At 35.9% G+C, this 57,671-nt stretch carries 43 protein-coding genes, 5 tRNA genes, 2 pseudogenes and 1 riboswitch (2 of these 51 running past the window's edge); of the genes and pseudogenes, 28 read left to right on the forward strand and 22 right to left on the reverse strand.

Going from position 1 to position 57,671, the window contains the following annotated elements; genetic code table 11:
- Positions 1 to 177 carry the beginning of a hypothetical protein gene (locus IPJ80_11860; GenBank protein ID MBK7914181.1) on the reverse strand. It extends 1,968 nt beyond the left edge of the window, so the window shows 177 of its 2,145 coding nt (coding positions 1-177); its start codon is at positions 175 to 177; its stop codon lies off the left edge, out of view.
- Between the two features lie 117 nt (positions 178 to 294).
- On the opposite strand from IPJ80_11860, the pseudogene IPJ80_11865 reads away from it, so the two are divergent.
- Positions 295 to 664: pseudogene (locus tag IPJ80_11865) on the forward strand (DMT family protein).
- 6 nt (positions 665 to 670) lie between these two features.
- On the forward strand, positions 671 to 3,127 hold the full coding sequence (gene priA / locus IPJ80_11870; GenBank protein MBK7914182.1) for a primosomal protein N': 2,457 nt from the start codon (positions 671 to 673) through the stop codon (positions 3,125 to 3,127).
- 19 nt (positions 3,128 to 3,146) lie between these two features.
- On the opposite strand, the pseudogene trxA reads toward priA, so the two are convergent.
- The 13 genes and pseudogenes from trxA to IPJ80_11935 form a co-directional block, all read right to left on the reverse strand.
- Positions 3,147 to 3,442 (reverse strand): annotated as a pseudogene (gene trxA / locus IPJ80_11875) (thioredoxin).
- 160 nt (positions 3,443 to 3,602) lie between these two features.
- The gene (locus tag IPJ80_11880; GenBank protein MBK7914183.1) at positions 3,603 to 3,968 is read right to left on the reverse strand and encodes a DUF559 domain-containing protein; all 366 of its coding nucleotides are present in this window, start codon (positions 3,966 to 3,968) and stop codon (positions 3,603 to 3,605) included.
- 805 nt (positions 3,969 to 4,773) lie between these two features.
- On the reverse strand, positions 4,774 to 5,001 hold the full coding sequence (locus tag IPJ80_11885) for a hypothetical protein (GenBank protein MBK7914184.1): 228 nt from the start codon (positions 4,999 to 5,001) through the stop codon (positions 4,774 to 4,776).
- 61 nt (positions 5,002 to 5,062) lie between these two features.
- Entirely contained in the window at positions 5,063 to 5,512 is a 450-nt protein-coding gene (locus IPJ80_11890) for an OsmC family protein (GenBank protein MBK7914185.1), read from the reverse strand.
- Between the two features lies 1 nt (position 5,513).
- Complete coding sequence (locus IPJ80_11895; protein ID MBK7914186.1) at positions 5,514 to 5,828, reverse strand: rhodanese-like domain-containing protein; 315 nt, start codon at positions 5,826 to 5,828, stop codon at positions 5,514 to 5,516.
- 222 nt (positions 5,829 to 6,050) lie between these two features.
- Complete coding sequence (locus IPJ80_11900; protein MBK7914187.1) at positions 6,051 to 7,406, reverse strand: MBL fold metallo-hydrolase; 1,356 nt, start codon at positions 7,404 to 7,406, stop codon at positions 6,051 to 6,053.
- Between the two features lie 141 nt (positions 7,407 to 7,547).
- On the reverse strand, positions 7,548 to 7,760 hold the full coding sequence (locus tag IPJ80_11905; GenBank protein MBK7914188.1) for a DUF2892 domain-containing protein: 213 nt from the start codon (positions 7,758 to 7,760) through the stop codon (positions 7,548 to 7,550).
- A gap of 574 nt (positions 7,761 to 8,334) precedes the next feature.
- On the reverse strand, positions 8,335 to 10,638 hold the full coding sequence (locus IPJ80_11910; protein MBK7914189.1) for a PKD domain-containing protein: 2,304 nt from the start codon (positions 10,636 to 10,638) through the stop codon (positions 8,335 to 8,337).
- Between the two features lie 173 nt (positions 10,639 to 10,811).
- Positions 10,812 to 11,453 carry a Crp/Fnr family transcriptional regulator gene (locus IPJ80_11915; GenBank protein ID MBK7914190.1) on the reverse strand — a complete coding sequence of 214 codons (642 nt, stop codon included), beginning with the start codon at positions 11,451 to 11,453 and terminating at the stop codon, positions 10,812 to 10,814.
- Between the two features lie 75 nt (positions 11,454 to 11,528).
- Positions 11,529 to 12,182 carry a phosphatidylserine decarboxylase family protein gene (locus IPJ80_11920; GenBank protein ID MBK7914191.1) on the reverse strand — a complete coding sequence of 218 codons (654 nt, stop codon included), beginning with the start codon at positions 12,180 to 12,182 and terminating at the stop codon, positions 11,529 to 11,531.
- Positions 12,183 to 12,193: 11 nt separating this feature from the next.
- Positions 12,194 to 12,472, reverse strand: a complete 279-nt coding sequence (locus IPJ80_11925; protein ID MBK7914192.1) for a phosphatidate cytidylyltransferase — start codon at positions 12,470 to 12,472, stop codon at positions 12,194 to 12,196.
- The gene (locus IPJ80_11930) at positions 12,469 to 13,005 is read right to left on the reverse strand and encodes a phosphatidate cytidylyltransferase (protein ID MBK7914193.1); all 537 of its coding nucleotides are present in this window, start codon (positions 13,003 to 13,005) and stop codon (positions 12,469 to 12,471) included. The genes IPJ80_11925 and IPJ80_11930 overlap by 4 nt, the downstream gene beginning before the upstream one ends.
- Positions 13,002 to 13,868, reverse strand: a complete 867-nt coding sequence (locus IPJ80_11935) for a CPBP family intramembrane metalloprotease (protein ID MBK7914194.1) — start codon at positions 13,866 to 13,868, stop codon at positions 13,002 to 13,004. Before IPJ80_11935 ends, IPJ80_11930 begins: the two co-directional genes overlap by 4 nt.
- A 14-nt stretch (positions 13,869 to 13,882) precedes the next feature.
- On the opposite strand from IPJ80_11935, the gene IPJ80_11940 reads away from it, so the two are divergent.
- The 21 genes from IPJ80_11940 to rpoC all read left to right on the forward strand — a co-directional run bounded on the left by IPJ80_11940 (position 13,883) and on the right by rpoC (position 35,600).
- A complete protein-coding gene (locus IPJ80_11940; GenBank protein ID MBK7914195.1) occupies positions 13,883 to 14,596 on the forward strand; it encodes a pyridoxine 5'-phosphate synthase in 714 nt (237 codons plus the stop codon).
- 153 nt (positions 14,597 to 14,749) lie between these two features.
- Positions 14,750 to 18,025: a SusC/RagA family TonB-linked outer membrane protein gene (locus IPJ80_11945; protein ID MBK7914196.1), complete on the forward strand. Its 3,276-nt coding sequence runs from the start codon at positions 14,750 to 14,752 to the stop codon at positions 18,023 to 18,025.
- Between the two features lie 170 nt (positions 18,026 to 18,195).
- Positions 18,196 to 19,515, forward strand: a complete 1,320-nt coding sequence (locus tag IPJ80_11950; GenBank protein ID MBK7914197.1) for a SusD/RagB family nutrient-binding outer membrane lipoprotein — start codon at positions 18,196 to 18,198, stop codon at positions 19,513 to 19,515.
- A gap of 19 nt (positions 19,516 to 19,534) precedes the next feature.
- The gene (locus IPJ80_11955; GenBank protein ID MBK7914198.1) at positions 19,535 to 20,353 is read left to right on the forward strand and encodes a hypothetical protein; all 819 of its coding nucleotides are present in this window, start codon (positions 19,535 to 19,537) and stop codon (positions 20,351 to 20,353) included.
- 116 nt (positions 20,354 to 20,469) lie between these two features.
- Complete coding sequence (locus tag IPJ80_11960) at positions 20,470 to 20,661, forward strand: 30S ribosomal protein S21 (GenBank protein ID MBK7914199.1); 192 nt, start codon at positions 20,470 to 20,472, stop codon at positions 20,659 to 20,661.
- A gap of 56 nt (positions 20,662 to 20,717) precedes the next feature.
- Positions 20,718 to 21,608, forward strand: coding sequence for a tyrosine-type recombinase/integrase (locus tag IPJ80_11965; GenBank protein MBK7914200.1), 891 nt, complete (start codon positions 20,718 to 20,720; stop codon positions 21,606 to 21,608).
- 35 nt (positions 21,609 to 21,643) lie between these two features.
- Entirely contained in the window at positions 21,644 to 21,952 is a 309-nt protein-coding gene (gene raiA, locus IPJ80_11970; GenBank protein ID MBK7914201.1) for a ribosome-associated translation inhibitor RaiA, read from the forward strand.
- Positions 21,953 to 22,127: 175 nt separating this feature from the next.
- Positions 22,128 to 22,200: transfer RNA gene (locus IPJ80_11975), tRNA-Thr, on the forward strand.
- A 14-nt stretch (positions 22,201 to 22,214) separates the two neighbouring features.
- Positions 22,215 to 22,297: transfer RNA gene (locus IPJ80_11980), tRNA-Tyr, on the forward strand.
- A 172-nt stretch (positions 22,298 to 22,469) separates the two neighbouring features.
- Positions 22,470 to 22,542: transfer RNA gene (locus tag IPJ80_11985), tRNA-Gly, on the forward strand.
- Positions 22,543 to 22,883: 341 nt separating this feature from the next.
- Positions 22,884 to 22,955 (forward strand) — tRNA-Thr (locus IPJ80_11990).
- A gap of 50 nt (positions 22,956 to 23,005) precedes the next feature.
- Entirely contained in the window at positions 23,006 to 24,199 is a 1,194-nt protein-coding gene (gene tuf, locus IPJ80_11995; protein ID MBK7914202.1) for an elongation factor Tu, read from the forward strand.
- 55 nt (positions 24,200 to 24,254) lie between these two features.
- Positions 24,255 to 24,327 (forward strand) — tRNA-Trp (locus tag IPJ80_12000).
- Positions 24,328 to 24,340: 13 nt separating this feature from the next.
- Positions 24,341 to 24,529 carry a preprotein translocase subunit SecE gene (gene secE / locus IPJ80_12005; protein ID MBK7914203.1) on the forward strand — a complete coding sequence of 63 codons (189 nt, stop codon included), beginning with the start codon at positions 24,341 to 24,343 and terminating at the stop codon, positions 24,527 to 24,529.
- A gap of 10 nt (positions 24,530 to 24,539) precedes the next feature.
- Positions 24,540 to 25,088 (forward strand): transcription termination/antitermination factor NusG, encoded by a 549-nt coding sequence (gene nusG, locus IPJ80_12010; protein ID MBK7914204.1) that lies wholly within the window; start codon positions 24,540 to 24,542, stop codon positions 25,086 to 25,088.
- A 2-nt stretch (positions 25,089 to 25,090) separates the two neighbouring features.
- Positions 25,091 to 25,534: a 50S ribosomal protein L11 gene (rplK, locus tag IPJ80_12015; protein MBK7914205.1), complete on the forward strand. Its 444-nt coding sequence runs from the start codon at positions 25,091 to 25,093 to the stop codon at positions 25,532 to 25,534.
- Positions 25,535 to 25,590: 56 nt separating this feature from the next.
- A complete protein-coding gene (locus IPJ80_12020) occupies positions 25,591 to 26,283 on the forward strand; it encodes a 50S ribosomal protein L1 (protein MBK7914206.1) in 693 nt (230 codons plus the stop codon).
- 24 nt (positions 26,284 to 26,307) lie between these two features.
- Positions 26,308 to 26,838: a 50S ribosomal protein L10 gene (locus IPJ80_12025; protein MBK7914207.1), complete on the forward strand. Its 531-nt coding sequence runs from the start codon at positions 26,308 to 26,310 to the stop codon at positions 26,836 to 26,838.
- Between the two features lie 66 nt (positions 26,839 to 26,904).
- Complete coding sequence (gene rplL, locus IPJ80_12030; protein ID MBK7914208.1) at positions 26,905 to 27,282, forward strand: 50S ribosomal protein L7/L12; 378 nt, start codon at positions 26,905 to 26,907, stop codon at positions 27,280 to 27,282.
- Positions 27,283 to 27,491: 209 nt separating this feature from the next.
- The gene (gene rpoB, locus IPJ80_12035) at positions 27,492 to 31,310 is read left to right on the forward strand and encodes a DNA-directed RNA polymerase subunit beta (GenBank protein ID MBK7914209.1); all 3,819 of its coding nucleotides are present in this window, start codon (positions 27,492 to 27,494) and stop codon (positions 31,308 to 31,310) included.
- 21 nt (positions 31,311 to 31,331) lie between these two features.
- Positions 31,332 to 35,600 carry a DNA-directed RNA polymerase subunit beta' gene (rpoC, locus tag IPJ80_12040; GenBank protein ID MBK7914210.1) on the forward strand — a complete coding sequence of 1,423 codons (4,269 nt, stop codon included), beginning with the start codon at positions 31,332 to 31,334 and terminating at the stop codon, positions 35,598 to 35,600.
- A 120-nt stretch (positions 35,601 to 35,720) separates the two neighbouring features.
- Here the strand turns inward: rpoC and IPJ80_12045 are convergent, their stop codons facing one another.
- From IPJ80_12045 to IPJ80_12075, 7 genes are read right to left on the reverse strand one after another with little or no spacing between them, the layout of a single operon-like run.
- Positions 35,721 to 36,305 carry a riboflavin synthase gene (locus IPJ80_12045; GenBank protein MBK7914211.1) on the reverse strand — a complete coding sequence of 195 codons (585 nt, stop codon included), beginning with the start codon at positions 36,303 to 36,305 and terminating at the stop codon, positions 35,721 to 35,723.
- Entirely contained in the window at positions 36,305 to 39,031 is a 2,727-nt protein-coding gene (locus IPJ80_12050) for a gliding motility-associated C-terminal domain-containing protein (protein MBK7914212.1), read from the reverse strand. Before IPJ80_12050 ends, IPJ80_12045 begins: the two co-directional genes overlap by 1 nt.
- Positions 39,028 to 39,891, reverse strand: coding sequence for a dTDP-4-dehydrorhamnose reductase (gene rfbD, locus IPJ80_12055; protein ID MBK7914213.1), 864 nt, complete (start codon positions 39,889 to 39,891; stop codon positions 39,028 to 39,030). Before rfbD ends, IPJ80_12050 begins: the two co-directional genes overlap by 4 nt.
- Positions 39,888 to 40,439, reverse strand: coding sequence for a dTDP-4-dehydrorhamnose 3,5-epimerase (gene rfbC / locus IPJ80_12060; protein MBK7914214.1), 552 nt, complete (start codon positions 40,437 to 40,439; stop codon positions 39,888 to 39,890). Before rfbC ends, rfbD begins: the two co-directional genes overlap by 4 nt.
- Position 40,440: 1 nt before the next feature.
- Positions 40,441 to 41,742: a ribosome biogenesis GTPase Der gene (gene der, locus IPJ80_12065; GenBank protein MBK7914215.1), complete on the reverse strand. Its 1,302-nt coding sequence runs from the start codon at positions 41,740 to 41,742 to the stop codon at positions 40,441 to 40,443.
- A complete protein-coding gene (gene era / locus IPJ80_12070) occupies positions 41,739 to 42,641 on the reverse strand; it encodes a GTPase Era (GenBank protein MBK7914216.1) in 903 nt (300 codons plus the stop codon). Before era ends, der begins: the two co-directional genes overlap by 4 nt.
- Before the next feature lies 1 nt (position 42,642).
- Positions 42,643 to 43,200, reverse strand: coding sequence for a hypothetical protein (locus tag IPJ80_12075; GenBank protein ID MBK7914217.1), 558 nt, complete (start codon positions 43,198 to 43,200; stop codon positions 42,643 to 42,645).
- A gap of 31 nt (positions 43,201 to 43,231) precedes the next feature.
- On the opposite strand from IPJ80_12075, the gene IPJ80_12080 reads away from it, so the two are divergent.
- Positions 43,232 to 43,765 (forward strand): ATP-binding protein, encoded by a 534-nt coding sequence (locus tag IPJ80_12080; GenBank protein ID MBK7914218.1) that lies wholly within the window; start codon positions 43,232 to 43,234, stop codon positions 43,763 to 43,765.
- Positions 43,758 to 43,859, forward strand: a riboswitch (TPP riboswitch). Its footprint overlaps the gene before it by 8 nt.
- Positions 43,860 to 43,952: 93 nt before the next feature.
- Entirely contained in the window at positions 43,953 to 46,316 is a 2,364-nt protein-coding gene (locus tag IPJ80_12085; protein MBK7914219.1) for a TonB-dependent receptor, read from the forward strand.
- Positions 46,317 to 46,325: 9 nt separating this feature from the next.
- Here the strand turns inward: IPJ80_12085 and IPJ80_12090 are convergent, their stop codons facing one another.
- On the reverse strand, positions 46,326 to 46,910 hold the full coding sequence (locus tag IPJ80_12090) for a hypothetical protein (protein ID MBK7914220.1): 585 nt from the start codon (positions 46,908 to 46,910) through the stop codon (positions 46,326 to 46,328).
- Positions 46,911 to 47,028: 118 nt separating this feature from the next.
- Between IPJ80_12090 and IPJ80_12095 the strand changes: the two genes are divergently transcribed.
- From IPJ80_12095 to IPJ80_12105, 3 genes are all read left to right on the forward strand, one after another.
- Positions 47,029 to 50,223, forward strand: coding sequence for a PKD domain-containing protein (locus tag IPJ80_12095; GenBank protein MBK7914221.1), 3,195 nt, complete (start codon positions 47,029 to 47,031; stop codon positions 50,221 to 50,223).
- Positions 50,224 to 50,415: 192 nt separating this feature from the next.
- A complete protein-coding gene (locus tag IPJ80_12100) occupies positions 50,416 to 55,794 on the forward strand; it encodes a gliding motility-associated C-terminal domain-containing protein (GenBank protein ID MBK7914222.1) in 5,379 nt (1,792 codons plus the stop codon).
- Positions 55,795 to 56,189: 395 nt separating this feature from the next.
- A protein-coding gene (locus IPJ80_12105; GenBank protein MBK7914223.1) for a gliding motility-associated C-terminal domain-containing protein crosses the window boundary here: on the forward strand, positions 56,190 to 57,671 show its start. 4,161 nt of this gene lie beyond the right edge of the window; the window shows 1,482 of its 5,643 coding nt (coding positions 1-1,482); its start codon is at positions 56,190 to 56,192; its stop codon lies beyond the right edge, outside the window.

Consider the following 57,671-nt stretch of genomic DNA (forward strand, 5'->3'; position numbering starts at 1 on the left):
TGAAGGCACAAATAGTGTGTCTTTAATCCCTTTGCATTTGCAATCTGGATCATTGAGATCAATAAATCCATCTAAATCATCATCCCGACCATTTGCGCAATCTTCAGGTGCAAATTGAGAAAAGCCGGACATGGCAATTACCAGAAAGGAACTAATTAAAAGAATACTTTTAATCATTTGTGACGGATTCTTACAAATTTAAGAATATTATTGAGCTGGATACGATATTCTTAATTTGGCCTTAGCTAAACAGATTAATTGTAGGCAGTTTGATATATTTGCAAAAACCCTAATTTGAAAGCTTTTTCCACCATCTTTCTGTTAATAGTGGCAAATGTATTTATGACCATTGCCTGGTATGGGCATTTGAAAATAAAAAGAATTTTCCTGGGCGCAATCTTTTGGTTTGATTCAGATCATTTTGTTGAGTTGGGGAATCGCATTCTTTGAATATTGCATCCAGGTTCCTGCAAATCGATACGGGTATACCGGAAATCAAGGACCTTTCAGTTTGGTCCAGCTCAAAGTACTTCAGGAGGCAATTACCTTGGTTGTCTTTTTTGTGTTTGCATTTATCTTTTTCAAACAAGAACGTTTTCAATGGAATCATCTGATCAGCGCTTGTTTTTTAGTGGGCGCCGTCTATTTCGCGTTTAAGAAGTAAGAATTAATGTTCAACCAATCACCCGTTAAAAAATACGCCGAACTCATTTTTCCGCTTTCTGTAGCAGGTACATTTACCTATGCCATTCCAGACGAGTTGGTACCTGAGTTAAAAGTCGGCTGTCGGGTAGAAGTTGAATTTGGCAAGAAGAAACACTACGCAGCATTAGTAAAAGCAATTCACGATACACCAGCTTGGACTAAAACAAAATCAATCATAGCAATTATAGATCAGGAGCCTATCGTAAGCTTAAAACAATTGGAATTCTGGGAATGGTTAAGTACATATTATGTGTGCAGTTTGGGAGAATTGATGACAGCTGCTCTGCCTTCCTTATTTAAATTAGCTTCTGAAACCCGGATTTATAAATTAATAGAGGAATCAGACTATCCAGACTTGCTGGAAGATGATGAATACCTGATCCTTGAAGCACTGGATGTGCGAAATGAGTTGAGTATTTCAGAAGTTCAGCAAATTATTCAGAAGCAATCCATTTTAAAATTGATCAACAGCATGGTGGATCGAAGATGGATTGCTGCGCGTGAAAAATTGGAAGACAAATCAGAGATCCCAACCATATCATGGATTCGCATTCCGAATCAATTAAAGGAAGATCAGAATTTATTAAATGAACTGCTAAATCAAATTCAGAAATCGGAACGGCAATCCCGTTCGATTTTGAATTATTTGCAAATTAAAAGGAATTACGATTGGATTAAGCGAGTGGAATTGCAACGAATCAGTGTAACAGATAAAAGCGTTACAGACGCTTTGATCAAAAAGGGTTTATACGAAGAATGTGTTTTAGAAAAATATGTGTATCCAAACCAGGAACAAGCATTTGTACCACTGGAATTGAGTGAAAATCAAATCAATTGTCAATTAGAAATTAAAGCACATTGGATCAAGCATCAAACCAGCTTATTGCATGGAGTAACCGGAAGCGGAAAAACCATGATCTATATAAAGTTAATTCAGGAATATCTCGAAAAAGGATTACAAGTTTTGTATCTCGTCCCAGAAATTGCTTTGACTACCCAATTGGTGAGTCGACTAAAGTATTATTTTGGAGAACAACTGTTGGAATATCATTCTGATTTAGGTTTAAAAACGAAATCTGCAGTTTGGAAGGCAGCTATGAAACATACACAAGTTTTTATTGGTGCCAGATCTTCCATTTTTTTACCGTTTGATCGATTGGGATTGATCATAGTCGATGAAGAACACGATGCTTCCTACAAGCAAAACGATCCGGCGCCAAGATATCAAGCACGGGATGCTGCAATAATTCTCGCAAAATTATTTAATGCTAAAGTGCTTTTGGGATCAGCAACCCCTTCCATTGAGTCTTATTACAATGCAAAACAGCATAAATATGGCTATACTTTTTTAGATCAACGCTTTGGTGAAAGTGAATTGCCTGAAGTGACCACCATTTCATTGAAGGAAGCCCAACAGTTTGGCAAAATGAAAGGATTATTTTCTGAACAATTGTTAAAAGAAATAAAACTCAATTTAGATCAGAAAAAACAAGTCATTTTATTTAGAAATCGAAGAGGGTATAGTCCTTTGTTGCAGTGTGGAAATTGCAATTGGGAAGCAAGTTGCGAACGGTGTGATGTGCGAATGACTTTACATAAACAGCAAGAGAAATTAAAATGTCATATTTGTGGAAATTTTAAACCCATTCCGTTACGTTGCCCGGATTGTGGACAAGCAACTTTAAAAATACTTGGCTTTGGAACAGAAAAAATAGAGGAGGAATTGCAAGCAAATTTTCCGGAACATACCATTAAACGATTGGACCTCGATATTGCGCGTACCCGTAAAATGCAACAAAAGATTATTGAAGAATTTCAAGATCGTGAAGTAGATATTCTTGTAGGAACTCAAATGGTAACCAAGGGTCTTGATTTTGATGGGGTGAATTTAGTTGCAGTCGTACAGGTAGATCAAATGTTGTTTTATCCGGATTTTAGAGCACAAGAACGGGCGTTTCAATTACTTACACAAGTGGGAGGTAGGGCAGGACGAAGGAAGGAGAAAGGCCAGGTATTAATACAAGGATTTCAGATTTTTCATCCCGTCATTCATTTTGTGGTGAATCATGATTTGCAAAGTTTTTATACGCAGGAATTATTTGAACGGAAAAAGTTTCATTATCCACCCTATGTGCGTTTGATTAAAATACAATTTTTACATACCCGATTGCCCGTGTTGGAAGATGCAATTGATATTTTTTGCAAGCAACTAAAAGTGCTTTATGGTAAGCGGATTTTGGGTCCGGCCGAACCCAATCTGTCTAAAATAAAAGGTTACTTCGTGCGTGAGTTATTAATTAAAATCGAAAAGGAGTCTAAACAAATCACAACAATCAAAAAGGAAATCCTTTTGAAAATTCAGGAACTTAAATCAAAAGCAGGCATGTCAAGCCTGCGAATTCAGATAGATGTGGATCCATAAAGCAACAAGTGCTGTTAACTTAATTAGACTGAATGACCTTTGCCAATTCATTGGCAGAAAGCACACCTGATTGCCGCCATTTAATCTGTCCATTTTTAAAAAGAATTAAAGTAGGGACCCCTTGAATTTTGTATGCAGAAGCTGCTTGAGGATTTTTATCTACATCTATTTTAAGTATTCTGACCTGATCGCCTAATTTAGATTTTAGATCATCCAATATAGGTTTCATCATTTTACAGGGCCGCACCATTCTGCAGAAAAGTCAATCAATACAGGCGTTTCGCCATTTATTAATTCTGAAAATGTTTGTTTCATTTTTTAATTTTATTATTAAAGTATCTTATCAGATTAAAATTTAATTCAATAGTTTAACAAAAAGATACTTAGAATAGTTTCTTGATTTTATTCAAATATTTATCTCGTACTCTTTGTATTAACAGTTTGCTGTAAGGCAAAAGTTTTATCCGAATTGTAATTAACTAATTTCTTTAAGTAAAATCTCGGAGATCTCTTGCCAATTGTTTAGTACCTCTTCGTTTTTAAATCTTATAATTTTAAATCCCATTTCAATTAAATCTTTTTCTCTTAGTTTGTCATACTCCAATTGTGTAAGATGAATTTTGCCATCTAATTCAATAATTACTTTTCTATTATGGCAATAAAAATCACCAATAAAAAAACTCTTATCTCCATTGATGTTCGCACTTTCCACAATATATTGTCTATAAAATTTAAAACCATGAAAAGACCTATTTCGAACTTTATTCCAAAAAAATAATTCAGATGTGGTTGGATTTGTTCGCATATACCTTGCTAATTCGAGAATAGACTTGTATCTCATGGATGGAATAAGGATGTCTATAATATTTAAATAATAAACTACTTGAAATTTTGTTTATATTTAATTAAAAAATCAATTTAACTGTACTCTGAACCCCAAACCCCTTGAAAGGGGCTTTGCTATTTGCTTCATTGGGTGATTCATTCTCAAATCGTAATGTATAATTGAAATAATATTTTTCTCCATGCGATAATCTAAAGCCCCTTTCAAGGGGTTTGGGGTTCGAACAAACATGAAATGGATGAACAAGATTTAATATATTAATTATTAAATGATTCTTATACCAAATATATTTTATTGGAAACAATTTAACTTAATTCTGAACCCCAAACCCCTTGAAAGGGGCTTTGCTATTTGCTTCATTGGGTGATTCATTTTCAAATCGTAATGTATAATTGAAATAATATTTTTCTCCATACGATAATCTAAAGCCCCTTTCAAGGGGTTTGGGGTTCGAACAAACATGAAATGGATGAACAAGATTTAATATATTAATTATTAAATGATTCTTATACCAAATATATTTTATTGGAAACAATTTAACTTAATTCTGAACCCCCAACCCCTTGAAAGAAGCTTTGCTATTTGCTTCATTGGGTGAAGCATTCTCAAATCGTAATATATAATTGAAAAAATATTTTTCTCCATACGATAATTTAAAGCCCCTTTCAAGGCGTTTGGGGTTCAGATAGTTGTTAATAAGAATCCTGCATCACCTTCGTTTTTTATAAATCTATTTTCAAATGAAGATCATTTTTCACAAAGTCAAATGAAACGAATTCTGACTAAATTCTTAATTGAAGATTTATTGCCGATTTTGTTTTCCTTCTACCTCTTCATACTGAATATCCTTAATCAAATTATTTTTGTCCTCTGAATTTGCTGAATTAGCTATTGAACTAAAGCAATTGCCGGATGCACATCCAAGGCCAAATAATCCCATCGCTCCGAAATAAGTTCCAATAAACATGCCCAGCCATTGCTGATCCATGATGGATTGAACTACAATAAAACTTCCAATTATTAGATACATGAATCTGATAAATGTCCACCCAGTAATCATTCGTTTTAACATATTGGTTTTAGGTTTAGAATCAGGATACGACTTCAATGGTCGGATTCATGATAATTTTTGATTTAATGGAGTTGGATATTAAGCAAGCAGCTTCTGATTTTAATAGAATTCGTTCTGCCTTGGAGCGATCCTGTTCATTTTGAATAGTCACTTTGGGTTCAAGTGTGATTTCACTCATCAAATACTTCCCATCAACTTGTTCCAGTTTGCCTTTTGAATTGCAGCTAAAGCTTTTAAAATCAAGTTTCGAATTGTCAGCAATTGCAAGGAAGGTAGTCATCAGGCAACTGCTTACAGCGGCAGTAAATAAATGTTCTGGTGACCAAATTCCAGGGATTCCTTTTGGAAATTCTGGTGGGGTAGCCACTTCAATGCAACTGTTGGCCTCCTTGTTTAATTCAGGTGAACACATCACTCCTTTTCGATCTGAACTCCAGTTGATATCTACATTATAAATATGTGCTTCCATTTTAGTTGATTTTATTTTGCAAACTGGTCCATCCACCTCCATCATACACCTGACTAAATCCTTTCGTTAATAGAATTTCTTTTGCAGATGCACTGCGCATACCCGATGCACAACACAAAATAATGGCTTTGTCTTTTTTAATTTTTGTTGTTTGATTTGACAAAACTTGCAATGGAATGTTTACTGAACCTTTAATGTGTCCTTGTTGAAATTCACCGGGTGTACGAACATCTATAATTTGAGCGCCTTCTTTTACCAATTGGTCAAAGGATACCGGTGGTGTACTACTGAATAATTTTTTTATTGAATTTATCATATTTAATATTTATTTAAAATTTAATAAGTTTTTAAGTCCGTTTAGATTGAAACATGCTAGATAACAACCAGCCTACTACCGCTCCATAAAGTGAGCTGTTTAAGGGCCGCGACGTAATGATGCAGCTTCCGCTGGCGCACCCGATAAAATGATAATAAAGATATCCTGCCAAAGAACCGAGTGCTATGCCAAGAATTGACAGTTTATACTTTTGAATAAAATTCATGATTGAAATTTTTTGACGGCTGTACTTAAATCATATACTTCAGCCTGTTCATTGATTAAAGATTTAATGATGCTGCTTCCTGCTGCACTTCTGAAACCACCGGCACAATGCACTAGAATGGGTTTGCTTAGTGGAATTTCATTAGTACGTTCCCGCAATTCATATAAAGGAATGTGAATGGCATGTTCAAAAATTGTATTTGCTTTCACTTCATTCGGATTGCGTATGTCAATGATGGTATACGCGTCTTCATATTTACGCAAGGTACTGCTGTCAAAAAAATCAAATTGAGTATTTCCGGATTCCAGTGTAAACGCTAAAGCGATTTGATTTTCATAACCAATTTTAGCAATCCGTGATATCAATGTATTTAGTTCAACTTCATTTTTTGCTATCAGATAAAACAGTTCGCCAGGGTGGACGATACTGCCTAACCAGGTTTCAAATTTGGTATCGTTCATCAAGTTGTATGAATTTTTTAAATGCGCGGTTTTAAACTGATCTTGTGGACGACTGTCGATTATTAGGATGTTTGGGTCGAAGGATTTCGTAAATTCGTCAGCTGTAATTTGCAGTTTGATTTTGATTTTGGAAATGGATTCAGAAAATGGACTGGCGCCTTTTTTATTTAAAGAAACATCGTACGTAAAATATTTAGGTATAAAGGGTTGGTCTGATAGCAATTCCTTTACAAAATCGGATTCACTTTGTTCTTGTAAACTCCAGTTAGTTAGCTTTTCATGCCCCAAGGTGCTTACACCCAATTTGCTCAACTCTTTTCCACATAAACTTCCTGCGCCGTGAGCCGGATAGATGGCAATTGAATCTGGCAGATTTATTAATTTGTCTCTAAGTGAATGATACATTTGTTTAGCAAGCGTTTCTCTAGCCGCAGTGATTGCGCCTGCTTGTTCTCTTAAATCCGGTCTTCCACAATCGCCTATAAATAAGGTGTCTCCGGTAAAGATCGCTTGCTCGATGCCATGTTCATCATAAGCTACGATGCTGATACTGTCCGGGGAATGTCCGGGTGTATTGAGCGCTTTGAGTGTGATTTTTCCCAATACGATGGCATCACCCTCATCAAAGCCTTCATGTTCATATTCAGCTCCCAGTAGTTTGCTTACATAAATAGGAGCACCAGTATGTTGATGAATTTCCAAATGACTACTTACAAAATCAGCATGCGGATGCGTTTCAATGACAGCGGTAATTTTTGCTTGATGTTGCGCAGCAAAATCGTAATAATCCTGTGGATCTCTGGATGGATCGATCAGAGCAAGATCATGTCCACTTAAGATAGCATAGGAATAATGTGCTAAATTCTTGTCTTCAAATTGTTTAATAATCATAGTCTTAAATTCTATTGCAAAAATGCTACGAAACTCGCGTCAAAACGGTAACATTTGTTACACCCTGTATTTATTTTACTTAAATTATTGTTAATCGTCTGAATTCCATTCAATCTGAAGGTTTGGGATGGCCAGATTGTATTATGGTTTATCATTAGACTTTCTGGTTGAAAAACCGAAAGGCAGATACAAGGGACAAAAACTGATGGTGCTGGTTATCAAAAATACAGCTCCGAGGAGCAATAAGATTGTTGCCAGAAGCCCGGAAACAATATTGCCCATATATAGGCCAACAATCAGCACAGCGATTACAATCCGTATCGTACGGTCAATAAAACCCATATTCTTTTTCATCTTTACTATTTTGATTTAATTAATTACCATACAAAGTTCCGACGCTAAGAAGAAGTAATCTGTTACCAATGTTACACAAGGCAGGAAAAATTTTTCAATTCTGCGATGCTACAATGCTAAAATGCTGCAATCTTGAAAAGCGGATGTTTCAATCCTGCTATCCTCAGGTACGGGACAGTTTTTTCCTTACCACGCGATTATTTTTTTTAGAGCCGGTATAGTGTTTCAAAAGTTTGCTAAAAGCCGATCAATGCTACTTTAGTTAAATCCTGTAGGCACTGGGTTAATCCTAAAATAAAATGAGTTCAGAATCTTGTATATCTTTTTAATTGCAGTAAATGAACAGATGCAAGGTTGTTTCTGAAATTATAAATGCAAAAATTGTTATTTTGTATTTCTATGTTAAGCAAAATGCAACTTGGAAACATCATCAATTGATATAAAAATTAAGCAAGTTATTGTAGTATAGGGTTTTAAATTAAAAAATAACATAATAGTTCATTATTTTTAAAAGATAATTTACAAATTCAATTGAAAATATTGCAACATGTGTCAACTTTCCTGCGAAAATATCCTATTTGTCATAGAAAAATACACTCAGTTCAGTTTGATTGCTATTCCAATCAATGGATTTCAAAGTTTGTTCTTTGGGATTACCTTGGTTGTCCATCGTGGTTACTTTCCATGATATTTGGCTTACTTTCGATTGTGCTTCTGTGCCGGTAAGAATTTTACCAATTATTTGTTTAGGAAGGTAAACTTCTAATGGAAAATTTTGCATCACAATTGCAGCTTGGTAATTCCAATCTCCTCCACCCGCAATTCCAGTGTAAATTGCATTTAGATAAGTTATTTTCTTGAAATCTGCAGAAACACTGCCCTGTATACGGCAAGTATAAACAGCAGGATCCAAATTGAATTGAAAATCGACTACAAAATCATTTTTATTCCAACTTAAATTAGGTGCTGTGATAATGTTTTTATTAGCCCAGGAAATTGATGGAATATCGGCCCCATCAGATGCTTTAATTGTGCTAGGTGGGTTGGTATCCATTCCTTTAAGTGTAATGGCAATTCTAGGCCATATGGTCACATTTACGGTGGTTTTTGCTTTAGCAACTTCTTTTTGACTTTCTAGGTCTGTAATAATTAATTCGATATCATAATCACCAGGCTGATCGTATTTATGAATAATGGTACTATCAGTACTGGTATCTGAATTGGAGTCCCCAAAATTCCAGCTGAAGCGGGCTCGTTTTGGTGCAGTGCCGTTGTGTCTTGCAATCAGTTTTAAATCGGTATTAATTGCAATGCTGGTGTCTGCGGGTTCTATCCAAATGTCTTGTACCTGAATTTTGAAATATTCAAAACCAAGCCATTTATCATATAATTGCCCGGAAGGAGTAGCGTATAAATACAAACCTATTAAGGTATCTTTATTTTCCATCTTTACAGTTTGTGCAGGCACGGTGCGTTCTAAGCCAATTCCTGGATAAAAACTAATTTCTTCCATTTTTAAAGTTACGCTTGGATCAAGACCTGCAACTTCAAAGTCAAATTCTCCAAATGGAATGTAGTTGATTTTAGTATTGTCTTCAATGTTAAGTTCAATTTTTGTAAATGCAGGGTCTTTAGGAACAGCATACACCTTGAATGCTGGAAATAAACCATTGGCAATGGTCCCTGATTGAACTTTTTGCCATAAAAAATCCATTTCATCTGGTGACATAGCTGCAGAAAATGGAATGAATGCAATTTTATCGCAATTAAATGTGGTGCCATCTTCCAGGGCTTTTGCATTGATTGCAGAAGTGTATGGTTTAAATTTATTAGTGGTCATGTCAAACGTAATCGTGCTCTCCAGTCCAGGGTAATTTGGATCATAAACATTGATGATCGCTTCTGTGGGGTTGATTGTATAACCAAAGGCAATAATCATATGAGCAGTATCAATTTGCGAGTTCTTTACAAAAACCAATTGAGCCTGGTTATTTATTAGTATGGCATAAATTAAATTCCAAAATCGATCCTCGTCTGGCGCATCCAACATTTTAAGAATGCTTTCATTATTATTTGACCAAAACACTTCCTGAATTCGGTGTATAGCGGTGGCAAATTGTAAGCCACGGGCATCATCTGGCCAGTAGTCACTGGTCCGAAACCATAACAAGTCATTATCAAAATAGCTGTATAAATTGACATTGGTTTTAAAGTTTTTATAATAATAGGCGGCTCCAATGCTCATGCCTGCACAAATGCCTTCAGGTTCTGGATAAGTACCATAATTTACAAAACTCCATCCATTTTGTTTTGGATCAAAAAGTGTATGAAAACCTCCACCTTGAATCAATAACTCTTTTTGAATTTTACTAATAACCAGTAAAGAAAAATGTCTGATAGATACTTCAATATAGCTGTCAGTAATTTTTTCTACTGGCAATCCCTCAAGCTGTCCGGTTTTTCTATCATAGTAATATGCCATTGCATATTCCCCTTGATTTAATTGGATTGGAATACGTAAACTCATAAATTTTGCCGATTGATCACTTCCATTTTGGATTTCAATCAGTGGGCTGATTGGATTAAAATACTGGCCTAGTTCATGCGATGTAATTGTTGAATAAGATATGTTGAAGGTTTTGGATTCTTGATAACAACCTTCGGGGACTTCCAACCGAAGCCCTTCTAATGGACTGGCGCTTCCTGAAATTTCCAAGTAGCCTCCCGATGCAGGAATTGTTTGTTGAAGTAACTGAGTTTGTTTGTCAGTTTTAATTTTACCAGAGTCATTGCCTGAATCTGATTCGTCTTTGCTGCATGATATGCTCACAAACAATAAACTTACTACTAAAATCCTAAATACAAGTTTCTGATTCATGTGTTCTATTTTTTATAATATTCGTATATTTCTAAAAAAATAGCAGTGCTAACCATCAATAATAAACTTGATAAATATCATTTTGTACTCAATTATGAAATTGAAATTATTTAATCCCGTTCAGCTTAGGATTTAATTCAAAATTTTAGTATTTAAACGAGAAATTGATTGTCTTAATTGGACGATTTCCCAACAAGCAAACTTATCTTATTGCGACCCAAACTGACCAGACCCGCTGATTCCATTTGTTTTAGTAATCGAGAAATTACAACCCGTGCAGTGCCTAGTTCTTGTGCCAATTGCTCGTGCGTGACATAAAGCGTCGAACTTTTTGTCAGTTCGCATTTTTTATTGATAAAGGAGAGCAGGCGCTCATCCATTTTCTTAAAGGCAATTTCGTTGACAACATCCAGTAATTCTTCAAAACGTTTGTGGTATAATCTAAAAATATAATCAAGCCAGGCTGGATATTCTTTAATAAGTAAGCTAACTTTCTCAATAGGAATAAATAGAATATCCGTCTCTTCTTCTGCTATGGCCTTTACTTTGCTGGTGTCGTGATGAATACCCCCTAAAAAAGACATAATGCAGCTTTCGCCGGCTTTGATATAATATAAGAACAATTCACGATCGTCTTCGTCATCGGTGCGTATGACCCGGATACTTCCACGGGTAACGATTGGAATCGACCGAATGTGTGCATTTTCATCTAATATGACGGCTCCTTCTGAAAAATGTTTGGCAATGCCATAAGTTGCAAGTTTTTCTTGCAATTCTTTTGATGACCTGAATTCCGATAAAGTATTTAAATCCATGTTTTTTTTTATTTCAAAGGAACTCATTAAGGCATCAGAATGAATAATTGTTAATCTTTTTTTTAGGTACTTCCTTTATTTTAAGTGTGCGATTACATCCAAATTCCCTTTAACCAGTTGCTGAAGTTCCACCTTGATTTCTGCATTTAAAGGAAAATATAAGTCCACCCGGGATCCAAATTTTATAAAACCAAAATCTTCCCCTTGCTTAGCGGAATCATTAAGTTGAGCATAAGAAACAATCCTTCGTGCCAATGCACCCGCAATTTGACGCATCAGAATTTGAGTACCAAAGGTCGTTTCAATTACAACCGTATTGCGTTCATTTTCTGTAGAAGATTTTGGATGCCAGGCTACCAGATATTTTCCCGGATGATATTTCGTATAAACAACTTTTCCACTTACCGGATAGCGATTGCAATGCACATTGAGCGGGTTCATAAAAATACTCACCATTTTACGGGAGTCGTTAAAATATTCAGACTCAAAAACTTCTTCAATGACTACAATCTTTCCATCAGCAGCGGCATAAACCTTGTGATCATCTGATTGAGGAATTGTCCGAATTGGATTTCTGAAAAAATTGAGAATTAATAAGAATGGAATGCCCAATAGAATGATGAGAATCCAATTATAGGTCGGAATGATGTTTTGGAATAAAATGATTAACAGGATATAAACCAACAAGGATCCAATAACCCAGGCTCTTCCTTCTTTATGTATGTACATATTATTATAATTTAAATTGAGAGTACAAAAATACCTACAGGAATGATATAGAAAAAACTATCGAATCGATCCAGAAAGCCACCGTGACCTGGCAATAAATTTCCACTGTCTTTAATGCCTGCAAGGCGTTTCATTCTGGATTCATACAAATCACCGGTAATGCCAGCAATGCATACAGCCACGCCCAGGACAATAATTTTTTCAATAGGATAAGGCTGCTGAAACATATAGGTATTTAGTAAGTATGCAGCCAGGATTCCAAAAGCAATGCCACCAATAGCGCCTTCTATTGTTTTTTAGGAGATATGGACGGTGCAAGCGGTGTTCTTCCTATTAATCTTCCGGTAAAATAAGCAAAACTGTCATTACACCAATTGATGATGATCAATCCTAGAATAAGCCAGCGGTTTGTTTCAAAATCCTGATGTAAAAAGTAAATTCCAACAATCATTGGAAAATAAATATAAAAAATGCCGCAATACCAGCTCTGTGTAAACTTCCAATTTTTATTAAGATATAATGGAATTCCAAATAAAGCCAATATTAAAATTACGCTTGAATTGAAATAGGGGAGCCATTCGTTCAGCTTATTTGCAAAATTTAGCTGTTCGACAAAAATCAATAAGCAAAGACATACAAGAAAAAATACAGTGTAAATGGTCTTGGTCAATTTTGATTCATTGATTAAAAAATTCTTTTGCCATTCTTGGTGTGAAAAAGCACAAATGATTACAAACAACATCAAACAAGTAAAAAAGCTGTATAACATGCCGGATATCATAAACAAGCCTAAAACCAGACCGGTAAGGATTCGTGTTTTCATTGTTCCGTAGTCGATTTTTTAAATAAAAACCAGGCATTCAATATGCAAAGGATCGTGGCAACTAACACGAGACTTGCTTGTGGTTTTTCCATTTCACCGCTCAGTTGTTTTTGAATTTCCTCTTGATTAAAATAAGCCAGTATAACCTGACTGCCATTATTAATAAGATGCAACACGATGGGATACCAAAGACTTTTCCCAATCAAGTATACAAAACCTAAACTAAAGCCTAAGATAAATCTGGGTATAAACCCTTCAAATTGCATATGAATTCCAGAAAAGAGTGCTGCACTTAGTATCAAGCCGATCCAGGGATTTTTAAGCCATCGAATCAAATAATTTTGGATGATGCCTCTAAACACCCATTCCTCTGCAATTGCAGGAATAACTGCAATGACAGTGAAAGCCATGATTAAATCTGAAAACGAATGGAAGGTTAATAATTTTTCGATAAATTGCTTGACCCGGTCTTCGTTTTGAATCATCCATTCAGGTAAGGGAATTAATTGATTGTAGTATGCAGAAAATCCAACCAGGGGAATGCTCAAAAGAAAAAAACTTAAACAAAAGACAAATCGATTCAAGTTAAATTTCTTGGTTTGTAAAGCAGCAGCAAGTTCGGTATCCATTTTCATGTAAATCCAGGCAGGCAGGATCATGGAAAAAACCTGACTGCATAATTGCATAATCAGTAATTCTGGTGCGCTTAATGTTTCAAAAAGACCGGGACCGTCTTGCAGGATTGAACTTAAATCTATGCCTTTAAGCCAAAAGCCCAAAAACATCAAAGCATAACTTAACAACAGGCCGCAAAGCACGAGGAGTACAAAATAAAATAAAAAGATCAGCTTACTTTTGGACATTTATCAAAATCATGGTGACCAGATTAAGTGTAAATATCAATAAAATTGCTTTAATCCGAAATTCCCGTAAAGGCAATTACCCCGATTTGATCAAGTTCGCTCTGGATTGTGAACGATTTGGGGCTGATGGGATCACAGTTCATCCACGACCAGACCAGCGGCACATTCGGTTTTCTGATATAGGCGAATTAAAAAAAGTGCTAAAAACTGAATTAAATATCGAGGGATTTCCTTCTCCTCATTTTATTGATTTAGTCTGCACCCACAAACCAACTCAGGTTACATTAGTTCCTGATTCCCCGGAAGTCTTGACTTCCGATCAAGGTTGGAATATTGAAAAAAACCGCAAACTCCTGAAAGATTGCATTGATCGGTTTAAACGGGAAGGAATTCGGGTATCTCTTTTTTTGGATCCTGATGTTGAAATGGTGCAACGAGCCCGGGATGTAGGCTCAGATTGTATTGAATTGTACACAGGACCGTATTCCTGGAATTATACGAAAAATCGATTCGAGCATATAAAACTGCATGAAGCAGCAGCATTAAAAGGGATCGAACTTGGCATGAGAATTCATGCTGGCCACGATCTGAATTTACAGAATTTGGCCTTCTATAAATTGCAAATACCCCGGCTGGATGAAGTTTCTATAGGGCATGCCCTCATTACAGATGCAATTTATTTTGGTTTGGAAAACGTCTTACTCATGTATAAGAATTGTATTAAGTAATTTATATTTAGAATAATATAAATATTTATTATTGTAATATGTAAATTTCTAAGAATAACCTTAAGAAATTAAGTGTTAAAATTTTTGGAATTTGTAAACAACACTATCTTTGGGGGTTAACAAAATATTAAGCAAACTAAATCTAACCAGATTATGAAGAAAGTTTTATTTGTTTTTCTGTCGCTTTTTTGCATTCTGGCTTCAGCGCAAGCACAGCGAATGGTAAAAGGTACAGTTACCGACAAGAAAGGTGATCCGGTTATTGGTGCAAACATCGTAGCCAAAGGCACCAATGTTGGAACCGTCACCGATATCAATGGCAGTTACAGTTTAAATGTTCCAGCCGGGGTTTCAACCCTTGTAGTAAGTTATACGGGTTACAACACCCAGGAACTTACATTAGGCGTAAGCAATTTGCTAGACGTTTCTATGGACGAAGGTGTGTTATTAACGGAAACCGTTATTACCGCATTGGGAGTTAAAAGAAATAAAAGCGATGTGGTTTATGCCAATCAATCTGTTAGTTCAGAGGATTTGAATTCATCTGCAAGTCGAAGCGTATTAAATGCACTTCAAGGAAAAGTTGCAGGGGTTAAAATTGGCCAGGCTTCTGGAGCAGTTGGTGCTTCTACCCGGGTGGTTTTGAGAGGAGAAACTTCTTTGACCCAAGGGAATAATGCATTAATTGTTGTTGACGGAGTGCCTGTAAACAACAGCGCCACTTCTGGTGGAGGCGGTACCGGTAAAGATGGTGACCGTGATAATTATGTTGACTTTGGAAACAGAGGAAACGACATCAATCCAGATGACATTGAAAATGTTACTGTATTAAAAGGTCCTGCTGCGACCACATTGTATGGTTCAAGAGGTGGATCCGGTGTAATTTTAATTACAACAAAAGCTGGAAGAAAATCTGAAAAACCAAATATTTCTTTCAATTCATCATATAGCGCAGAACACGTATTGTTGCTTTATAAATATCAGGAGCAATATGGTTCCGGATATGAGTCTTGCAATGGTTGTGGTGGTGGAATTAATATTTTTATGGGGGAAAACTTTGCATGGGGTTCTAAATTTGACGGCCGTCTGATTCCATGGACAGCAGCTCCTTTTGATGAAAACCACGAATTGATTCCATTGTCTAATGGTAAAATCGAGCAATTGGTTAGGCCATACAGTGCTGTAAAAGATAACGTTAAAAACTTTTTTGAAATCGGTCAAACCATCCGCAATAATTTTTCAATCAGCGGTGGTAGCGATAAATTTACTTATCTGTTATCTTATACCAATTTTAGCAATAAAGGAATTGTTTTAAATACAGAATTAAATAAACACAACATTCAATTGAATGTAGGAGCACAATTCTCTGATAAATGGAGGTCTGATTTTAAAATGAATTATTCCAAAATTAATCAAAGAGGTGCTACAGAAGGAGGATACCCATTTGGTTATTCTGCGGGTACTCCAGCAATGGCATTTGTTACGCAGACGCCATCCAACATTCCTTTTAATGAATTAAGGGATTACAACAGTCCGTACCATGATTTCAAAGGTTTTTATGGACAATATTCTATCAATCCATATTACATCCTTGACAACCAGGATCTGCGCAACTCAGTAGACAATGTGATATCCAGTGCTTCCTTAACTTATAAACCAGCACCAAAATGGAGCTTTACAGGTCGTATCAGCACCAACTTTATTACCAGTTCGGTGACTGAAAAAGGACCTAAATTTGCTTACCATACTGCCTTTACCTGGGCTGATGGTGAATTAGTAGATGGAGGAAGAACTCCTGAATCTGTATTCAGTTTGGGTTCATACAAAGAATCTTCAACAAGAATTACCGATCTTATTTATGATGCTTTTGGAAATTATGCAACCGGATTAGGTAAAGATTTCAAATTAAGCAGCACATTGGGTCTTAATTCTATTGATCAATCTTTCCGTCAGGTTTCTGGCTCAACGGTGGGAGGTCTTGTAATACCTGGATTTTACGACTTGTCTAACTCAACAGAACAGGCACGTGCAACCAGAAAAACGACTCAATACCGTCTTTATGGTATTTACTTTAATAATTCTTTGAGCTTCAGAGATTATGCAACTTTTGAATATTCTGCAAGACAAGATTATTCTTCAACCTTACCAGTAGACAATAGAGGATTCTTTTATCAGGCTGTTGGATTTTCATTTGTTCCAACTTCAGTGGGTGATTGGAGCTTTGGACCATTCAACTACCTTAAGTTAAGAGGTGGAATCGGAAGCGCTGGAAAAGATGCTCCTTTATATCGCTTAAATACTTATTACAATTTAAATCCTTTATTATTGGATTTAGGGGATGATTTCCAGGTTCGCTTTCCTTTTAATGAACAAACTGGTGCCCAAAAAGGACAAAGTATTGGAAATCCAAGTTTAAAGCCTGAGCTATCAATTACATCAGAGGTTGGTGCGGATATTGGACTATTTAAAGATCGTGTTGAATTAAACGCAACGATTTATAAAATCAATTCAAAAAATCAAATTGTTGACGTAAATATTCCATGGTCTTCAGGTTTTGCTTTTGTTCCAGCTAACATTGGAAAAATGGAAAACAAAGGAATTGAAATTGGGGCAACAATTACTCCGGTTCATACCAGAAATTTTAGTTGGAAAATCAACGGTTCCTGGTCAAAAAATAAAAACAAAGTAATTGAAATTAATGATCCAAATATTGATGGGGAGGAATTAACTATTTACACTGGATTGGTGCATTTCACAGGCCATGGTTCATTAAACCTGGTTGCTGTTGAAGGACAACCATTCGGTACTTTTAAAGGCACCGGATTTACTTATGATGACCAAGGACGTATCGTTGTAAATGCCAGTGGAAATCCACAAAAAAGTGCTGAGTTAGAATACTTAGGTAACTATCAACCTAATTTCCTTTATACAATCGGTACAGAATTTAAATTCTGGAATTTTACTTTAAATGCATTGCTTGATGGTAAAGACGGTGGTTTGTTTTATTCTGGTACTAAATTAAGTACTGAGTTTAACGGAACTGCCAGTACGACTTTGATCAACGATCGCAAAGCATTTGTTGTTGACAATAGTGTAACTTTAAATGGTGATGTAAATACCAAAGAAACCAATGCATATTCTTATTTCAGAGGTTTGCCGGCAAGTGCCTATTTGTTGGATGCATCTTATTTGAAATTCAGAGAATTAAGTTTGTTCTATAATTTCCCATCATTTAAAGGTAAGAATGGATTCAGTTCACTTTCAATCGGTGTATTTGCTAAGAACCTGAAATTCTGGGTTGCTAAAGAAAATACGTTTGCCGATCCTGAAGTAGGTGGAGTAGGTGGAGCTTCTGATGCAGTAGGCATTGAAACAACAACAACGCCAACATCCAGAAGTATTGGAGCTGAATTAAGAGTAAGATTCTAATTAATTAGATTAAAATTTATAACTATGAATTTATTTAAAAACAAACATATACTTGCGACTATATTTTTCTGAGTATATTTATTTCATCTTGTGATAATTATCTGGATGTAAACATTGATCCAAATCAATCTGCCACATCTGATATTAATCTACAATTAAGTTCCGGCCAATTGTATACTGCCATTGGGTTTGGTGAACGCTTATTTCCTATCTTAGGAATTTGGTGTCAATACCATACCGGTGGACCTGGTGTATCTTTAGGAGATCCGGATCAACACATACTTTCTTCTTCAGAAGGAAATCAAATTTTCCGTTCTGTTTATCGGGCAGCAAATAATTTTAATTACATCATTAAAAATGCCCCTGAAGAAAAATTTTATGTTGCTATTGCTAAAATCATGAAGGTGTATGGCATCCAGACCTGTGTAGATTTATTTGGTGATATCCCTTATACAGAAGCATTAAAAGGAGATATTTCAGATGGTTCTATTTTACATCCTAAATATGATAATGGAAAAGATGTAATTTATCCAGCTTTAGCAGCGGAATTAATTGAAGCAGCTAAAATTTTACACGACGGGGGTTCTTTCAGAAAACCTGGTAGCGATGATTTAGTATATGGTGGTGATTTAGCAAAATGGGAGCAATTTGCAAATTCCTTGTTGTTAAAATTGTACATAAGACAAGGTGCTACTCAAAAAGTAAAAGATTTGGTAGCTGCTGATCCACCATTTATCAGTACCAATGAAGATGCAGCAAAAGTTGCTTTTCCAGGTGGTTCAACAGGTAGCAATCCATTTTGGACTGCAGCCAGAAGTACGGCACTGGGTAATTTTTATGTTGCAACAACCACTACTTTGGAGTATTTAGAAAGCACCAACGATCCTAGAATTGATTATTTCTATGATCGCAATGATGGAGGAGATCATAAAGGGATCAATCCTGGAGATGTTGAAAATGCGCCAACCAGTTCTGCTACTTTATCTAAACCAGCAGGAGCCTTGAAAAAAGATGGCGGATTAATTTTTAATCCAACTGCACCCGTTATTTTTATGACAGCGTGGGAAAGCAATTTGTTATTGGCTGAAGCTGCTGTAATGGGAGCTGCAGGAGATGCAAAAGCTTCTTATGAAGCGGCAGTAAAAGAAAATTTTGCTTACCTAGGCGTTACAGCAGGAGCGGATGCAACCTATCTGGCAGGTAAAGGTGCTTTTGATGCAGCAGCTCCTTTAAAATCAATCGGTTACCAGAAATGGGTTTGTATGAATGGATTACAACCAATTGAATCCTGGATAGAAACCAGAAGAGTAGATAATGCAGGAAATCCAATTTTCACAAGTCCTGGAGGTATTTTCAAAAGTCCAACTAAAAATGCGTTGGGAGTTGGAATCTATCCGAGCATTATGCCTTATCCGGAAAGCGAAGAAAGCTTAAATCAAAGCTTTCCAGGTCAGCATCTTCTTACAGCTAAAGTATTTTGGGATAACTAATTAAAACATACATCCAATTATGAAAAATATATTTTTTTATTTCACGATCGTTTTATTCTTTGCATTGATTGGAAATTCGTGCAAAGATGAATCGATAGATTCTGTGGCAAAACCCATTGTATTGCCATTTATAGCAGAAAAATTAATGGCAGATTCATATGTTTATGGACAAGGCCAGGCAACTTTAGAAGCTGATCTCCCTGAGGTAGTTGCTATAGCAGTAGATACAGTATATGGAATGGAAGGTGGTCATGGAGGAAAAACAGGTTTTGATACAGTTGAGATTTTAAAATCTCAAAGCACTGGGATTCCGGATTTGACAGAAATTGGTGGATACGGAATTACATTTCAGAAGTTTAACAAAGGAGGTTATAAGGTATCTACAGGTGCAAATATTGTAATTGCAGGACCAATAGCTAATCCAGGACCAACCAGCCTTGAAGGAAATTACAAGCGTACGGCAAATGGCTTTATTCAAGAAATTAAAAAGGTATTTGACGGCGTTTATATAATAGGGAATCCTGGTGGGGCAGCTTCTGTGGCTTACTTGCCTTACTTATTGTATAATTACAAAAACACCACAGGCGGTGATTCACTTGCATTTCCAGTACAAACGGATTTATGTGGTGGAGGACTTCGGTTGGTTGCACCTACAGCTCCGGTTGCTTTAACAGCAGGAGAATACGATGCATTTCCACCAATAATTTCCAATACGGCTCCACTTACTTTACAATGGAAGGTATTTGAATTTCCATCTGCAAATAATTCAGCAGTTCACCCAGATGCAGCTTTATGCAATTGGGGCCATACGGCTGTCAGAACTTTTGAAAAGCAATAAGATTTTTAGTTTTTAAACTATAAAAAATAGTGGGATTCTTAAATCCCACTATTTTTTTTGGTAATAGTTAAATACAACATATCTTTGCATTCCAATTTTGAATAAATAAACAAATTATGTTGATAATTGACGTCAAAGACGTAGAATCCATTGACCGGGCTCTTAAGAAGTACAAAAAGAAGTTTGAACAATCACAAACTTTAAGACAATTAAGAAGCCGTAAACATTTTACCAAACCTTCAGTGGAAAGACGTTCTGAAATTCTCAAAGCGATGTATCGCCAGGATTACATTTCAAAGAACGTATAATTTATTTCCCTAATATTTAACTAGTTTATTATCCATTCTTTAGATTTGTTCTAAGGATGGATAAGTTGGAATTATTTTCGCGTTATCTCCATACGCAAAAGAAGTACTCAATTCATACAATTGAGGCATATACTCTTGATTTAAAGCAATTTAAAGAATTTCTTGCGCTTCAATACAAGCTTGATCTTAACCAGTCCTTTGACATCTTACATGTTAGGAGTTGGATGGCTTCAATGGGGAAAGCCGGACTTGATAATCGGTCCATCCGTAGAAAGCTTTCCAGTCTGAAGCATTTTTGTAAGTTTTTAATGCGGCGAAAGCTTTTGCTCGAAAACCCGATGCTCAAGTTAAGCAGCCCAAAAATTAAAAAGCGATTGCCGGTTGTATTGCGTGAGCAAGATCTAAACCTGCATCCTCAAACTGATTTCAGAGGACTTGATTATAAAGAATGCCTTAAAGAAACCCTTATTTGGACCTTTTACGGATTGGGTTTAAGACGGAATGAACTGATTGAATTAAAGTTAAGCGATGTCCATTTTAAGGCAGCTCAACTCAAAGTTTTAGGAAAAGGAAATAAAGAGCGAATTCTTCCCTTTGGAAATGAACTAGCGGAAATTTTTCTGCGTTATTTAGATGTGAGGAGTGCGTTCAAAATACCTGAAAGTGAATATTTCTTTGTATTGCCAAACGGTAAAAAACTATATCCTAAGATGGTTTACTTGCTGGTTAACAATTGGTTAAAAGACAAAACCAGCATTTCGAAAAAAAGTCCGCATGTATTGCGTCACAGTTTTGCTACCCACATCTCAAATCAGGGAGCTGATATTTATGCTGTAAAAGAACTTTTAGGACATTCTTCTTTAGCGGCAACGCAGATTTATACGCATAATTCGATTGAACAACTTAAAAATGCATATCGCCAGGCTCATCCGCGAGCCGGCAAATAAATATTATTTATAACCTTAATACCTAAATTTAACTTATGGTCACTACAATTCAATCTATCCACTTTAACGCAGATGAAAAATTGATAAACCTTATTGAAGGTAAGTTGAATCGATTAACGCATTATCTTCAAGATAAAGTGTTGGAAACCAAAGTAATTCTCAGATTAGAACAGGTGGGTCGAATTCAAGATAAGGTGGTAGAAGTAATCATTAATTTACCAGGACAACCCGTTGTAGCAAAATGCACAAGAAAGAGTTTTGAGGAAGCACTTTTGCAAGTTATAGCCAGTTTAAAAAAGCAGTTACTGCGTTATAAAGAAAAAATTCAGCAAAAACACAGCTAAATCCTAAGGCTGATTTGAACTATCGTCAAATAAATCATTAACTGTCAGCGCATTACGATTTATTAAACAGATTAACAAATACTTGATATTTTTTTCAATCCATTTTTTTAAATAGTTATATCTTTGCAATCTCTTTTTTGGAGGGTATAACCGTATGCCCTTTTGTGTATTTTAAGCCAGTGTAGCTCAGTTGGTAGAGCAGCTGACTTGTAATCAGCTGGTCGGGGGTTCGAGTCCGTCCACTGGCTCGGTTGCTGTAGCAGGGGGTGCGCCGGAGTGGGAGAGCCGGGCCAGACTGTAAATCTGGTGTCTTTGACTGAATGGGTTCGAATCCAATCACCCCCACAATTTTGCATGGGTTTGATAGGAAAATACCTGTTAGAAATGCTAAGAATTGTGGGAAGACCTGTACAGTTATTCATTTTAAAATACACAAAAATTGAATCCAAAATAAAGAAATTATATGTTAGAAAAAGTTCTGACATTTTCAAAAACACTGAAACACAATGTTCGAATTGCGGGAGTAGCTCAGTTGGTAGAGCATTAGCCTTCCAAGCTAAGGGTCGCGGGTTCGAGTCTCGTCTCCCGCTCAAAATTTTTGAATTTGATTCAAGGATCGGACAGAAGTGTAAAGTTCAGGAAGAAAATTAAATGAATAAAAACCAATTCGTTAAAATGCTTTATGCATTATATCGATAAGTTTTAAATCGTATCGGAATTTATAAACACCTGCAAACGAGTAGGATGTAATTAAGTACTGAAAGAATTTAGGAAGGTGTATTAAACTTGATCCTTCTATTTCTAGCTAGCGTAGCTCAGGGGTAGCGCATGGCGCTTTAAGCGCCAGGGTCAAGGCAACTCATAAAGCGAACACTCAAAAGTGAGGGTAGCTAAAAGGAACTGAATAATAAAACCTGGTCCTTTATTTCTAGCCAACGTAGCTCAGGGGTAGAGCACTTCCATGGTAAGGAAGGGGTCAAGGGTTCAATTCCCTTCTTTGGCTCATAAAAAATTGAAATTATCATTTAACCATAAAAGTAAAATTAGTCACCAATGGCAAAGGAAACATTTAATCGGTCGAAGCCTCACGTCAACATAGGAACCATCGGTCACGTTGACCACGGTAAAACAACATTGACTTCGGCTATAACATCCGTTCTGGCAGAACAAGGATTGGCTCAGAAAAAAGATTATGACTCAATCGACAACGCTCCAGAAGAAAAGGAGAGAGGTATTACCATTAATACTGCACACGTTGAGTACGAAACAAAAAACAGACACTACGCACACGTAGATTGTCCGGGTCACGCGGATTATGTTAAAAACATGGTTACGGGTGCTGCTCAAATGGACGGTGCGATTTTGGTGGTTGCTGCAACTGACGGTCCTATGCCACAAACCCGTGAGCACATTCTTTTGGCTCGTCAGGTAGGTGTACCTAGAATTGTGGTTTTTATGAATAAAGTGGACTTAGTTGATGATCCTGAGATGTTGGATTTAGTTGAAATGGAAGTACGCGAGTTATTAGATAAATACGAGTATAAAGGAGATATTTCTGTTATTAAAGGTTCTGCTTTAAAAGCATTGGAAGGAGAAGCTTCTGGAAAACAAGCTATTTATGACTTAATGGAAGCTGTGGATAAAGAAATTCCAGAACCAGTTCGTTTGGTGGATCAACCATTTTTGATGCCTGTTGAAGACGTATTCTCGATTACTGGTCGTGGTACTGTTGCTACTGGAAGAATTGAGAGAGGGGTTATTAAAGTAGGTGAAAACGTTGAAATTATTGGTATGATGCCTCCAGGTTCTAAGCCACTTACTTCAACTTGTACAGGGGTTGAAATGTTCCGTAAATTATTGGATCGTGGTGAAGCTGGTGATAATGCAGGTATCTTATTAAGAGGTATAGAGAAAGATGATATCAGAAGAGGTATGGTTATTTGTGCTCCAAATTCTGTTAAGCCTCACATGAAATTTAAATGTGAAGTGTACGTATTATCAAAAGATGAAGGAGGTCGCCATACGCCATTCTTTAAAGGTTACAGACCACAGTTCTATTTCAGAACTACAGATGTAACTGGAGAATGTTTACTACCAGAAGGTGTAGAAATGGTTATGCCTGGTGATAATATTTCTTTGGAGGTTACTTTAATTAACCCAATTGCAATGGAGAAAGGTCTTCGTTTTGCAATCCGGGAAGGTGGCCGTACCGTAGGTGCAGGTCAGGTAACAGAAATATTGGATTAAAATTATTGTAAAACTCAAATCAGGAATTTTCTTTTAATTTCTTGATTTGAGATTTACGGGCATAGCTCAACTGGCAGAGCGACGGTCTCCAAAACCGTAGGCTGAGGGTTCAAGTCCTTCTGCCCGTGCAAAAAGATGACAATGGATAAAATCTTATTGTATTTAAAAGAGAGTTACAATGAGCTAATGGAAAAAGTTTCCTGGCCCACACGTCAAAACCTGGTAGATTCTGCTAAGGTTGTTGTGGTTTCAGCACTTATGTTAGCCGTAGTTGTCTTTGCAATGGACTTTGTAGTAAACCAGATTCTGAGTTTTATCTACAGTTTATAAAACCAAAAGGATGAGCAACGATAAAAGGTGGTATTCCTTGCGGGTAATAAGCGGAAAAGAAAAGAAAATTCGCGAACGTTTAGAACTAGAAGTAAACCGTTCCGGATGGACTGATATCATTTCGCAGGTAATAGTACCTTCGGAAAAAGTGTATAAGATCAGGAATGGCAAGAAAGTAATCATGGAACGCAATATTCTACCTGGCTATTTATTGGTAGAAGCATTGCCCTCCAAATTAAGTGGTGAAATAGTTCAACACATTACTAACATGCCAGATATTATTCATTTTCTTGGAAAGAATAATCCGATTCCAATGACTCAGGTTGAAGCCAACCGGATGCTTGGGAAAGTCGATGAATCCCAGGAAGTTGGAGAAACTATGATCGAACCATTTATCATTGGAGAAACTATTAAAATTATTGATGGTCCATTCAATGATTTTGTTGGGGACATCAAAGAAGTAAATGAAGAAAAAAAGAAAGTAAAAGTAATAGTAAAAATATTCGGCCGGGGTACAGAAGTCGAATTGAATTTTATGCAAGTTGAAAAAACGAATTAATTATGGCTAAAGAAATTGAAGGTTTTATAAAATTACAAGTAAAGGGCGGACAAGCAAATCCAGCACCTCCGGTAGGACCTGCATTGGGTTCCAAAGGGGTGAATATCATGGAATTTTGCAAACGTTTTAATGCAAAAACACAAGATCAACCTGGCAAATTATTGCCTGTTGTAATCACTCTATTTAAAGATAAGTCGTTTGATTTTGTTGTTAAATCACCTCCGGCAGCAATCCAATTATTGGAAGCAGCTAAATTGAAAGGTGGTTCACCGGAACCTAACCGTAAAAAAGTAGGATCTGTAAGTTGGGAACAAGTAGAAGCAATTGCAAAAGACAAAATGGTTGATTTAAATGCTTTTACAATGGAATCAGCCATGAAAATGGTTGCAGGAACTGCCAGAAGTATGGGATTGACAGTATCTGGTTCAGCTCCTTGGCAAAACTAAATTTATTTTAAGGGAGTTCGAATTAATTCGAACGCTATCACCTAAAACCAATTATAATGGGACAATTAACAAAAAAAAGAAAACAGATTAACGGGAAAGTAGATCCTAAAAAACTCTACAACATTGAGGATGCTTGTGCATTAGTTAAAGAAGTCAATACCACGAAATTTGATGCATCTGTAGATTTACACATTCGTTTAGGGGTAGATCCTCGTAAACCAGATCAAGCGATTCGTGGCACCGTGACACTTCCAAACGGTACCGGAAAAACGAAGCGAGTTTTAGTACTCTGCACACCTGATAAAGAGGCTGAAGCAAAAGCTGCTGGAGCAGATTACGTAGGTTTGGATGAATACATTCAGAAAATAGAAGGTGGATGGACGGATATTGATATCATCGTTGCAATGCCTACTGTGATGGCTAAGCTTGGAAAAATCGGTAAGATATTAGGCCCAAGAGGTTTGATGCCTAATCCAAAAACAGGCACAGTTACAATGGATTTGGCAGGTGCAATCAATGATGTTAAGGGAGGTAAAATTGCTTTCCGGGTAGATAAATTTGGTATTATCCATGCATCCATTGGACGTGTATCTTTTACACCCCAAAAGTTAAAAGAAAATAGTAATGAATTACTTCACGCTATTAATAAGTTAAAACCATCTTCAGCAAAAGGTGCTTATTTTAGAAGTATCTCTATGGCTTCAACAATGAGTCCTGGAATTGCCATTGACACCAGAGAGGTTCATTAAATTATTATTTAAATCAGAAAGATCATGACTAAAGAAGATAAATCATTAGCAATTCAGGAACTGAAAGAAAAATTTGCCAATGCGCAGTTTTTTTATGTAACAGATTCTTCCACCTTGACGGTTGAAAAAATCAATCAGTTTCGGAGAAAGTGTTTTGAACAAGGCATTGAAATGCGAGTAGTAAAAAATACACTTGCTGTTAAAGCACTTCAGAGCTTAGAAGCAGAACGCGGATTTGCACCATTATATAGTGCATTTGAAGGACCATCTTCTGTTTTATTTACAGAAAATGCAGCTTCTCCGGCTAGAATAATTAAAGAATTTCGTGAAAATTCAGAGAGACCGCTTTTAAAAGCTGCATACATTGATTCAGCTGTTTTTACCGGAGATGATCAATTGAAAGTGTTGGTCGCCCTAAAAACAAAAGAGGAATTAATCGGAGATATTATATTCATTTTGAAATCACCTGCAACCAATGTCATTGGTGCTTTGAAATCTGGCGGACAAAAAATTGCCGGAATCGTAAAAGCGCTTGAAGAACGTGCAAGTGCTTGATAAATTTTAAATAAGGCTTCCAAGTATTAGACGCATATATTAATTAACAATTGTAAACAAGAAATCATGGTAGATGTAAATGCTTTAGCAGATCAGTTAGTAAATCTTACTATTAAAGAAGTAAATGATCTGGCTTCTGTATTAAAGGACAAGTACGGTATTGAACCGGCTGCTGCTGCTGTTGCTGTTGCTGCACCTGCTGGTGGTGGCGCTGCTGCTGCTGCTGCAGAAAAAACTGAATTTGATGTAATCCTCAAATCAGGCGGTGCAAATAAACTTAACGTAATTAAAGAAGTTAAAAACTTATTGAACTTAGGTCTTAAAGAAGCAAAAGACCTGGTTGATGGAGCTCCATCAACTTTGAAGCAAGCTGTATCAAAAGAAGAAGCGAATTCTTTGAAAGATACCTTGACTGCTGCTGGTGCTGAAATTGAAGTAAAATAATTTCAAAGCACGAGAGTATACCTTTGATAGTAAAAGGAATACATATATAAATCTTGACTTGAGTCACAGATCGCTGTGATTCAAGTCATGTATTTTTTTTATATATTATGTATAAGTGATTAAAGGGATTTTTGAATTTATACACTTATTATTTGATCATAGCGATCGTTTTTATTTGGGGAACGGGTTATAATAAATACTAAAAACACATGGCTTCAACTGCATTAAAACCACAACTGAGATCACGGCACAACTTTGGAAAAGCACCCCTACACGTACCTTATCCTGACTTTCTGGAAATTCAACTTAAATCATTTAAAGAGTTTTTCCAGCTGGAAACAACGCCTGATAAAAGGATTAATGAGGGGTTGTTTAAAGTATTCAAGGAGAATTTTCCAATATCAGATGCTAGAAGCATTTTTGTTCTGGAATTTCTTGATTACTACGTGGATCCACCTCGATATACAATCGATGAGTGCGTTCAAAGAGGATTGACTTTTTCAGTTCCACTAAAAGCGAGGTTGCGTCTATCTTGTAATGACGAAGAGCACGTAGACTTTAAAACGATTGAGCAGGATGTATTTTTAGGAAACATTCCGTACATGACTCCAAAAGGCACGTTTGTAATTAATGGTGCAGAGCGTGTGGTTGTTTCACAGTTGCATCGTTCTCCAGGTGTATTTTTTAGTCAAACCTACCATCCAAATGGTACAAAAATATTTTCAGCGCGGGTAATTCCTTTCAAAGGAGCCTGGATGGAATTTGCAACAGATATAAATCTGGTCATGTATGCTTACATTGACCGTAAAAAGAAATTTCCTGTTACCACTTTATTACGTGCAATCGGATACACTTCTGATAAGGATATTTTGCATTTATTTAATCTTGCTGAAGAAATCAAAGCAACTCAAAAAGATCTAAAAAAAGCAGTTGGCCGTAAATTAGCTGCCCGGATTTTGAAGCGATGGACTGAAGATTTTGTTGATGAGGATACCGGTGAATTAGTTACTGTTGAACGTAATGAAATCATTCTGGAACGGGATACCATTTTGGATGAGGACAATATCAAAATGATCAGTGAAGCTTCTGTTGATAATATTATCCTTCAACGTGAGGATATCACTGAAGATTATTCTATAATTTACAATACCCTGCAAAAGGATCCTTCCAGTTCTGAAATGGAAGCGGTGATCCATATCTATCGCCAGTTAAGAGGATCTGATCCACCGGATGATGATACAGCACGTGGAATCATTGATAAACTCTTTTTCTCAGACAAACGTTACAACCTGGGAGAAGTAGGTCGATATAAAATCAATAAGAAGTTAAATCTAAAGGCATCCATGGATACCTTGGTATTAACAAAAGAAGATATCACAGAAATAGTAAAATATTTAATCTCGCTGATTAACCAAAAGGCTGAGTTGGATGATATCGATCATTTAAGTAACAGAAGAGTGCGCACCGTTGGAGAACAATTGTTTGCTCAATTTGGTGTTGGATTGGCAAGGATGGCTCGTACCATACGTGAACGTATGAATGTTCGGGATAATGAGGTGTTTACACCCATAGACCTGATCAATGCCAGAACCTTGTCTTCTGTTATCAATTCATTTTTTGGTACGAGTCAATTGTCTCAATTTTTAGATCAAACAAACCCGCTTTCTGAAATAACACACAAACGCAGAATTTCTGCATTAGGGCCAGGTGGTTTATCCAGAGAGCGTGCAGGCTTTGAGGTACGGGACGTACATTATTCACATTATGGCCGTTTGTGTACCATTGAAACACCAGAGGGACCAAACATTGGATTGATTTCAACACTTTGTGTGCATGCAAAAATTAATTCCATGGGATTTTTGGAAACTCCCTATTGGAAAGTTGATGCTGGTAAAGTGAATATTAAAAACGGCATTCAATATTTGTCTGCAGAAGAAGAGGATTATGCAAAAATTGCCCAGGCAAATGTTCCGGTTGATAAAAAAGGAGATTTCCAGATACAAAAAGTAAAGGGACGCGAACATGGAGAATTTCCAGTACTCGAGCCACTTGAATTGGAATTCATGGATGTCGCTCCAAATCAAATTGTTGGGGTTTCTGCATCTTTAATTCCATTTTTGGAAAATGATGATGCGAATCGTGCATTGATGGGATCTAACATGCAACGTCAGGCAGTGCCATTAATTCGACCACATGCACCGATCGTTGGAACGGGATTGGAAGCGAAAGTTGCTCATGATTCCAGGATGTTGATTACTGCAGAAGGGGATGGAGCTGTTGAATTTGTTGATGCAACTAAAATCGTAATACGTTATGACCGGAATGATGAAGAAAATCTGGTTTCTTTTGAAGAAAACGTAAAAGAATATTCATTAACAAAGTTTGCCCGTACCAATCAGGCAACATGTATAAACCTAAAGCCAATTGTAAAGAAAGGAGATCGGGTTTCATTAGGTACAATTCTTTCTGATGGATATGCAACTGAAAATGGTGAATTGGCATTAGGCCAAAATTTGCAAGTAGCCTTCATGCCTTGGAAAGGTTACAACTTTGAAGATGCGATTGTAATTTCTGAGCGAGTAATTCAAGAAGATATTTTCACTTCAATTCACATTGAAAGTTTTGAACTTGAAGTTCGGGATACAAAATTAGGAGAAGAAGAATTAACGAATGACATTCCAAACGTTAGTGAAGAAGCTACAAAGGATTTGGATGAAAATGGAATTATCAGAATTGGTGCAAATGTTGAAGAAGGTGATATATTGATTGGAAAAATTACTCCAAAGGGAGAAACAGATCCTACACCTGAAGAGAAATTATTGCGAGCCATCTTTGGTGATAAAGCAGGAGACGTTAAAGATGCTTCATTAAAAGTACCTCCTTCCATTGAAGGAGTCGTTATTGATAAGCAACTTTATGCTCGTGCTAAAAAAGATAAGTTTCAAAAAGTACAGGAGAAAGATTTATTGACGCGATTGGATGATAAACATGCTGTTGCATTAAATGAATTAAAAACCATCCTGATTGATAAATTATTAAAGCTGATAAAAGATCAACTTTCTTCCGGTGTTAAAAGCATTTATGGTGAAGAGTTGATAGCCAAAGGATCAAAGTATACCAATCCGTTATTAAAGAAAATTGATTTCACAAAAGTTGATTATTTTGGTTGGACTAAAGACACTGAAAAAAATCAATCCGTTTCTAAATTGCTTCACAACTATAATATTAAAGTGAATGAAGAAATTGGAAAATACAAACGGGAGAAATTTAATATCAGTATAGGGGATGAATTACCTGCTGGAGTTTTGAAGCTTGCAAAAGTTTATATTGCAAAGAAAAGAAAACTTAAAGTAGGTGATAAATTAGCTGGTCGCCATGGTAACAAAGGTATAGTTTCTAAAATTGTACGTGTAGAAGATATGCCGTTCCTGGAAGATGGTTCACCGGTTGATATTGTTTTGAATCCACTTGGGGTACCTTCAAGGATGAACCTTGGTCAGATATTTGAAACGGTATTGGGTTGGGCTGGAAAGAAATTGGGTGTTCATTTTGCAACACCGATTTTTGATGGAGCAACCATTCATGATATCTATGCCCATATTGAGAAAGCAGAATTGCCTCAGTTTGGTCAAACCTATTTATATGATGGTGAAACGGGAGATCGTTTTCACCAGCAAGCAACAGTAGGGGTGATTTACATGCTGAAACTTTCGCACATGGTGGATGATAAAATGCACGCACGTTCAATTGGTCCTTACTCATTGATTACACAGCAACCTCTTGGTGGTAAAGCACAGTTTGGAGGTCAGCGTTTTGGTGAGATGGAGGTTTGGGCTTTGGAAGCATTTGGTGCTGCAAACATCTTGCGTGAATTATTGACCATTAAATCAGATGATATCATCGGTCGTGCAAAAGCTTACGAAGCAATTGTAAAAGGAGATAATCTCCCTGAACCAAATATTCCTGAATCATTTAATGTATTGATCCACGAATTAAGAGGATTGGTATTGGATGTAAAATTTGAATAACCGCTCTAATCAATAACAAACATGTCATTTAAAAATAAAGTAACTAAGCAAGATCAGGAGTTTGATAAAATCACGATAAGTTTGAGTTCTCCGGATGATATTCTGGAGCGTTCATTCGGTGAAGTTTTGAAACCTGAAACGATCAACTATCGATCCTATAAACCTGAACGCGATGGTTTATTTTGTGAACGAATTTTTGGTCCGGTAAAGGACTACGAATGTTATTGCGGTAAATACAAACGCATTCGTTACCGCGGAATTGTTTGCGATCGTTGCGGTGTTGAAGTAACTGAGAAGAAAGTTCGACGCGAACGTATGGGTCACATTAAATTAGTGGTACCAGTAGTTCATATTTGGTTTTTTAAATCTCTGCCAAATAAGATCGGTTACCTATTAGGACTTTCATCTAAAAAACTTGAGTCAATCATTTATTATGAGCGATTTGTTGTAATCCAACCTGGATTGGCTGCAGGAAATGGTTCTAATCTTTTAGATTTAATTACCGAAGAAGAGTATTTTGAAGTTTTGGATTCACTTCCAAAAGAAAATCAATTGCTGGATGATAAAGATCCCAATAAGTTTATTGCCAAAATGGGAGCTGAAGCAATATTTGAATTGCTTATCAGATTAAAATTGGATGATTTATCCTATGACTTAAGACATCAAGCATCAAACGAATCTTCTCAACAAAGAAAATCTGAAGCATTAAAACGTTTACGGGTTGCAGAGGCATTCCGTGAAGGTTTGAATGAAAAAAATAACAAACCGGAATGGATGATTATCCAGTATCTCCCGGTGATTCCCCCTGAATTAAGACCCTTAGTTCCATTAGACGGAGGTCGTTTTGCAAGTTCAGATTTAAATGATTTATATCGAAGAGTAATTATCAGAAATAATCGATTGAAACGCTTGTTGGAGATTAAAGCTCCAGAAGTAATTCTTCGAAATGAAAAAAGGATGTTGCAGGAGGCGGTTGATTCTTTATTTGATAATTCAAGAAAATCAAATGCAGTAAAAGCCGAAGGAGGAAGAGCATTAAAATCCTTAAGTGATATTCTAAAAGGAAAGCAAGGTCGATTCCGTCAAAATCTTTTAGGTAAACGGGTTGATTATAGCGGTCGTTCTGTAATTGTTGTTGGTCCTTCTTTAAAATTGCATGAATGCGGTTTGCCTAAGAACATGGCTGCAGAATTATTTAAACCATTTGTAATTCGTAAATTAATTGAAAGGGGAGTTGTCAAAACGGTTAAATCTGCTAAGAAATTAGTGGATAGAAAAGATCCGATTATTTGGGATATTCTTGAAAATATATTGAAAGGTCATCCAGTCTTATTAAACCGGGCACCAACACTTCACAGATTATCTATTCAAGCATTTCAGCCAGTTTTAATTGAAGGAAAAGCGATTCAACTTCACCCGCTGGTTTGTGGTGCATTTAACGCGGATTTCGATGGTGACCAAATGGCAGTTCACGTACCATTAAGCAACGCTTCGATATTGGAAGCCCAATTATTGATGCTTGCAAGTCACAACATGCTTAATCCTCAGGATGGTTCTCCAATTACCCTTCCTTCACAGGACATGGTATTAGGACTGTATTACCTCACTAAGGAAAGAGCAATTGACAAAGAACAAAAAATTAAAACATTTTATAGTAAGGACGAAGTTGTTATTGCATTCAACGAAAAGAAAATTGAACTTCATGATCCTGTTCAATTAAAGGTATTAGTTGAAAATGAAAATCTTGAACTTGAAAACAAAATGATCCGTACTACGGTAGGGCGTGTTTTGTTGAATGAAGTGGTTCCAAATACAGTTCCTTTCTTAAATGAATTGCTTACAAAGAAAAACTTAAAACAAATTATTGGGGATATCATTGTCCGTACAAGTTTCGCAGTTACAGCAAAGTTTTTGGATGAAATAAAGGATCTTGGATTTTACTGGGCGTTTAAAGCAGGTCTTTCTTTTAATTTAGGAGACTTAATTACACCATCGATCAAGCAGAAAACTTTGGACGAAGCGCAACGCGAAGTTGAAGAAATCTGGGATAGTTATAACATGGGTTTAATTACCAATAACGAACGATACAATCAGATTATTGATAAATGGACCTATGCGGATAACCGGGTTACTGATAATTTGATGAAGGAATTAGCAGCACATAAGGGCGGATTTAATTCTGTTTACATGATGTTGCATTCTGGTGCCAGAGGATCTAAACAACAAATTAAACAGCTTTGTGGACTGAGAGGATTGATGGCAAAACCCAGAAAGTCAGGAGATACCGGAAGTGCTATTATTGAAAATCCGATTCTATCTAATTTCCAGGATGGTTTATCAGTATTGGAATATTTTATTTCAACTCACGGTGCGAGAAAAGGTTTGGCAGATACTGCCTTGAAAACAGCGGATGCCGGATACTTGACAAGAAGGTTGGTTGATGTTGCTCAGGATGTTGTAATATCAGATGAAGATTGCAATACTCTTCGTGGAATTGAAACTACAGCTTTGGTAGATAATGAAAAAGTAATCGAAAACCTGGCTTCAAGAATCGTGGGTCGATTTAGTTTGCATAATATTTTGCATCCATTGACAGAAGACATCATTTTATTGGCAGGTGAATACATCGATGACAAGACAGCTCAGAACATTGAAAAGTTAGGTATTGAATCGGTTACCATCCGTTCTGTATTAACATGTGAAGCTAAAAATGGAGTGTGTACTAAATGTTATGGTAAAAATTTAGCTACAGGCCGAATTACAGAAGAAGGCGATGCAGTAGGTATTATTGCAGCACAAAGTATTGGTGAGCCTGGAACCCAGTTAACACTGCGTACATTCCACGTGGGTGGTGTGGCTGCTGTATCTAAAGCAGAATCTGAAATCGTTGCAAAATTTGATGGAATCATTGAATACGACGGATTGAAAGTTTCTGAACTTGTTGAAAATAATACAAAAAGCACGATTGTAATATCAAGGTCAGGTGAAATCCGGATTTTGGATATCGAGAATAATAAAATCTTAACAAGTATGCACGTTCCTTATGGCTCGTTCTTATTTGTAAAGGAAAAGCAAAAAGTAAACAAAGGGGATTTGATATGTAATTGGGATCCATTTAATGCTTTAATCATTTCCGAATTTTCGGGAATAATTAAATATGATTCCATTGAAGAAGGAGTAACCTATCGTATGGAGCGCGATGACCAAACTGGTTATTCTGAAAAGGTTATTATTGAATCAAAAAACAAGAAAAAGATTCCAGCCATTTCAATTGTAAATGCAGCTGGAGAAGAATTAAAAAACTATTCATTGCCAGTGGGTGCATATATAACCATTGACGATAACAGTGATATCAGTGCTGGTCAGAAAATTGGTAAAATTCCAAGAAACGTAAGCAAAGTTTCGGATATCACGGGTGGTTTGCCAAGGGTAACAGAGTTATTTGAAGCAAGAAATCCTTCCAATCCGGCAGTAGTTAGTGAGATTGATGGAATTGTTTTTTATGGTAAAATCAAAAGAGGTAATCGCGAAATCTTTGTGGAAGATGAGCGCACCGCTCAACGCAGAAAATATTTAATTGGATTGTCAAAACATATCTTGGTTCAGGAAGGTGATTTTGTTAGAGCAGGTACTCCTTTATCTGATGGAACCACCGCCCCCCGGGATATCATGATGATTAAAGGCCTTTTTGCAGTTCAATCTTACTTGGTAAATGGTGTTCAAGAGGTGTATCGTTCACAAGGGATCAATATCAATGACAAACACATTGAAGTAATCGTCAGACAAATGATGCGATGGGTTCAAATTGAAGATCCAGGGGATACAACTTTATTGGAAGGTGAACCTGTAGATCGCTGGGAATTTATTGAAGCCAACGATGACATTTTTGATAAGAAGGTTGTAACAGAAGCTAATGATTCGACAAAATTGAAAGCAGGTCAATTGGTTTCTATTAGACAATTGCGAGATGAAAATTCATTTTTGAAACGGAATGATAAAAAATTAGTTGAGTATCGGGATGCAACTTCAGCAACTGCAAGTCCCTTGTTATTAGGTATCACCAGGGCTTCATTAGGTACCAGTAGTTGGATTTCTGCAGCTTCCTTCCAGGAGACCACAAAAGTATTGAGTTCAGCTGCAATGTCAGCAAAGAGCGATGACTTGTCTGGCTTAAAAGAAAATGTAATTATCGGAAAGAAAATTCCTGCAGGAACTGGACACAGAAAGTATAAAGACTTATTGGTTCGTTCGGCCAACAGCAAGAAAAATTTAGTAGAAGCAGAAGATTAGATTTAAACTAAATTTTGGTTCAATAAAAAAAATGAAAGGGCTTTCAAATTGAAGGCCCTTTTTCTTTTAGCTGATTGAGGATTCTTTATGCGAAAGAATGGCTTCTAAATTAAGCAATATTTAAATTTGCTTGGAGCGAAGTATATATTTGCCGATAAGATCAAATTCAATATTGGCAAGTGCACCCGGTTCCAGATATTTTAAATTGGTATGATCCCAGGTATATGGTATGATTGCTACTTTAAAGGACTTGCTTTTCAATTTAGAAACCGTTAAGCTAATTCCATTGATCGTAATTGAGCCTTTAGAAATGATCAAATTCGCAAACTCTTTTTTTAGTTCGAATTCAAGCTCGGTGCTTCCTGGTAATTTCTTTATTTTTAAAAGTTTTGAAGTACAATCTACATGTCCTGAAACTAAATGTCCATCTAATCTGCTGTTTAGATGCAATGCTCTTTCCAGGTTTATTAATCCACCTACTTTCAATTTAGATAAATTGGTTTTTTGTAAGGTTTCATTTACCGCAGTTACTATGTGGCTTGATTTGAATTTTTTAATAACGGTAAGACACACACCATCATGGGCTACACTTTGATCGATTTTAAGTGACTTTGAAATAGTACTGGCTATTTCAATCATAAGATTGCCCTTATTGGTTCGTATTGATTTAACACGGCCTAGAGATTCAATGATTCCTGTAAACATTAATTAGGTTTGCCTCTTAATAATTCAATAAATCCTGTTAATTGGTCCTTGGTTTTTAAGTTTGTTTGAAATCCTGAATAATAAATTATACAAGAATAAAAATATACTCCATCTGGCAGGGGATTGCCGGATTCATCTTTTCCATCCCAGTTTATTTTAGGATCAGTGGTTTCGAAAACTTGTTTTCCCCAACGATTTATTAATTTAAATTCAATTTTATCTACAAAGCGGAAAGGGTATGGTTTGAAAATGTCATTTGACCCATCTTGATTTGGTGTAAATGTATTTGGTAGTTTATAGATAGGGCAATACTGAACACAAACTGTATCAATTATTGGACATTCATTGTTTAATGAATCAAAAGCACTGATTCCATAACAGTTGGGAATGATATCTGATAATACATGTTCGTATTCTAATGTATTTATATCATTTATTTCTGTCAGCAATACTTTTTTAGAATCAATATAATAATATAGACGATATCCTATTGCGTCATGGTCAGTACATGAAAGATTTGGATTTGTCCAATTTAGTTTGTTAGAAATCGTTTCTTGATGTAATTCTTGATTGCAAGGTCCTGTAACATTAAGAACAGGGCAACAAGGAGGTTTTTTATCTTCAGGAACAGCACATTGTTCGTTGGAATGATTTAAAAGTGGTTGTTCAATACTAAGAATTCCATAGGTACCATATGCTTTAATTTTGTAACAATATAATTTTTGATTCTGCAACTGATTATCTGTATAGGTATTTAAACTGGTAGTTCCTATCGAATCAAATGCTTGTGTATTTTCATTTAATCGAAGTATAATAAATTTATAATTGGTCCAAGGGGTTTTAGCATACCAATTTAATTGGATAGACTTATCATTTGGTTGTAAAGTCAGATAGATGCTTTGAGCAGAGTCGGATCGATGATCTGATTGGTTTGCAGGCAACAATTGCACTCTGTAATTGTGTTGAAAGGCTTTTGTATTGATGTTTTGATGCAAAAACAAGGTATCCCAATTGGTATTAAAATAAGTGTAAGTTTTAATACTTTGTGGTATGTTATTCCAGTTTGTATTGGCAATTTTATGTTCAATTGTTAGCAAGTAGGGTCCAGAATTACGTATCGTATCAAAGGCAAGAGGATCTGGCTTTAACCATTTAACGTTTACTTGTCCGGTTAAGCTATCTGTTCGTTGAACATCAACATTCAACAAAACTGGATTTTCAATAGCAAGTGAATTACATGTTTCGTTTGAATGTAAACTACTTTCAAAATTTACGGGATAACCTGATGCATTGATTTTTGCAAATTCGCCGAGGACCCTATAACAGTAAAATTTTGATTTTTGCACCAGGCTGTCGATATAGTAATATTGATTTCCTTGTACATTTTTCGTAAGATATGCTATTTGTGTATATAAATTCACTGGCAGTCCCGGATGACAAGTGTCATGTGTCAAAATGGTAGATTGTTCCTTTCTCCACACCGAAAATCCGCGAAAAATATCGTCAAAAGTTTCACAGTCGTATGGTTTTTGCCATTGAAGTCGGATTGAATTCTGTTCAGGTTTAGAACTTAAATTTTCTGGAGCAGGTCCCACCACTTTGATCCGAATGGTATGCAAATATGCTAAACCTGTTGTGTCAAGATAATTATCTGTTACTTTAAGTACAACAAAGTAATATTCCTTTCTAACATGGCTGCAAGTGGTTTGCCAACTCAGTGTCGCTCGAATAGGGGAATTTTGAAATTGATTGTGTTGATCAATTTGTGCCGGTGGATCTGTATAGAAAGCTGCTCCGTTTGCTTCGATTTTTATTTTAGACTTAGGATTCAAACTATCAGGATCAAATGCAAAAATTGGAATTTCCAGTTTTGTTCCAGCAACAACACACGTATCAGTTATAGTTTGGATGAACGGGGGCTGGTTGTCTCGGCAATCATTCCTAACAAAAATTTGCATATCCCGCATGGTGCTACTAATTCTTATCCCTTTTCGATATTCATGAACAATGATTACAATATTGTATTCTCCAGCTTTTTGAGGAGAGGTCCATCTGAATGTACCATCTTTTGAATCTAAGCTAATATTATTGTTCAGTCCAGCTTGTATTTGATTTGGATAAAAATAATTAGGAACGATAGTGCCTGTAGCCATTAGTGGAATTCCTAATTCAAAACTAAGACTGTCTCCATCTTCATCGTAAGCAGCAGGATTGTGCGTAAAAGCTTTGCCAACACATGCAAAATCTATTGGTTCTTGCAATAGTTGAACAGAATGATTTGGATATTGGAATAATAAATTCAATAAACTGACACTTGTTTGAATATAAAATGGAATATTTACACTATTTGGTGGATCGATATTAAGGATATTATCTACACGATTTGGATCCTGAACACTGATCAAATAACTACCACGCCCTGGATAGCTGTGTTCCGCGATGTACACATTCTTTTTTATATTGTTTGGTAATATTTGACCATTACCATTTATCCTTACCACATTTGAAAAGCTTCCATCTCCCCAGGCAATTGAAATACTATCTCTGTCTGCCGAAACGCTGCTTGTTTTAGTATAGGTGGTGACGACAGCGCGTATACTTAAATCGGATAATTGAGTATATGAAATTTCGCCGGCTCTGTTGTGTGTTGCAAAAATTTGGCTTGCAAAAGCTATGATACAAATACTTATTGCAATGACCCGATTTAAATAGCAACTGGATTTCATATCGTCGTTGTGATTTTATCTAGGCATTTGTGAAGACTGTTTTTCCAACTTGGAATTGCAATTTGTAATTCAGTTTTGATCTTAGTGCAATCCAGTTGACTAAATGCAGGGCGAGGTGCCAAAGCTCCAAATTCATTTGTACTTATTGCTTTTAATGAAACATTCAGGTTTAAATGTGAAAATATCTCCTGAGCAAATTCATACCATGAACAAGCGCCTTCATTGCAATAATGATATATTCCTTCAATTTTTTTAGACGGGGAAAGTATAATTTTTATAATTACCTCCGCAAGATCAGCTGCATAGGTTGGTGAACCTATTTGATCATCCACAACCTGAATGGGTTTGCCCAAATTAGCCATACGAATCATGGTTTTAACAAAATTATGACCAAAACTACTGTACAGCCAGGAGGTGCGTATAATAATATTTTGGGGATTGTAGTTCATAATTACATCTTCTGCCTTGCTTTTAGAAGTAGCATAAACACCATTTGGATTCTTAGGAAACGTTTCAATTAAAGCTTTGTGAATAGAATTGAAAAATACATAATCACTTGAAATTTGAATGATTCTGGTTTTTAATCCATTACAAGTAGCGGCTATCATTTTCGGAGCTTCATAATTGATCCGGTTACAGATTTCAGAATTTGTTTCTGCCAGATCAACCTTGGTATAAGCTGCAGTATTTACAACAAAATCAGCATGAGCATTGCTTAAAATCTTGTAAGTCTGCTTTTCATCTGAAATATCCCATTCCGTTTTATCAAAAAATTCAAACTTGATTTCAGGATATAAACTTGCGAGGTGTTGTATTTCCTGAGCTAATTGACCTTGGGCACCCGTAACAAGTACTTTCATCTGCCTTGGATTTTCAACAATTTATAAAAATCCAATTGCTTGTCTTTGTTCGAAATTTTCTGCAATTCCTGTGGAATCATCCAATCAATATTCAAATCAGGATCGAGCGGATGAATCCCAGATTCGGAATTTTTATCATAATAATTATCACATTTATAATTGAAAACACAATCAGTACTTAGCACGGAATAACCATGAGCAAAGCCCCGTGGAATTAATAATTGTTTTTTATTTGCTCTGGATAAAATAATGCTAAACACTTTTCCAAAGCTTTCACTGTATTTTCTTAAGTCAACCACAACATCCAAAACTTCGCCATGGCTTACTCTGACTAATTTAGCTTGGCTCTTTGTGCCAATTTGAAAATGAAGTCCTCTGATGACTCCATAAGTTGATTCCGAGGCATTGTCTTGAACAAAATGGTAAGCTAAATTATTCTTGACGAACCACCGAGCATTGTATGATTCAAAAAAACAGCCGCGTTCATCTTCAAACGAATCAGCTTGAAGTACAAACAAGTCATGAATACCGGTTTCAAACAGCTGCATTTTATTTTTCCTTAAAAATTAAGCGAATTGGAGTGCCATTAAAATTATATAATTCACGCATTTGGTTTTCTAAAAATTGTTTATAACTGCCTTTTATCTGGTCGGGATAATTTGTAAAAAACGCAAAAGCAGGATAGGGTTTTGATATTTGAGTTATATATTTTATTTTAATCAAATGATTTCTATAGGAGGGTGGGGGTATTTTTGCAATAGCCTCAAGCATCTTATCATTTAAATCAGAAGTCTTAATTTCTTGCTTTCTGTTATTGTAAACTTCAATCCCTTTTTCAACTGCTTGAAATATACGTTGTTTGTCTTTGGCGGAGATAAATAATATGGGAACATCAACAAATGGAGCAAGTTTTGACCTGATTTTAGTTTCAAACTCTTTAGCTGTTTGAGTTGTCTTTTCAAGTAAATCCCATTTATTAACCAAAATTACCAATCCTTTATTTCGTTTTATTACCAAGGATACCAATTCCATGTCTTGCGCTTCTATGCCCAGGGTTGCATCTATCATAAGGTAACAAACATCACAATCTTCAATTGCATTTATAGCTCGAATTACAGAATAAAATTCCAGATCTTCAAAGACCTTATGTTTTTTGCGAATTCCAGCAGTGTCAATCAACATAAATTCTTTTCCGTATTTTCTATAAATGCTATGAACAGGATCACGGGTCGTGCCAGCTATATCCGTTACAAGATTTCTTTCCTCATCTAAAAGTGCATTTAAGAAAGATGATTTACCAACATTTGGTTGGCCAATAACCGCAAATTTAGGTAATTCAGATACAGTTTCTATGTCGTCCGGAATTAACGCAGCAACTGCATCTAATAATTCACCGGTGCCGCTTCCGGATTGAGATGAAATACAATACAATTCATCAAATCCCAAGCCCCATAATTCTTGTGCTTGTAAGTAACGTTGATTGTTGTCTACTTTATTCGCAATTAAAAATACTTTCTTATTAATCTTCCTCAACATTTTTGCTACCTGATTGTCAAGATCTGTAATTCCTGCAGTAGCATCCGTCATAAATAAAATGCAACTTGCCTCTTCAATGGCAAGTTCTACTTGTTTTCTAATCTCTTTTTCAAAAATATCTTCTGAACCGGTTACAAAACCACCCGTGTCAATTACTGTAAAATGTTTCCCGTTCCATTCGCTGACATCATAGAGTCGGTCTCTGGTAACACCACTCACGTCATCAACAATTGATTTTTTATGTCCAATCAGTCGATTAAAAAATGTTGATTTCCCTACATTGGGTCTCCCCACTATTGCTACTGTAAAACTCATTGAAAAATACTTGATTTTGTAATAAATGATTCATTGTTTCGCCAGTCTTTGCGTAATTTAATGCTAAGACTTAAATATACTTTTTGGTCCAGGTATTTTTCAATTTCAGTTCTTGACCGAATTCCAAGTTCTTTTAATTTACCGCCACCCTTGCCAATTAGGATAGGCACCTGAGATTGTTTCCCTACATAGATATTAGCATAGATTACAGCCATTTCCAGTTGATCATCTACCCCTTTGCAACTTTCAATGGTTACAAAACAATGATAGGGTATTTCTGCATCATATAACTTAAATAATTGCTCACGAATTAATTCACTAATAAAAAAACGAATTGGGCGATTGCTAATAATGTCATCCGGATAATAGGCTGGATGAACCGGCAACAAGTTTTTTACTTCGGTAAGCAGCGTATCGATTCCTAAATTATTAATTGCAGAAATGTTTATAATCTTTAAATGGGGTATTCCAAGATGCTGGATGGTTATTACAATTTCAGCAATACGTTGTGGGGTAGAAAGGTCGACTTTGTTTAAACAAATGATAATCGGTACTTTGATTGGGTGAAGCAGCTTTACAAATGCATCGGGAAGTTCAAGGTCTTTGCTTGCGTCAATGACTAAAAGCAAACAATCAGCATCTTCCAATGCATTATAAACCTGGATATTCATACTTAAATGAAGCGGGTAATTGGTCTGATCAATAAATCCAGGGGTATCTGAAAATATAATTTGAAAGTCAGCTTCATTAATTAAACCAAGAATTCGCTGACGGGTTGTCTGAGGCTTTGGTGAAATAATCGCCATTTTCTCACCCGTTAGTGCATTGATTAAAGTGGATTTACCACTATTTGGTAAACCAATCAAATTAACAAATCCTGATTTAAATTGATCGCTCATTTTATGTTTTTGATGCTACAAATTCCATTAAATCCGTGGGATTCATTTTTCTCCAATTAATATCCTGAAATGCTGGACCAAAATTTACAAAATGTTGAATTCCAAATAATTTAATTTCATCCATCACAGGTTTTTGCATATTAATAAAGAAAATACTTCCTTGTTCGTCTTTAATCTCTTCATACCATTCTTCATAATAACAATCATCAGAACCATGAAAATTGAATACATGCTCCCAGATTAATATAAAATTTCGGATGCCTTGATTTTCCAATGGCTCAATGATATCCCGCTTTAAAAACATAATATCATTGTTTATGCAATCATTCCATTCTCCAATAAATTCCAATATACAAAATCCTTCTTCATAATCTGCAAAAAGTAACTTCGCATAAAGAGTTTCAGAACCAATTTCGTCCCACAATGGATGAATGTAATAGTTATAAACTTTATTCCGATAATTAAATTCATCGTGAAACGAGTTGAAAAATGGACTTCGCTCGTCTTCTGAACTATTGTACAAATCCTGCCAGTTGTAAAAGGGTTCTATATCGTGCATATATTTGTAGGAAGGATGAACTTATTAACAGATGCCTTATAAAATAGTTGTTACAGGGCCGGAATCATGCGGAAAAACAAGCCTTTGTAACTATTTATCAAGCACTTACAAAGGTAAGATGATCCCTGAATATTCGAGGACCTATCTGGCTGAAAATCCTGGTTATCCTGATTTTAATGCCATTGAAATGATGGGTTTTCAGCAAGAATATTTGAATAAATCCGCTTTAGAATCCTTTCCTTTGGTTTTTTGTGATACGGATGCGTTAAATTACATGATTTGGAGCCTGGAAATTTATGGCAAAGTCTCCCATTCATTGGAGTTGCTTTTTGGCAAAAATGAAGTCACTCTTTACCTGCTTTGCTGTCCAGATATCCCGTGGGTCTTTGATCCGCATCGTCAAAACCCAACAGATCGAGACAGGCTATTTAAAAGGTATTGGCAATTTTTACAAAAAAAGAATTTGCCACTTTGCTTTGTCTCAGGATCTGGCATTGCACGATTTAAGAAAGCATGCTTTTTTATTGAAAATCATATTCCAGAAATCCGTAACTTTAAACGTTGATTTGGGGTGCCGCATATGCTGTCTGCCGGCTGAGATTATACCCACCGAACCTGCCAGGGTAATTCCTGGAAGGGAACGATAGAGGCGATTCCCCTTCATTTAATTGAATCTTATGAGGATAGGGCTTAGCTTTTTTTTAATTTTTACAATCTTAAATTCGTATTCTCAAAACAGGATCTTTGGGAACGTGATCGATGAAAATGGTCAGGCATACCAACATGTTAAATTGAGCATTGTCCAGTTGGGTTTGGAGCATTGGACTGATCAAAATGGAAAGTACGAATTCACCAATTTGCCAAATGGTGTTTATGCATTAGCAGTAGATTATTTTTATGATATTCAATATTTTACATTGCCGATAAGTACAAAAGACTCAGTTTTTGATATCACCTTGGTTCGGAGAATTGAGTTTAATGAACTTTTGATTAAAACCTATCAATTTAATCCATCAAACTATTCCAGTGTTTCTAAATTAGACGAAGAATGGATTAAAAACAACAGACAGGAAAAAGATCTTCCGTTTTTATTAACCAGAGTATCCGGGATTGTCAATCAGTCTGATGCCGGAAATGGAGTAGGGTATTCTGCACTCAGAATGCGTGGAATGGATCCATCTCACATTCAAATCACTTTGAATGGCATTCCATTTAATGACAGCGAATCTTCTCTTAGCTACTTTGTAGACATTCCTGACATCATTTCGCATACCAATGAAATAACAGTTTTAAAGGGAAATGTACCGAATCGACCAGGATCTGCATCTTTTGGAGGAGCAATTGATATCAATACAAATAAATTAAGTTTTGATCCATACCTTGTTTTTCAAACCCAATTTGGTTCTTTTAATACTTTTAAATACAGCTTGCTCGCAAATTCAGGATTGTTAGAAAATAAGTATAATTTAAAGTTTGGACTATCTCGACAAAAGTCAGATGGATATATCGATCGATCCAATTCTGATCTTAAATCATTTCACATTTCTTTGGCACGTATATTAAAATCGAGTGCATTTCGAATAAACTTTTTACACGGTAGCGAACAAACCAATCAAGCTTGGTTTGGGTTGCCGGTTCAGTTTATAGGGATAGACAGTTTACGAACTTATAATGCAGCGGGTACACAGAAATCCGGAGATCCATATAGCAATGAAATTGACCAATACAAGCAGGAACACATTCAAGGATTTTACCAAAAGCAGTTAAATTCAAATTTAAATTTAAACTGTATTTTAAATTATACTTTTGGTAAAGGTTATTACGAATCCTATATAGCAAATGCAACATTAGCAAATTATTACATTGAAAGCAGCACGATAAGCAAAGCTGATTTAATCCAACGCAAATGGTTAAAAAATCATTTTGGACTATTAAGTACTAATTTGGTTTTTCAAATAAATAAAAAATGGAATGTGACTCCCGCTTTAAGTTTGATACATTATTATGGAAATCATTTTGGGAATGTAAATTGGGTTAATCTAGTGGATTATAAAGTATTGAAAAACAGATTTTATGACAACAATGGAAATAAGAGAGAATTTACTGGTTCAATTAAATCTAGTATACAGATTTCAAAAAAACTAAATATTAATGCAGATTTACAGTATAGGAATATTAACCATAAGATTAAAGGTGTATTAGAAAGCAAAAAGGATATAAATCAAAGCCATAATTTTAATTTTATAAGCCCCAAATTCTATGCTGATTACCAATTGAATTCATGGTGGATTTTTTCAACTTCTTTAGGTTATATGTTGCGTGAACCATTTCGTGAAGATTTGTTAAACGCCGCAGATGCATTAAAACCAGAAAATTTAATCGATTTGGAATTGGGAGGAAAATTTAAATCAGAATGCTTTACGGTCAAACTGAATTTGTATGAAATGGCTTACAGAAACCAGCTTGCACTTACCGGCGCTATTAATAATGTTGGAGAGTTACTCCATACCAATTTAAATCGATCCAACAGACTTGGATTAGAATTGGAAGCAGATTATCAATGGAGAAATCTGGTTACTTTTTGGACTGCACTCAACTTTAGCCAAAATAAAATTGATAAATTTGACGAGTTTATTGTTGATTATGATAATGAAAATAGATCCATCGTTAAAACGCATACCAATACAGATATTTCTTTCTCACCAAAATCAGTTATTCATGCTGGCATACAATTTTCAATTTTAAAAGTTAAGAAAAAAACACCAGGCTTACAATTGGCCATGCAATATCATAACATTGGAGCGATGTATCTTGATAACAGTGGATCAGGAACTGCATTGATTCCTAAATACCAACACGTAGAATTTAAATTGAATTTAGAGCAAAAGGTATTTAAAAAATCAACCATTCATTTTTGGTTTGCAATGTATAATGTACTTGATAAAGAATATGCATCACACGGATGGATTTCATCGAGATTTCATTCAGATTTACCAATCAATTTAAGCCAGGATCCTTATTTAGCTCAAGATTCAGATCAAATCTATTATTACAAAGCAGTTTACCCACAGGCCCTGAGACATTTTAGCCTGGGTCTTCAATTTGAGTTTAGGTAGTTGAAACTATCAAAAATGCCAGGTAATTCCTGCTCGATAGACAATTGGAATTCGAATCGAATTATCGACTTCCAGGAAGTCGTAGTTGACATAGAGTTCATAGGCGATCGGGGCATTTGAGTGGTAGCCCAGTCCCACTAAAAACAAATCCCTCCACTCTCTGGAAGTTACCAATTTATTGCCATTTGTAGAGCCGTCTGTATAAGTTTCATTTAGCTCACTAAATTCGGTATGCACAAAAAAGTTCTGTAGAAACTTAGCTCTGGCAAATAATCCGATTCCGTAGTCGATGCTATTGTATTTGTAAACTCCGCTAAAATCGCTAAACTTAGCTATGGTCCAGTCAAAACTGATGCGGGGACCAACAGACAGAAATGAATTTAATTTATATCCAGCCATTGGTGACAACCCAAACGTAAACACATTTGATTGTAAACCGTTATAATAACCAGAGTTGAAATTTAGATTGATACCGCCTCCTAACCAGATTTTATCAATAAATGGAATTGTTTCTTTCTTTTTCTTTTTACTGGATTGAGCAGACAAGGGGGTTATGCTTGAAAAACAGCTTATTATATTAATTATAAGCAGCATGTATAAACTTTTGCAAACCCTTCTATTAACATTTAATTTAAACATATAGCATTCAATTTATTAGCAAGATCAAAAATGGAATTTTTTTAATAATTTTACGGTCATATTAAAAGATATTATGAAAATCAGGGAAATTACTTTACAGCTTTTTATCATTTTCTTAGGTTTTATAGGCCTTCAAGCACAAAACATAAGCTTAAGTGAACTTAAACAATCTCAAAAATCACCTTTAAATCAAGTTTTTTATGATTATAAACTGGTCAAAATAGATTTTGATCAGCTTAAATCAGGCATGTCTTCAAGAGGCAATCAGCATTTTCTAACGTTGAAACATCCTGATTTTGTATGGAATCTTGAATTATTTGAGCACGAAGTATACACTTCAGATTATTTACTCAGAGTTGGTACGGATCGTGGAGTCCAGGAATTTAGACGTCGTCCGGACATTCATTCATTAATTGGTTACCTTAAAACTCCAAGAGGTGGTGATGTAAGAATGACCATTGCAGACCACTTTATTGCCGGGATGATTAAAGAGGGTGGAGCCACTTTTTTTATTGAGCAGGCAAATGGCATAGATCCTAGCTATTCTGATGATGTGCTGGTTATTTATGATAGTGAAAAAATATTCCAAAACCCTTCTATCGAATGCGGTTTTGATAAGTATATAAAAAATAAGCAACAATTCATAGAACAGTCAGAAGAGAAAGTAAACAACAGCCGGAATCATTGTCTTCAGGTTGAAATTGCAATAGCAAATGATTTCACTGTTTTTCAAAAAAGAGGGAGTGTTGCCAATGTTGAAAACTGGAATAATACCATTTTAACATTATTAGGGGATAATTATGACAATGAGTTTCAACATTCCATCGAATTTGTTCAGTCTGCAAGTTTTGTAGCGACTTCTGCTGCTACAGATCCATGGAATGGAATCAATAACATCAATACGCATTTGGATAAACACGTTAGTTGGGGAAATGGTGGAGGATATGGTGCAGGGTACGATGTTGCAACTGCCTGGACTACAAAATATACCAATGGAGCTGTTGGTCTGGCCTGGCTAGGGGTAATTTGTAATAACCTGAGATACAATGTTTGCAGCGATTACGGAGGGTCCAATAATTGCATTCGGCAATTGCAAGCACATGAGCTAGGTCATAATTTTAATGCGGATCATGATGGCAGTGGGCAACCCTTTATCATGGCTCCAGCCGTGAATTGTACTTCCGCCTGGTCAACCAATTCGATTTCAAGAATAAATGCACATATAAATAGCAGAGGTTGTTTAAGCGTATGCTCTGGTGGCTCTGCTCCGGTTGCTGACTTTTATGGGAATCCAGTTTCCGGTTGTGTTCCATTCAGTGTTAACTTTTTTGATTTATCTACAAATGATCCAACGGGTTGGGCATGGACTTTTCCAGGAGGAACACCTTCTAGTTCAAACCAGCAAAATCCGGTGGTCACCTATAAGACTTTTGGAACGTTTGATGTGACCCTTAGGGTAAGCAATGCATTTGGATCTAACTCAGTTACATTTTCAAAATATATTGAAGCGAATGATAAACCAAAAGCTAATTTTAGTAAAGTCATTGTTTCAAGAACGGTATATTTTACAAATCTGACCTTATATGGCAGTACCTATGAATGGGATTTTGGTGATGGAGAAACCTCAAATGACCTGGATCCAATACATGAATACCAAAATGATGGTGTTTATGATGTCGTATTGCGTGCAGAAAATGATTGTGGGGTCAATGAATTTAAAATGAAAATAACCATTGTTACGGTTCCAATTGCTCTGTTCTCTGCAGACACTACCTTTGGTTGTACTTCATTCAAAGTTAAATTTATCAACCTTTCATCTACCAATGTTACTTCCTGGACCTGGACTTTTCCAGGAGGCGTGCCATCTACTTCATCCCTTTTTGAACCAATTGTTGAGTATAAAAACCCTGGTTCATTTGATGTTAAATTAGTGGCGAGAAATAGTAAATACAGTGCGACCGCTGAAAAATTAAATTATATCAAGGCAGATTCAACGCCTGTTGCTGATTTTACTTTCCAGGAAAACGGAACAATCATATCGTTTACAGATAAATCAAAATTTTCCAGGACAATGCATTGGGATTTTGGAGACGGAAAAACAAGTACGGAGCAAAATCCTACCCATGAATACTTACCCGGAATTTATCAGGCCAAGCAAATTATAGAAAATGCTTGTGGCAGAGACACGTTTACTCAAGAAATAATCATCGGAACAGGATTAATTGCTGGATTTAGTTCTGATTTTCAAAAAGGTTGCATTCCTTTTGAAGTTCATTTTAAGAACACTTCAGTAGGTGCATCCAGCTACCAATGGAGTTTTCCAGGAGGGACACCTTCAAGTTCAATTGATAAAGATCCTGTTGTGACCTATAATTCAGTAGGAATTTATGATGTTTCATTAAAGGTGAAAGGGAATGGAGATTCAGTTACAATAAACAAGCAACAGTTTGTAAGTGTTGGTGATAATCCTGAAGCGGCCTTTCAAAAATCAATTACTGGATTTTCAGTATTTTTTAATGACCAGTCAAAATTGGGAGCTAGCTATTTATGGGAATTTGGAGACTCCAAAACAAGTACTGAAGTTTCTCCAACCCATTTATATTCTGCTGAAGGAGATTATCACGTTCGGTTAATAGTGACAAATGATTGCGGTTCTGATACCATGAACCAATTGGTGGCAGTTTATTTAGTTCCTAAAGTCGATTTTATTGCAGATTCCACAATTATTTGCGGATTTGGAGAGGTCCAATTCACAAGTAAAACTTCTGCAGACGTAAATTCCTGGTCCTGGATATTTGATGGTGCTTCACCGGATACTTCATCAAGTAAAAACCCAGTGGTTTATTATGACAAAAAAGGTATTTATTCTGTTAAACTGACCGTTCGGAATTCAAATGGTGAAAATAGCTTAATCCGACAATCCTATATTCGTGTTATTTCACCCGTATTGTGTCCGGAAAATATTATCTACAAAAATTCAGAATTAAATGGAGACATAATTTATCCAATTAAGAAACAAGATTCTGAAGGAATTAAAATTTTTCCAAATCCTTTTAATGGAATTCTAAATATTTCGGGATTGGACGTACAGGATAAAAACTTGATTAAAATTTATAATTACCTGGGTGAAGTGGTTTATTCACATGTAGCTGTTCCAGATCAACCAAGTATTAAGTTAAATCTAAATGACTTGAAAGCTGGATCTTATATTTTAAGTATTGAAAATAAAAAGAGCACAATTACAAGAGCGATATTCTTATCAAGATAATTCAAGCTATTCTGCTGGAATCAAGGGTGATATATGAATAAAGCAGAATAAGCGTTCTAGTCAAGACAGCAGTAGTTAATTAACTGCAGTTCATTATGGTTCTGCCGGGAATAACATGCGAATTAGCCAGAATTGATGTGTTCTGGGTAATTTGCACGGTTTTTGTATATATCATGTTTTGGACTTATTAAGATGCACTATCAGAATAAATGGATCATACTTGCATTCGTTAGCATGTGGCTAACGGAGTTAAGTGGTCAGTGGTGCTGTGTCGACTCAACAGTTTTAATTAAAGATAAATCCACAGCTTCTCTCAAATTATTAATAAGTTCAGCACTCAATAATAATTTAGCAAATCCTGGACAAGGTGTTTGTGGAGTAAGGATACAATTCGAACACGAGTTTATTGGAGACCTCACAATGGATCTCATTTCTCCTTCTGGGCAAAGACTTCGATTGGTTGGACCCATTGGTAATTCCGGAATTTCAGACTTTTCACATTGGGCTGTCACATTTATTCCATGTGCTGATAAATCAAATCCTGACAAAGGCTTTAAAATGAAATGGGATAATCAACAAGCCTGGGGAATTTTTGGCAAATTTTATAATGGCACATATTACCCGGAAGGAGGATGTCTGGAAAGTTTTAATTTAGGTTCTGTAAATGGAATTTGGACACTCGAAGTCCACGATGACGAACGATTTTATGAAGGTAAAATCGAGAGTTTTTGTTTATTGTTTTGCGATCCTACTGGAATTAATTGTATGGATTGCAGTCCAAATGGTGGTGTTTTTATAAATGAACATTTAGATTATTGTATTGATGATCCTCAGCTTTTAATCCAGGAACGGATTACGTTTCCAGTTTATAAACCGGATTCTACCTCGTATTCTTATACTTATTTAGTAACAGAAAATGACACCCTGATTTATGTCGGAGACAGTTTGGATTTCAAGAATTTTAAAGCAGGCGATTATGTTATTTGCGGAGTTTCGTATCTCACTTCAGATTCATTAAAATTACCTAAACCAGGTACCTCGATCTCATCATTTAAAAATGATTTAGTTATAAATTTAAACAGCTTTTGTGCTGAAATATCAAAGAATTGTTTGGAGGTTTCAATTCACCCTAATTATGCCCAAGTTCAAGATAGCTTTTTCTTGTGCCTGGGGGATACCCTTCATCTTGGAGCACTCAAATATTACGATGAAGGTCGCTACACCATTCCATTAAAATCAACTTTTGGTTGTGATTCGATACTGGATCTTGATTTAAAAGTGGTTGATATGGAGATTAAATTAACAAAGAAGGATACAATTACTTGCAGCAATCCTGTGATCCAATTGGATATTTCGAAGTCCATTAAAACAAGTCGAACGCGAATTAACTGGTCTACAAATGATGGAAATTTTGTTGATTTACGTGATTCCTTAAGTGTCAGTGTAAATCAAGAAGGAACCTATAAAGTAGTATTTGAGGATGGCTTTTGTAACGATTCCCTTGAAATTACGGTATTAAAAAGAGATAAAATTCCAAGTTTAAATGTACTGTCAGACACAATAAATTGTTTTCATAATAGGGCAACATTGAAAGCAGCAACAGATGCTATCAATCCAATTTTTAATTGGTCTGATGGAGCCAATATGATTGGTGTTGATTCTGTGATTCAGGTTAATCAACAAGGATTTTATTATGTCACAGTGACTGACGATGCGGGATGTTCTAATATTGGTTCCATTGAAGTGTTATTAGATACAATGCCAGCGGAATTGATCTTATTCGCTGAAGATTTAAGCTGCAGAGACAGCGTCAGCAGCTTGCGTTTTAATTCTAACAAATCATTGTTAAATTTTACATGGACAGGACCGAATTTTTTTCAATCAACTAATTTGAATCCCAGTATTAATAAGCCAGGATTTTATACACTTACAGTAACTGCTGATAATGGTTGTTCAAACAGTGGGTTTATCAGGGTATCAAGTAGCATTCAGAAACCGGACTATACTGTAAAACCCGACACCTTGAATTGCCTGAATAATTTTAATGTTCAAATAAATTCAAATTCCAATTCGATCTTAGATTCAATTTGTTATTCAAATGCCTACGGTTTTAAAAGCAATTTGTTAAATCCTTTTGTTCAAGATTCAGGTTTTTATAAGGTATACTTAAGAGATTCTGCCGCATGTGTTTTAGATACTATGATCTACATTTCGCTGGATAGTTTAAGACCCCAATTTAAACTTCAAGCTGGAATTTTAGATTGTTTTAAAGATAGTATTCAGATTGTACTTATAGATACTTCAGGCTTATCCGGTTTGGTTTATCATTGGACGGGTCCGATTGGTTTTAACGAAATGAAATCAAGCCCATTTATTAAAGAAGCCGGCATATATAAAATTCAGGTAACGGGCATCAATGGCTGCAGCAGCTTTGACAGTATTGAGATTAAACAAGACACCTTAAAACCAGTCATTCAATTTTCCGGAGAGCAACTTACCTGTTACAGACAGGTGGTCCAGATTAACGCGACGGTTTCTATTAGTTCGAACTACCAATGGTCAGGACCTGGGATGTTTTCTTCCATGTTGGAAGATCCTGTAGTTTCTGACAGTGGTTTTTATAAATTGATTGCCACCAGTGTAAATGGATGTAAAGCCGAAAAGTCAATTTATATCGATATGGATAGATCTCCTCCTATACAATCAATTCAAGGAAATGATCTTAACTGTATATATAGCCAGGCAAAAATTTTAGTTAAATTAAATCAGGGAGTTGATACATTGCATTGGTCCGGACCTCAATTTATTAATTCAATTGCTGATTCTATATTAGTTTCCACTCCGGGTATGTACTCTGTTTTCGTTCGCGGGATTAACGGATGCACTGATTCAGCCCGTATCCATATTATGTTGGATACACTTCCTCCCAGTTTGCAGTTGCAAGCGGATACCATTACATGTGCAATGACAAATGCCCGAATCATTTCAAATTCTCCGGACTCCATAATTAACTACAAATGGCTTAACCCATTGCAGGATTCCTTTTTAACGAAAGACATTACCAGCAATTTACCAGGTTGGCATTTGTTGGAAGTAACTGCTTTAAATGGATGCATGAAATCAGATTCCATTTTACTTATTGAGAGAAGAAATTTGCCTGTATTTCAAGTAATAAATGATAGTTTAAGTTGTAAAGATTCGACAGCAAAATTGCAAATTATAAGCAATGAAAATAATTTAAGTTATCAATGGAAAGGTCCCGGGCAATTAACATCTGATAGTGCGGTAATTCTTACCAATTTAGAAGGGTTTTATCGTTATACCGTAACAAATTCATTTGGATGCAGTTTGACAGATTCAATTCGATTGCTTGCTTTCCAACAAGCTCCAAAAATTAACTATTCGGATAGCATCATCAATTGTTCAACCAAGTCAAATCCGGAGTTGCAAGCTTTTTTTACGGATACTTTGTTGTTCTTTGAATGGACAACACCTTCAGGATCAGTTTTAATGAGAAATCCGATACCTGTTAATGAAGGCGGTTTGTATATTTTCAGAAGCATCAATGAATTTGGTTGCGTCGGAATTGATTCTATAAACATGCGTTTTGATACCTTGCCTCCACTGATTCAAAGGATCCAGGTGGATACCTTGAGCTGTAGTAAAATTCAGTTTTTTCCTTTAGTAGAAGTACAACCTGCAAACGTAAGGTATCAATGGAACGGACCATCAAATTTTAATTCTAATCTTCCAAATCCAGCAATTAGATTGCCTGGGGTCTATCTGTTAAGTTTAACTGCACCCAATAATTGTTTTGTTGATACAACGATAATCGTACTGAAAGATTCATTGCTGCCAATAATTAATGCATTTGGTTCTGTCTTAAACTGTTCATCAGACAGTACACAAATCCGGGTACAATCAAACGATAGTTTAATCAACGTATTCTGGCAAAGTCCTACAGGAGTTTTTATAAATGAACGGAATCCTTTCGTAAAAGATTCCGGTTGGTATCAGTTAATTGTTGAAGGAAAAAATAACTGTTTGCTTTTGGATTCGGTTTATGTTGGCTTAGACAAGACATTGCCCGTGTTTATTTTGAAGGATACATTATTGGATTGTAAAACAGATTCTGTGCAATTGAATGTTCAAACGAATGACTTGGGCTTGAGCTATACTTGGTCTAAAAATGGAAGCTTTTTATCAAATGCAAAGGATCCATTTGTAAAAGATACAGGTTTTTATAACGTACGCGTACAAGGTTCGAATCATTGTGAACAATTGGATTCAGTGTTTGTAAGCGACCGGCGACAAAAGCCCGATTTATCGGTTTTAACGGATACATTAAATTGCATTCAGGCCAGTGTTCAATTGAATCCTAAATTCGATACAGTTTCAAATAGGTTTTTATGGTCAGGACCATTTGGATTGGATTCAACACAAATAAATCCAAAGATTTTATTTTCCGGATATTATACCTTGACGATCACAAATAAATACGGGTGTGTCCATGATACCACATTGTATGTGCCAATTGACACCAGTACACCTTCTGTACAAATAGCAACATTGGATTCATTGATTTGCGAACAAGATTTAGCAAAGTTGTTTATCCTTTCAGGGTGCAATCAATGTGAATACACCTGGAGCACGCTGGATGGGAGCATTCAATCTGGTACAAGAGGGGATACCATCCTTATAAAAGGCTCAGGGACATACCAAGTAAATATTGTGAATACACAAACAGGTTGTATTGGAAATGAATCCAGAATTATTAGAAAAGATACAGTTGGCATTACTGAAATTCGATTAAATGTTCAGGATATTTCTTGTTTTGGTTTGGGCAATGGTGTCATTGAAATTCTGGAAGTAAAAAGTAAATTTCCTCCTGTTACATTTTCTACTGATGGAATCCAATACAATCCAATAGGTAAATTGGAAAATTTAACTGCTGGTTGGCAGCATTTATTTTTTAAAGATCGTTTTGGTTGTTTATTAGATACATTGGTGCAAATAAATGAGCCCCCTCAGGCGTTTTTAGAATTGGGACCCGATACCAGCATTGTATTGGGATCTTCCTATTTTATTGATACACAAACCAATCTGGATACCAACTTAATTCAGTCTTTGATTTGGGATCCAACAATGGATTTGTCATGTATAGCTTGTGTTAGAGTAAATTCAAGTCCTAAATCGGATACCCGATATACATTGAAACTTATCGATCAGAATGGTTGTGAAATTGAAGATGCAATTACAATTAAGGTTTTAATAAATTCTGATCTGTTTATTCCTAATGCTTTTACACCAAATGGTGATAACATCAATGATCTGTTTTCTCTTTTTTCCCCTAAGGGAGCATTGCACATAAATACACTTAGAATTTTTGACAGGTGGGGAAACCAGGTTCATGCCTTGGAAAATATTAATTTTTCGGGAGAATTCCAGGCATGGGATGGCCGAATTGGAGATCAACCAGCGCTTCCAGGTGTTTATGTTTACTTGATTGAGCTGCAAAACGCCAAAGGAGCTGGCTTGATTTTTAAAGGTGATTTAACGCTGATCCGTTAATTTTCTAAAAAAAGGGCTCATTTTTGAGGCTGAAACCTAATTAATAAGGTTTTATATATATTTTTTTGAGTATTGAAGAAGCGAAAAGGCACATCGCAGGGTCTTATGATTGCCTGAAGTTTTGGGATTTGGATTTAGTAATGGATTTTCATTTTGTTGAGATTCATATAAATTGTACAACGGTATGGTTTTTGAAATTGCAAACTTTATTTGTGAAAATAAATCTAATTAATGTTAAATAAAACATTAATTTTATTTGATAATCCAAGGTAAGTATATTATTTTTTGTAATATTTAAGAAAAACATTTACAATATGTATCGAATTTTACTTTTTTTAATATGTATTTTTTGTCTAGCTGGGAGTACCCAAATGCTAGCGCAATGTACTCCTCCAATGGCTGAAGAGTGTGAACTCGCCAATGTGTTGTGTTCATTGGATGAGGTTAATGGATATGCTTGTAATAACCCAAGTACCATTGCCAGTCCATGTCAACCTTTGTGTTCACAAGGGGGTGTTGGCCATAATACCAGTTGGTGGGCTTTTGTGTCTCAAGGTGGAAATGTTACTATTACATTGACTATTGGTGGGTGCACAAGTTCCCAAGGTATACAATATGGAATTTGGGGAGATTGTAATTGTGGACAAGAAGTAATTTGTCGTTCAATTCCTTGTATTCCACCAAATAGTACCTCAACTGCAAATGCAACACTTATACCCTGCAAGACCTATTATCTTTGGGTAGATGGTTGCAGTGGTGATATCTGTGATTTTACCATTAATACATCCGGTGGTGGACCACCTTCATTGGATCCATTGGGATTTATTAATAACATAGCCAGTAAAATCATCCAGCCTGTTTGTGTTGGAGCATGTAATGTTCGATTCTTTGTTAATCCACAATCAGGTGGTTGCGAGCCAACTTATGTTTGGACTTTAGACGGGGATGAAGTTGGAGGAAACTCAAATGAAGTGCGTTTGGATTTTCCAGATGAAGGTGATTTTATTATTTGTGTTACAGCTTATATTGGAAATCCTTCCAGTGGTTCAATTTGTTCACAAGAAGGGCCTCAGTGTGCTACTGTTAAAGTAAGACCTATTGCAGACAAAAAAGGTCCGGATCGCCATATTTGTTATGAATTAGCAAATCCAGGAGGTTATAAATGGCATTCTCAACGAATTTTCCAAACAGGTGAATACCGGGAGCAATTTACAGATGCCAATTGTTGTAAATTCGATTCTATTGTTCAATTCTATGTATTAGATAAACCGGAACCACCGGATGTTTACTATATTACCTGTGATGGAGAGCCTTATATTGATATTCTAGGCCGTGCCCATGTTCCTTGTAAACAAAAATTTGAAGTAGCTTTACCAAAAACGACCGATCCTTATCGTTGTGACAGTTCAATTTTATTAACTGCAGTTTCTGTTGATTTTGCGCCTAATTTCCGTGTACAGTGTATTGGTGGACAAGTCGAAATTTCTCCAGGAGTACGAATTATTAAACCATGTAGCGTTGGAGAAACCTACCAATTTGAATACCGTTGGTATAAGAAAAACGACCCAGCGAAGAAAACGATCAGTCAAGATGAGAGACTTTTAGTAGATGCCGTAAAGGAAGATTATTGTGTAGAAGTAAATGTTAGGGTTGAATTAGCTACAGAATTTGCGATATGCGCCAAAACATTCTGTGAAACATTTAATGAAGATGATTTAGCACCTAAATGTTTCCCATTGGCAGGTGATGTTGTATTGTGCGTAGGTAAAAATGGATCCTACTGGATAGATACTTTCATCAATCAAAAGGTTACTTTTTATACCTGGACAGTTGATGGAGGCTATGTAGTCTCTAAACCGGATTCACAAGGAGTTGAG

The sequence above is a fragment of the Saprospiraceae bacterium genome, from assembly GCA_016714025.1.
Classification (GTDB): Bacteria; Bacteroidota; Bacteroidia; order Chitinophagales; family Saprospiraceae; genus Vicinibacter.

Excerpts from the sequence above, each read along its gene's own strand:
- rpoC (MBK7914210.1), top strand. The coding sequence starts at position 31,332 with ATGTCATTTAAAAATAAAGTAACTAAGCAAGATCAGGAGTTTGATAAA.
- IPJ80_12080 (MBK7914218.1), top strand. The coding sequence starts at position 43,232 with ATGCCTTATAAAATAGTTGTTACAGGGCCGGAATCATGCGGAAAAACA.
- IPJ80_12075 (MBK7914217.1), bottom strand. The coding sequence starts at position 43,200 with ATGCACGATATAGAACCCTTTTACAACTGGCAGGATTTGTACAATAGT.
- IPJ80_11945 (MBK7914196.1), top strand. The coding sequence starts at position 14,750 with ATGAAGAAAGTTTTATTTGTTTTTCTGTCGCTTTTTTGCATTCTGGCT.
- IPJ80_11910 (MBK7914189.1), bottom strand. The coding sequence starts at position 10,638 with ATGAATCAGAAACTTGTATTTAGGATTTTAGTAGTAAGTTTATTGTTT.
- secE (MBK7914203.1), top strand. The coding sequence starts at position 24,341 with ATGGATAAAATCTTATTGTATTTAAAAGAGAGTTACAATGAGCTAATG.
- IPJ80_11880 (MBK7914183.1), bottom strand. The coding sequence starts at position 3,968 with ATGAGATACAAGTCTATTCTCGAATTAGCAAGGTATATGCGAACAAAT.
- IPJ80_11900 (MBK7914187.1), bottom strand. The coding sequence starts at position 7,406 with ATGATTATTAAACAATTTGAAGACAAGAATTTAGCACATTATTCCTAT.
- nusG (MBK7914204.1), top strand. The coding sequence starts at position 24,540 with ATGAGCAACGATAAAAGGTGGTATTCCTTGCGGGTAATAAGCGGAAAA.
- IPJ80_11915 (MBK7914190.1), bottom strand. The coding sequence starts at position 11,453 with ATGGATTTAAATACTTTATCGGAATTCAGGTCATCAAAAGAATTGCAA.
- IPJ80_12045 (MBK7914211.1), bottom strand. The coding sequence starts at position 36,305 with ATGTTTACAGGAATCATTGAATCTCTAGGCCGTGTTAAATCAATACGA.
- IPJ80_11965 (MBK7914200.1), top strand. The coding sequence starts at position 20,718 with ATGGATAAGTTGGAATTATTTTCGCGTTATCTCCATACGCAAAAGAAG.
- rpoB (MBK7914209.1), top strand. The coding sequence starts at position 27,492 with ATGGCTTCAACTGCATTAAAACCACAACTGAGATCACGGCACAACTTT.
- IPJ80_11930 (MBK7914193.1), bottom strand. The coding sequence starts at position 13,005 with ATGAAAACACGAATCCTTACCGGTCTGGTTTTAGGCTTGTTTATGATA.
- rfbC (MBK7914214.1), bottom strand. The coding sequence starts at position 40,439 with ATGCAGCTGTTTGAAACCGGTATTCATGACTTGTTTGTACTTCAAGCT.
- IPJ80_11935 (MBK7914194.1), bottom strand. The coding sequence starts at position 13,868 with ATGTCCAAAAGTAAGCTGATCTTTTTATTTTATTTTGTACTCCTCGTG.
- rfbD (MBK7914213.1), bottom strand. The coding sequence starts at position 39,891 with ATGAAAGTACTTGTTACGGGTGCCCAAGGTCAATTAGCTCAGGAAATA.
- IPJ80_11955 (MBK7914198.1), top strand. The coding sequence starts at position 19,535 with ATGAAAAATATATTTTTTTATTTCACGATCGTTTTATTCTTTGCATTG.
- raiA (MBK7914201.1), top strand. The coding sequence starts at position 21,644 with ATGGTCACTACAATTCAATCTATCCACTTTAACGCAGATGAAAAATTG.
- priA (MBK7914182.1), top strand. The coding sequence starts at position 671 with ATGTTCAACCAATCACCCGTTAAAAAATACGCCGAACTCATTTTTCCG.
- IPJ80_12050 (MBK7914212.1), bottom strand. The coding sequence starts at position 39,031 with ATGAAATCCAGTTGCTATTTAAATCGGGTCATTGCAATAAGTATTTGT.
- IPJ80_12020 (MBK7914206.1), top strand. The coding sequence starts at position 25,591 with ATGGGACAATTAACAAAAAAAAGAAAACAGATTAACGGGAAAGTAGAT.
- IPJ80_12025 (MBK7914207.1), top strand. The coding sequence starts at position 26,308 with ATGACTAAAGAAGATAAATCATTAGCAATTCAGGAACTGAAAGAAAAA.
- IPJ80_11905 (MBK7914188.1), bottom strand. The coding sequence starts at position 7,760 with ATGAAAAAGAATATGGGTTTTATTGACCGTACGATACGGATTGTAATC.
- rplK (MBK7914205.1), top strand. The coding sequence starts at position 25,091 with ATGGCTAAAGAAATTGAAGGTTTTATAAAATTACAAGTAAAGGGCGGA.
- IPJ80_11895 (MBK7914186.1), bottom strand. The coding sequence starts at position 5,828 with ATGATAAATTCAATAAAAAAATTATTCAGTAGTACACCACCGGTATCC.
- IPJ80_11885 (MBK7914184.1), bottom strand. The coding sequence starts at position 5,001 with ATGTATCTAATAATTGGAAGTTTTATTGTAGTTCAATCCATCATGGAT.
- era (MBK7914216.1), bottom strand. The coding sequence starts at position 42,641 with ATGAGCGATCAATTTAAATCAGGATTTGTTAATTTGATTGGTTTACCA.
- IPJ80_12100 (MBK7914222.1), top strand. The coding sequence starts at position 50,416 with ATGCACTATCAGAATAAATGGATCATACTTGCATTCGTTAGCATGTGG.
- IPJ80_12090 (MBK7914220.1), bottom strand. The coding sequence starts at position 46,910 with ATGCTGCTTATAATTAATATAATAAGCTGTTTTTCAAGCATAACCCCC.
- rplL (MBK7914208.1), top strand. The coding sequence starts at position 26,905 with ATGGTAGATGTAAATGCTTTAGCAGATCAGTTAGTAAATCTTACTATT.
- IPJ80_11960 (MBK7914199.1), top strand. The coding sequence starts at position 20,470 with ATGTTGATAATTGACGTCAAAGACGTAGAATCCATTGACCGGGCTCTT.
- der (MBK7914215.1), bottom strand. The coding sequence starts at position 41,742 with ATGAGTTTTACAGTAGCAATAGTGGGGAGACCCAATGTAGGGAAATCA.
- IPJ80_11920 (MBK7914191.1), bottom strand. The coding sequence starts at position 12,182 with ATGTACATACATAAAGAAGGAAGAGCCTGGGTTATTGGATCCTTGTTG.
- IPJ80_11890 (MBK7914185.1), bottom strand. The coding sequence starts at position 5,512 with ATGGAAGCACATATTTATAATGTAGATATCAACTGGAGTTCAGATCGA.
- tuf (MBK7914202.1), top strand. The coding sequence starts at position 23,006 with ATGGCAAAGGAAACATTTAATCGGTCGAAGCCTCACGTCAACATAGGA.
- IPJ80_12095 (MBK7914221.1), top strand. The coding sequence starts at position 47,029 with ATGAAAATCAGGGAAATTACTTTACAGCTTTTTATCATTTTCTTAGGT.